Raw genomic sequence first — 57,671 nt, 5'->3', positions numbered from 1 at the left:
GGGCGGGGCGGCCATCGTGGAGCTGCTGCGCCGGGCCGGTGCGTCGGTGGACCTGGTCGGCGACTCCTTGGAGGTCAACGGAACCGGTGTGCTGAACGCGCTGGGCGAGGTCGACCTGCACGCGTCCAGTGAACTGACCCCCGTGGTGGCTGCCCTGGCGGCCCTGGCCGAGGGGGAGACCCGCATCACCGGCGTGGCGCACATCCGCGGGCACGAAACCGATCGTCTCGCCGCCCTGACCACGGAGCTGGGCCGCATCGGCGTGGAGGTCGAGGAGACCGAGGACGGCCTGGTCATCCGCGGACGAGGGTTCAGGGGGCTGAAGGGCGCGGTGTGGAACTCCTACGCCGACCACCGGATGGCGCACGCCGGCGCCCTGATGGGTTTGCTCGTGGAGGACCTGCGCGTCGACGACATCGCCTGCACCACCAAGACGATGGCCGATTTCCCCGGCCTCTGGCAAGGGATGCTCACGTGAGCGGGGTGGCTCGATGAGGATGCGTGGAATCGCCGGTCGCACCTTCGACGCTGACGACGACCGCACCTTCGACCGACCCAAGCGGCGCACCCGGCCCCGCACCAAGGACCGACCCGACTATTCAGAATTGCCGCTGGGTCGCGTCATCACGGTGGACCGCGGTCGCTTCCGCTGCGCGCTCACCGACGAGGAGGGTGATGCGCTTGATCCGCTGGTGATGGTGACCGCCACGAAGGCCCGCCAGCTCGGGCGCAAGGCCGCCATCGTCGGTGACGGCGTGCGGTTGGACGGCGATGTCTCCGGTGACGAGGGCACCCTGGCGCGCATCGTGGAGGTGCAGGAGCGCACGTCGGTGCTGCGGCGAACCGCTGACGACGACGATCCCTGGGAGCGTCCGATCGTGGCCAATGCGGACCAGCTCATGATCGTCACCGCACTGGCCGACCCCCCGCCGCGAGTCGGCATGATCGACCGAATCCTGGTCGCCGCGTACGAGGCGGGTATCTCCCCCATCCTGTGCCTGACAAAGTCTGACCTGGCCAGCCCTGACGAGTTGCGAGCCGCCTATGAGCCCCTGGACGTGCCGGTCGTGGTGACTGAGCCCGGAGCCGACCTCGAGCCGGTGCGCGAGCTGCTGGACGAGCACGTGACCGTTCTCGTCGGCCATTCGGGAGTGGGCAAGTCAACCCTGGTGAACGCGCTGATCCCGGGCATCGACCGCGCCGTCGGCAATGTCAACGACGTCACCGGACGCGGACGCCACACCTCCACCTCGGCGATTGCGCTGCAGCTGCCCGAGGGTTCCGGCTGGGTCATCGACACTCCTGGCGTTCGGTCCTTCGGGCTTTCGCACGTGAAGCCGGAGACGGTGTTGGCCGCCTTCCCTGACCTCGCCCAGTGGGCCGAGGACTGCCCGCGCGCCTGCCAGCACCGCTCCACGTCCCCTGAATGTGGTCTGGACGCGGCAGTCGCGCGTGGAGACGTCCCGGCCTCGCGGCTGGAGTCCTTCCGCCGCATGGAGAACGCCGGGCGCGAGGAGTGGGAGCGCGAGAAGGAGCGCGACCGCGAAGCTCGCTGACCTCCCTCCCGCCTTCGCCCCACCCTGCCCGACCCGCTCGACTTCCGGTCCTTGCCCGCGCTACTGGGGCAGGTGCTCCCCCGGGCACGGCGTGTCTGCTCCGTTCCCGGGCAGCGGGGAGCGGATACGCTCGGATCATGGCTCCCGACTTCACCGATGACCTGCGCCTGGCCCACGTGCTGGCCGACAATGCCGACTCCATCACGATGAAGCGGTTCAGGGCGCAGGACCTCAGGGTCTCCACGAAGCCGGACATGACCGAGGTCACCGACGCCGATGTCGACGTCGAGGAGGCCCTGCGCGCCACCCTCAAGAAGGCGCGTCCTCGTGATGCGGTGCATGGCGAGGAGGGCGAGGACACCGGGTGGGGACCTCGTCGGTGGATCATCGACCCCATCGACGGCACCCGGAACTTCGTCCGCGGTGTTCCCGTCTGGGCCAGCCTCATCGCCCTCAGCGTCGACGATCGCATCGTCGCCTCCGTCGTCTCCGCGCCTGCCCTGAATCGGCGCTGGTGGGCGCACGAGGGAGCGGGAGCCTGGACCGGCACCACCCTGCTGCGTGGCCAGCAGATCCACGTCTCGAAGGTGGGCAGCGTCGAAGACGCCTCGCTGAGCTACTCCTCGCTGAACGGCTGGATCTCCTCGGGCCGCGGCCAGGGTTTCGTCAACCTCCTGCGAGACTGCTGGCGAACCCGCGCCTACGGCGACTTCTGGAGCTACATGCTGGTCGCCGAGGGAGCTGTGGACTGCGCCATGGAACCTGACCTCGCCCTCCACGACATGGCCGCCCTCGACATCATCGTCCGCGAGGCCGGCGGCCAGTTCACCAACATCGACGGCCATGCCGGCGTCCGTGGACCGGGCGCCATCGCCAGCAACGGCCTGCTCCACGACGAACTCGTCGAACGACTGGCCCCCGAAGCCTGATCCGCGAGGGCCGGCCCGGGTTTCCCCGGACCGGCCCTCCCCCATCGTCAGCTCCAGAGCGGGTGAGCTGGTGCCTCAGGCGAGGAGGGCGAATCCCTCAGCGCGCGCCGCCGGGTTGGTGGACATGGTGTAGACATGCCCGGCACCATCCACCGTGTACGAGGTCAGGACGCCATTGTTCAGACGCACCAGATCTGACCTGCCATCGCCGGAGAGGTCGCCCGGGCCGGCCAGCATCTGCTGGGCCCAGCCATGGCCCACCTGACCAATGCCACGCAGCGCTGCACCGGTTGAGGTGTACCCGAACATCCGCCCCTGGTCGTCGACACCCACCACGTCCCCGTACTTGTCATTGTTCAGGTGGGAGACACCCACGATGAACTTCATCTCGCCCCAGCCATGGCCCACGCGCTGGGCCCGGCGCATGGTGCCGTTCTTGGCGATCGTGTAGAGGTAGAGCTCGTTGGTGGCCGTACGGCCCAGCAGCTCGGGACGCCCGTCCCCGTCGAAGTCGCCGGGAGTGATGATGGCGCTGATGCCATTCCAGCCGTGCCCCACGCGTCCCTTGGTCACCACGCCGCTGCTGGTGCCCCAGTACAGGGTGAGGTTGCCGTCCTTGTCACGGGCAAGGAGGTCTGCGCGGCCATCACCGTTGACATCTCCGGGGCTGCCCATCCAGGTGATGGCTCCCCAGCCCCCGCCACCGATGCGGTAGGGCTCCTTGAGCTCCCCGCTGCGATTGGGGAAGACCCACAGGTAACCAGCCTTCGTACCGAGGACATCCGCGCGGCCGTCGCCGTTCCAGTCCCCGCGCACTCCGCTGGGGGCGGGGGCGTTGGTGTCATTGCGATGCTTGTACACGATCCGAGAGACGCCCTCGATCGTCGTGGTCTGGGTGGCCTGGCTGGTGTTCGCGTGGGTCAGTACAGCGATGGAATAGCTGTTCGGCACGTGGCCGATCGAGTTGACGTGCCAACCATCGGTGCGGGGCAGCCAGCCGTTCTTGATGTAGATCCTGCCCGGGCCCGCCGTCACGCCCCAGCTGGACGCACCGTACATCAGCGACAGCCCGTACTGGCGCATCGAGTCGTTGAGCACCGGGTTGCGTCGCGCGAAGTGGTCGACCAGGACGACCTGGTCGGGGGCATTGGTGACGGTCAACCCCCAGTACCCACCCGGCCCGGGGGTCGTCGAGCGCAGTCCCATCAGCCCGAGCACGCGTCCCATGGCCGGTCCCCCACCGATCGAGTTCCACAGGTTGGACGCCGCCGCGTTGTCCGACTGGCGAATCATCGGCACCAGTTGCGACTTCTCCCACGCGGTCAGTCCACGACCGGCCTCCTGGGCGCGACGCATCACGGTGGCCATGATTCCGACCTTGACGATGCTGGCGGTCACATTGGTGGCGCTGCCGCGGGTACCGACCATGATCGTGCTCGTCCCGGCCTTGCGGTAGGCGACGGTGGTGTTGCCCGGGCGCCCCGCCATGTAGGCGTTCAGTTCCTTCGCATAGGGGAAGCTGGTCACGGGTCCATAGCCGGCCGGGTCATTCGCGAGGGCGGCTGGCTGCACGCGGCGGGTGGACGCCGTGGAGAGCACTCGGGCCTCGTCCACCGTGGCAGTGAAGGTCAGCTGACCATCCACCACGCTGCCCCCACGACCGTGGGGAACCCGGGAGGCAGGCAGCACGGCGTCCAGACGCTTGCCATGAATGGCCTCGCCCGTGCACAGCACGCCGACGCCGGTCGGCTTGACGACCACGGCGGCGCCAGATGCCTCCCGCCCGGTCAGGCCCGGGAGGCCGGTCAGCTGCACCGGACCGGAGCCGATGACTTTGGCCTGGCCACCGCGGGCCAGGTCTCCGGTGACCTCCACGCGAACCTGACCGACGTCATGGCAGAGCAGGGTTGTGGTGCGAGTGGACTCGGCCTTGGCGGTGGGAGCCAGCGAGACGGTGCAGGCTGTCGCGAGGCCGAGTGCGAGCACCCGACGAGTGATGGACATGGGACTCCTTCCGGGGATCCCGGCAGAACCGGGCTGACCCTGCCCAGCCCATCACATCAGGAGGCCAGTACGCGAACCTTCACGGTGGCCTCCAGCTGCCGGATTTCCTGCTCCACGTCGGGGGCCCGATCATGGTCGGCAAGCTGGATGTCGGTGACCGCGTAGCCGAGCTGACCCCTGGTCCCCAGCGTCTGGGAGACGACATTGGCGCCGTGGTCGCTGAAGATCTGGTTCAGGCGTGCCATGACACCGGGAACATTCTTGTGCAGGTGAACCACGCGCACCCCACCGGACTCCCCCGGGCCGACCGGGGGCAGGTTCACGCTCATCAGGGTGGAGCCCGTGGTGACGTAGTCGGCCAGCTTGGTGGCGACGAAGCGGCCGATGTCCTCCTGTGCCTCCTGGGTCGAACCGCCGATGTGAGGGGTGAGGATCACGTTGTCGATGCCCTGCAGTTCGCTGTGGAAGGGGTCCCCGGCGTTCTTGGGCTCGTTCGGGAAGACGTCCACAGCAGCGCCGGCCACATGTCCGCTGCGCAGGGCCCCCACCAGGGCGTGGTGGTCGACGACCACACCGCGGCACAGGTTCAGGAAGATCGATCGCGGCCGCATCATCGCGAACTCGCGGGCACCGAAGAGGTTCTTGTTGCTGGGGCGCCCGTCCACGTGGAGGGAGATCGTTTCGCAGGTGGCGAGCAGCTCCTCCAGGGTGTCGACCCGTCGGGCATTGCCCAGGGCGAGCTTGTCGGCGACGTCGTAGAAGCTGACCCGCATGCCCAGGGCTTCGGCCACGACCGAGAGCTGGGAGCCGATGTTGCCGTAGCCGACGATGCCCAGCGTGCGGCCGCGGACCTCGTGGGCGCCCTTGGCTGACTTGTCCCAGATGCCGGCGTGCATGCTGGCATTGCGATCGGTGAGGCGGCGGGCGAGCACGATGATCTCGGCCATTGCCAGCTCCACCACCGAGCGAGTGTTGCTGTAGGGGGCGTTGAAGGCGGCCACTCCATGCGCCGCGGCCGAGGCCAGGTCGATCTGGTTGGTGCCGATGCAGAAGGCACCCACGGCCCGCAGCGTGTCGCCGCGCGCCTCGAGCACCCGATCGGTCAGGTGGGTGGTCGAGCGGATGCCCAGGACGTCCACTCCCTCCAACGCTTCGATGAGGTCGTCCTCGCCGAGTGCACCGGGACGGGTCTCGACCTCGAAGCCGGCCTCACGCAGCACGCGGACGCCTTCGGAATGGATGTTCTCAAGCAGGAGGGCCTTCACTCGGGCCACTCTAGACCTCGGCGGACGCCGCACCCTCTCCTGTCCGCATGCTTGTCCTCCCGGGCAGCACCGGCATCGCCTGGACCAGCTCACGGGTGTAGGACTGTTGCGGGTTGGCGAAGACCTCGACGGCACCCCCACGCTCGACGATGCGACCCCGCCTCACCACCACCACCTGCTCGCAGACATGTCGGATCACGCCCAGGTCGTGGCTGACCACGATCAGCGTCAGGTCCTGGGAACGCACCAGTCCGGTGAGGGTGTTGAGTACCTGGGCACGCACCGAGACATCCAGTGCGGAGACCGGCTCATCGGCAATCAGTACGCTGGGCTTGGGCGCCAGGGCGCGTGCGATCGCGATGCGCTGGCGCTGCCCCCCGGAGAACTCATGCGGGTAGCGCGAACCCATCTCCGGGTCCAGGCCCACCGCGTCCATCACGTCGTCGAATCGCGCGTGGGCATCGGCGGGAATGTCGGACCGTCCGCGCAGCAGGTGGCTGCGCAGGGGTTCGGTGACGATCCGGCGCACCGTCATGCGCGGGTCCAGGGAGCTGCGGGGGTCCTGGAAGACGACCTGCACCTGGGAACGCAGCACGGGTCGTGCTTCCCGAGACGCCACCGGCTTGCCCCGGAAGAGCACGTGTCCGCGTGTGGGCTGGTCGAGGGCGGTCAGCATCCGGATCAGGGTGGTCTTGCCCGAACCGGACTCCCCCACGATGCCGAGCTGTGTGCCTTCCTCGATGTCGAGGCTGACGTCATCCAGTGCCCGGGTGGTGCGCCCCTCGCGCACGTACTCGCGGCTGACTCCGCGCAGGCTGAACAGGCTCATGCGAAGTCCTCCAGCACGGGCAGGCGTTCGCCGGGGACGACGGCAGCCAGGTCTGCGGTCGCGATCAACCCCCGGGTGTAGGGATGCTGCGGGTCGGTGAGCACCTGCTGAGTGCTGCCCGCTTCGACGACCCGACCGTGGCGCATCACGACCAGGCGGTGGGCCATGCGACTGACGACGGCCAGGTCATGGCTGATGAACAGGCAGGCGGCACCCGACTCAGCCAGCTGGTGGTCGAGGGTGTCGAGGACACGCTTCTGGACCGTCACGTCCAGGGCGGTGGTGGGTTCGTCGCAGATGACAAGCTCTGGGCGGTTGACCAGGGCCATCGCCATCAGGACGCGCTGCCGCTGCCCCCCGGACAGCTGGTGGGGGTAGGAGTCGGCGATACGCTCGGGTTCGGACAGGCCGACCCTGCCCAGCATGCTGACCACCCGCTCCTGGGTGTCCCCCCGCGACATCCGGTGCAGCCGCAACACCTCGGCGACCTGACGGCCCGCCTTCATCGTGGGGTCGAGCGCGGTCAGCGGTTCCTGGAAGACCATGGACAGCTGGGTCCCGCGCAGGCGCGCCAGCCGGCGTTCCGGCATGCCCAGCAATTCGATCCCCTTCCAGCGGACGGATCCACGGGGGCGAGCATTCTCCGGCAGCAGACCCATCACGGCCAGCGCAGTGACCGACTTGCCGGATCCTGACTCGCCGATGACGCCCAGCCGCTCACCAGCCGCCAGGCTCAGGCTGACCTCGTCGACCCCCACGGTGCGCGAACGCCCGAAGGAGACGTGGAGGTCGCGCACCTCCAGCAGCCGCCTGCTCATGAGACCTCCTTGAGGAGGGGGTCGAGTCGGTCCCGCAGGCCATCACCGAGCAGGTTGAATCCCAGGACCGCCATGCCGATGGCCAGCGCCGGCCACACGGTCAATTCGGGGCTGGTGTAGATCGCACGCTGCGCCTCGTTGATCATGCGTCCCCAGGTCGGGGTGGTGGAGGGGGTCGACAGGCCCAGGTAGGACAGTGCGGCCTCGGCCAGGATCGCGGTCGCGAAGCTGACCGACGCCTGGACCCCCAACAGGGGCGCCACATTGGGCAGGATGTGCTGCCAGGCGATCGCCGGCCAGCCGATGCCCGACACCCGGGCGGACGCGACGTAGTCGCGCGTCATGACCTGCATCGTCCCCGCCCGCGTCATGCGGACGAAGACGGGGATCGTCGCAATGCCGATGGCTGCCATCGCGGTGGTGGTCGAGGCCCCCAGGGCGGCTGCCAGCAGGATCGCGAGCAGGAGGGCCGGCAGCGCGTAGAGCATGTCGCTGATCCGCAGCAGTAGCCTGGCCCACCAGCGATCCCCTCCGATACCGATGACCAGGCCGAGCGGGATGCCGACCAGGGCGGCGATGGCCACCGACACCATGCCAACCAGCAGGCAGGTCCGCGCACCCGACATCAACTGGCTGAGGATGTCGATGCCATAGGCATCCGTGCCCAACCAGTGCCGCGAGGACATCGGAGCCAGTCGCTCGGGGGTGACCCGAATCGGGTCAAAGGGCGTCCACACCATGGCGACCAGGGCAGTGAGGACGATCATTCCGACCAGGACCAGCCCTGACCACAGCGTGACCTCCCTGAGCGAACGGCTCATCGGCCACCACCCACCGGATGGCGCAGCCGCGGGTCGAGCAACAGGTAGCAGACCTCCATGAGCGTGTTCATCACCAGCACGGCCGCGACCAGCAGCATGACCACGCCCTGGACCTCGAGCAGGTCGCGGCGCTGCACCGCCTTGAACAGCTCCGACCCGAGACCGGGCAGCACGAAGACCTGTTCGATCACGATCGCCCCCACCAGCAGGCTGACCAACTGCAGGCCCAGGACGGTCACCAGCTGCAGGCCGGCCGGGCGGACACCGTGGCGCAGCACGGCGCCCAGCCGCGTCCACCCCACTGAACGAGCCGTCCGCAGGTAGTCCTCACCGAGGACCTCCACGAAGGCGGAACGGACATAGCGGGTGAACATCGCCCCCTGGACGATGCCCAGCGCCAGCGAGGGCAGGATGAGGTGCCTGGCCCACTGGTAGGGGTCGCGCGAGAGCGGCACGTACCCGTTCGCCGGCAACCAGCGGAGCGTGACGGCGAACAGGGCGGTCAGCAGCAGGCCCGCCAGGAAGGCGGGGATTGCCATGCCCAAGTGGCTCAGGGCATTCACGGCCACACCGTCGACGTGGCGGCGTCGCATGGCCGACCACAGCCCCAGCGGAAGGGCCAGTACCAGCGAGACGATGCTGCCGAACAGGACCAACCACATGGTCACGCCCACGGGCGCCGCGATCAGGTCAACAATGGGCTTCTGGGAGAGTGCCGAGATGCCGAGGTTGCCGGTGGCCAGCCCGCCCAGCCATTCCAGGTAGCGAACCGGCCAGGGTCGGTTCAACCCGAGTTCCTCGCGAAGCTCGGCGATCGCCTCAGGGGTCGCACTGGTGCCCAGGATGACCTGGGCCATGTCGCCGGGCAATGCCTGCAGCAGCAGGAAGACGACCAGCGAACTGGCCACCAGGCTCAGGAGCAGGGTGACCAGTCGGGCAGCAATCCGCCGCAGCAGCGTCACGTCAGCTGGACCGCACCGTCGCGCCGGTGAGGTCGAAGCTCACACCGGTGGAGTTGGTCGGAATGCCCTGCACCGACGCCTTGGTGATGCACAGGCGCGGGAAGAGCCACAGGAAGTCAGCGGCAGCGTCCTCGGCCAGGATCCGGGCAGCCTGCTTCATCTTCTCGATGCCCGTGGCCTCGTCTGAGGAGTCGGCCTCGGCGATCAGGCGGTTGAACTCCGGGTTGTCGTAGTGCCAGTAGTAGTCCTTGTTGGTCCAGCTGACAATGTCGCGGGGTTCCACGTGCGCGACCACGGTCAGGTCGTACTTGCCGCCGACGAAGACCTCGTTGATCCAGGTGTTGAAGTCGATGTCCTCGACTCTCACGTCGATGCCCACGTCCTTGAGCTGACTGGCGACGAACTTGCCCACACCGGGGCCGTACGGCAGCGCCGGGACGCGGAAGTTGAGCTTCAGCCCGGTCGCGTGCCCAGCCTCCTTGAGCAGTTCCCTGGCCTTGGCCGGGTCGAACGGATAGGTCTTGGAGAGGTCCTCGTACCAGGGGTCGCTGGGCGGGACCATCGAGCCGATCATGGTGCCCTTGCCACCCCAGACGGAGTCGACCAGGGCCTGCCGGTCGATGGCATGGCAGATGGCCTGGCGAACCTGCTTCTTGCCGAGCGCGGCGTTCTTGTGGTTCATGCCCAGGACGACCTCGCCATTGGTGGTGCCCTCGATGACGGTGAAGCGGCTGGTGTCGGTGAACTGGTCCAGCGACTCGGGGGCAGTGAGGTCGGAGATGATGTCCAGGTCCCCCGCGAGCATGGCGCCGTTCATCGCGTTGGCGTCGGTGAAGTAGCGGAAGGTCACCTCGTCGATGCGGGTGGGAGTGCCCCAGTATTCCGAGTTCCGCTTGAGCGTGACGGAGCTGCCGCGCTGGTGGGAGTCAAAGACGAAGGGACCAGACCCCATCGGCCTCTCGGCCAGTGTGGACATGCCGGCCGGATCGATCACGACCCCGCCGGTGCCCGCCAGGTCGTAGAGCCACAGCATGCTGGGGCGCTTGAGAGTGATCACCACGGTGCGGGGGTCCTCGGCCTTGACGGACTCGATGACCGACATCTTGGCAGCTTGAGCCTTGTTGCCGACGCCCTCCTTGCGGAAGAGCTCGAGGCTCTTGACGACGGCGTCCGCCTCGAGCTTGGTCCCGCTGGCGAACTTGGCGTGCTCGTTGAGGGTGAAGCGGTAGGTCTTGCGGTCCTCACTGATGGTCCAGGCGGTGGCCAGCAGGGGGCGCAGCTTGCCCTCGGAGTCAATGCGAACCATGGTCTCGTACACGTTGTAGAGCAGTACCTGGGGGATGGCGGCCTGGGCGTTCGCGGTGAGATCCATGGTCTGCGGCTCATCGGAGGCGCCGACGACGAGCGTGCGCTCCGCGTCGGGATCGGAGCCGGGCAGGTTGGACTTCTGACAGGCGGCGAGCGTGGGGAGGGCGAGGGCGGCGGTGCCCGCTCCCAGCACGGTGCGTCGCGTGACCTCTGGCAATTGCATGCGGTTCTTCTCCATGTTCCACCAGTGGGGATGCTGCCGGGCGGCCCGGACAGCCGCTGGCGATTCTACGGGGAAGATGTCTCCTGACCCCGCCCCGGGGATTCTCGTGACCAGAACGATAGCCGATTTTGCCTGGGAGGGCGAGGTCTGTATAGTTGTGCAAGCACCGACGCGGGGTGGAGCAGCTCGGTAGCTCGCCGGGCTCATAACCCGGAGGTCACAGGTTCAAATCCTGTCCCCGCTACTCCTTGAGGGCCCTGACCATGCGGTCGGGGCCCTCAGCCATTCCCCCATCATTCTGGCTAGACTCGCACCCCATGAGCTCGCGCGCCCCCGCACCACAACTGCACTACCTCATCGAGGAACATCGACTGGCCAACGGCCTTCGGCTGGTGGTGAACCCGGATGCCGCGAGCCCCGGCGTCACCGTGAACCTGTGGTATCAGGTCGGCTCGCGGGACGAGGCGCCCCGCCGCACGGGTTTCGCACACCTCTTCGAGCACCTCATGTTCCAGGGCACCTGGACCGGGGTCGAGACAGGCGAACACCTGTCGGCCATCCAGGCCGCCGGGGGCACCGCCAACGCCACCACCAGCTTCGATCGCACCAACTACTTCGAGACCGTGCACCCGGGGGCGCTCGAGCTGGCGCTCTGGCTCGAGGCCCAGCGCATGGAATTCCTCAAGGTGGACCAGACCAACCTGGACACCCAGCGCGAGGTGGTGAAGGAGGAGAAGCGCCAGCGCTACGACAACGTGCCCTATGGCGACACCTTCCAGGCGCTCTTCGAGCTGGCCTACCCTTCCGACCACCCCTACGGTCACCTTCCGATCGGTTCGATGGCCGATCTGGACGCCGCCTCGCTGGAGGACGTCCAGGCCTTCCATGCCACCCACTACTCCCCCGCCAACGCTGTCCTGGTGCTGGCTGGAGCCGTCACGACCGACCAGGCCATCGAACTCACTGAACGGCATTTCGCGCAGATCCCTCCCGTCGACGCCCCCACCCGCGTGCGTCCGGGCGGCCTCGATCCCTTCGAGGGGACGCCCGCCGCGATACTGGAACGGCAGGTTCCGCGCGATGCCACCCACCTGGTCTGGCGTATCCCCACCCTGGACGATGCCACCACCCGCGCCCTGGACCTTGGTCTGGACATCCTGACGGCGGGCCAGAGTGGCAGGCTGCACCGCGCGCTGGTGATGGACCAGGAGCTGGCCGAGTCGGTCTCGGGGGCAACCATGGGGCTGGCCGGCGAGACGAACCTCGCCGTGGTGAGCACCCACACCCGGGAAGGTCGTTCCAGCGAGGAACTGGCCGAGGCCACCCTCGAAGGAATCCGACGATTGGGCGAGCAGGGACCGACCGAGGAGGAACTCCAGCGCGTCCATGCCCAGCTCGAGCGCCAGGTGCTCAGCGACCTCGCCTCGGCATCGGACCGCGCCGATGAGATCAACCACTGGACCAGCCTGGCCGGCGACCCGCAGCGCGTGAACGGGGTACTGGCCAGCTATGCCGAGATCTCCGGTGACGACATTCGTGCCGCCGTCTCGACCTGGCTCAGCCCTGAGCGCCACGCCGCCCTCAACTACCGGAAGGCCCACTGATGACCTCCACCCCCACGGCCACCCAGCCCCCGCGCTGCCCCCGCCCCACCCCGAGTCTGGGGGGCGACTGGACCTTCCCGACGCCACGGGTGGAGAAGCTGGACAACGGTCTGGAGGTGTGGCTCTTCCAGCTGCCCGGCCAGCACGTGGTCGCCGTTGACCTGGTCCAGCCCATCGCGCTGGACGCCGAGGACCCGCGCGTCGAAGGGGTGGGCATGCTCGCCCTCCGCGCCTCCGATGAGGGCACCATCCAGAACCCCCATGGCCGGGTCTCCCAGCTCCTGGAGAATGTGGGTGCGGTCTACTCTGGTCGGACCACCCACACCGTGACCGCCTCCAGCCTCGATGTGCCGGCAACTCGATTCTGCGATGCGCTGCCACTGTTCGCCGACATCATCTTGCGCCCTGACTACGCCGAGGACGACATCGAACGCCACCGCGCGCTCAGGATGGCCGAAATCGAACAGACCCTGGCCTCCGGCGCGGGCATCGCATCCATGGCCCTGCGGAAGGTGCGCTGGCAGGAGGGCAGCGCAACGCACGCCCCGCCGGTGGTACCCCCGCGACGGTCGCTGCGATCACCCGGGCTGATGTCCTTGACTTCCACGAGCGACAGTGGGGGCCGCAGGGATCGGTGCTGGTCCTGGGTGGAGACTTCGCCCAGGACCCGATGCCGCTGGTGGCCAGCGAGTTCGGCGGCTGGCTGCCGGCTGCCGATGCCCACGCTGCCTCGAGCGAGGCCGCCTTCGCCGGACCGGGTGATGCCAGCACCGTGCATCTGGTCCATCGACCGGATGCGGTCCAGATCGACCTGCGCCTGGGCGGGATCGGCATCGACCGGCGCGACCCGGAGTGGGCAAGCCTGCAGGCCGCCTCCGTGGCCATCGGCGGTTCCTTCCTGAGCCGGCTCAACCGTGTCATCCGCGAGGAGCGTGGCTACACCTATGGCATCCACCTCGCCAGCGTCCCGCAGCGTGAGGCCGGGACCTGGACAGTGAACGCCAACATCCGCACCGAGGTGGCTGCCGAAGCATTGACCGCGACCCTGGCCCTCCTGGACGTGACCACCAGGCCACTGACCGAAGAGGAGATCACCGACGCCACCAACCAGCTGGTCGGCCTCTCCCCGCTGCGCAATGACACTGCCGAGGCGATCGTGGGTCAGGCGTCCTCGCTGGCTGCCGCAGGCATGGACGCCGAGCAGGTGAACCGGCACCGGGATGCCCTGCGTCAGGTCACGGCCGAGTCGGCCAGCGCGGCGGCTGGCCGCATCCTGGGCGGCGGCAGGGGCCATCTGGTTGTGGTGGGCAATGCCGACCAACTGAACGGGCCCCTGGAAGCCGCAGGGTTCGAGGTCAGCGCGATGGAGTTGTGACGCTGAGGGCGGCAATAGTCTCAGCCTTCGGCGCAAGGCGACCTGTAAGCATCGCTCACCTCTTGCCCTTCTGCAGCGCGGCAGCTTCACCCACCTTGGCGCGGGCGATGCCGACCTGCTTCTGGTACTCCGACAGGTTGCCCTGCTTCAGCGCCTGATCGGCAGCCTTGAAGGCGACGTCGGCGTCCGTGAGCAACTTGGAGATCTGGGCGTCCTTGTCAGCGGGCGACGTGGTCGGCGTGGGCTGCGTCTCCGGCTTGGTGCCGTCCTCGCCGGTGTCAGCCCCCGCATCGCCCTTGAACACGGTGTCCAGGGCCTGCTGCAGGGTCTCGCCGATGCCCACGTGCTCCCCGAAGCGCACCGCCACGAACTGCAACGCCGGGTAGCCCGCCGACCCCGCCTGGCGTTCGGTGTAGATCGGCAGGATGTACATCAGCCCCCCGCCCAGCGGCAGGGTCATCAGGTTGCCGTACATGGCGGCCGCCGACCCCTGGTTCAGGAAGGGCCGGAGCTTCTCGGCCACCACCGGGTCGGTGACGATCGCATTCATCGTCTGGCCGGGTCCGGCGATCTGGTTGGAGTCATCCATCTGCAGGATGCGGATGGTGCCGTAGTCGGCGCTGGCCGCGTCCGCATTGACGGCCATGTAGGCACGCAGGTTCTCGCGCCCGCTGGGCACGAAGGTTGCCGTCTGGCTGAACACGGGCTCCTTGTCACCCGGCCACTTGATGGACAGGTAGTACGGCGGTTCCTTCTTGTTGTTGCCCTTGACCGGGTCCTCGGGCACCTGCCAGACGTCGGTGGACTGGATCCAGGTCAGCGGGTTGGTGGTGTGGTACCGCGTGAGCAACTGTCGCTGGACCTTGAACAGGTCCTGGGGGTAGCGCAGGTGGCCCAACAGTTCCGGGGGGATGGTCGACTTCGGCTTGACCGTGTCCGGGAAGACCCGCATCCAGGTCCGCAGGATCGGTTCGTTCTCGTCCCAGGCGTAGAGGGTGACGGTGCCGTCGTAGGCGTCCACGACCCCCTTGACGGAGTTGCGAAGGTAGTTGACAGTGCGGTCCTGCTGTTGACGCATCACGTCGCTGACCGCGTCGCTGGTGGCCTGGCGCAGGTCAGTGCGCTGGGAGTTGGGGAAGTTCGCTGTCGAGGTGTAACCGTCGACGATCCAGACCACGCGCCCGTTGACGACCGCGGGATAGGTCTCCTTGTCCCAGGTGAGCCAGGGTGCGACCCGCTGGACGCGCTGTAGCGGCTGCCTGTCATAGAGGATCTTGGACGCTTCATTGACCCGGTTGCTGAGCAGGAGGTTCGCGTCGCCGAAACGAATGGCGTGGGCAGTCCTGCTGAACAGGTTCCCGATCGGGACGCCCCCCTTGCCTGCGTAGGTGTTCTTCGTCGCGTCGCCCCCGGACTGTGCCCCCGTGGGCTGGTCGAACTCCACCGGTGCAACGCCCTGGGGAGCTCCGACGACGACGTACTGGCTGGCCAGCTCGCCGAAGTAGATGCGCGGCTCATGCTTGGGCAGCGGCCCCTTGACCGGGATGCCGCCAGCGATCCACACCGGCTCGCCATTGGTCTGCTGCTGACTGCCATAGGCGGCCACCAGACCGTAGCCGTGGGTGTAGACGGTGTGCAGGTTGTTCCAGGACTGGTCGGAGATGTTCTTGACGTCGACCTCCCTGGCGGCCAGCACCGTGTCGGTCGGCTTGCCGTCGATGTCGTAGTGGTCGACATCGAGGACCGAGGGGAAGGAATAGTACCCACGCACCTGCTGGAGGTGCTCGAAGGTCGGGCTGATCAGGGAGGGGTCCATCAGCCTGATGGCGGGAAGGGCCGAGGCGTCGGTCTTCAACTGTCCCTCGCTGACAGTCGTCCGGGCGGTGTAACCCTGCTGGATCTTCACCTTGTCCAGACCGAAGGCCTCCCGTGTGGCAGCAAGGTGGGCCTCGATGTAGGGCTTCTCCTTGTCCTGCTCCGAGGGCCGCACATAGATCTGTTGCAGGACTGCCGGGTAGATACCGGAGATCACCAGCGAGGTGACGAGCATCACGACGATCGACAGGCCCGCCAGCGACCAGCGGCGCACCTTGGCGTTGATGGCGAAGAGTGCTGCACACAGGAGGGCGATGGCGACCATCACCATCCGTGCATTCATGCGGGCATGGTGGTCGGTGTAGCTGACGCCGGTGAAGCTGCCCGACGCATCGATGGCATAGGCGTAACGATCAAGCAGCTGGCCACCTGCCCAGAAGACGAGCGACACCGCGAACAGGGTCGACAGGTGCGTCTGGGCAGCGGGGCTGAACGGTTGGGCTGGGCGGACCGGGTTGCCCCCGCGGGCCCCGGGGGACGCCGCTCCCATGGAGCGCAGGGCACCCAGGATGAAGTGCAGGATCGTCGAGAGGATCGCGGCCAGGAGCATCGCGGTGAAGGCAAAGCTGGCCAGAAAGCGGTACCAGGGGTAGTCGAAGACGAAGAAGCTGACGTCCAGGCCGGTCCACGGCTCACGAATGCCGAAGGGGGTGGAGTGACGCCATGCCAGCCAGGTCATGGTCTGGGTGGCTCCGGCGATGCCACCGAAGAAGCCCATCACCACGGCCGGGACCAGGATCATCACTCGGGTGCGTCGCTCGACCAGTTCCCGGGACCGCTCCACCATGAGGGAGTCCGCGCGCGGGCGGACCTTCGGTTTGACCCGGATGGCGAGCCACGCGTTCGCGCCGATGAGGGTGGCCATGACGAGCCCGAAGACCAGGAAGAGCGAGATCGAGGTACCCAAGCGGGTGGTGTAGACCGACGCCATGCCAAGTGACCGGAACCACATCCAGTCGGTCCAGACCAGGCTGATGAGCCAGCCGCCCAGTACCAGGAACGCCATGCCCAGGGCCCACCGGCGCCAGCCCTGCCCTCGGCCACTGCTGCGCAGGGCGCTTGCTGAACTCATCGCAGCGTCCCTGCGACGGCCTCGGTCAGGTTGGGCACCAGGTCGGTGGCCCCGAGCAGGTGCTCCGGATTGCTCACCAGCCGAGCGACACCATGGCGCGAACCATCGCGCAGCGCCCCCACGACGACCCGGATGTCCTGCTTGAGCGGATGGTTCGCCACAGCAGCGGCCGCCGCCTCGTCATCGCGGGGCAGGTCGGCCTCGTACTGCGAGGGCAGGAAGGTGCGTTCCAGGGCAATGGCGCATCCGGCGACGGAGGCCGGCCACTGGATGCGCGCCAGCGTCTCCAGCGGGTTCTCACCAGCGTGGAAATCCTCCTGCTCGATGGAACTGAGGGCGTCCTCATTGCCGACGGCGAGGTGGGCGGCAAGGGAGGGCTCGTTGCGGATCAGTTCGTCGGTGCGCACCAGCGCGAACAGGCGTGCCGGCTGGTCCCAGCCCTGCGCGGAGACATGCCGCTCGATGTCCATCAGCACCGCGATCAGGGCATCGGTGCCCTCCGCCTGCGGTTCTGCAGGGGCCGCGGGGGTCGAGCGGGGATCTTCAGCGTTCACAGCGAGGCACTCCGGTTCCGTCAGGTGAGTTCTTGAGCTTCTGCAGCCCCGTGATGGCATCGCGCAACGTCGACACCTTGACCAGATCCATCTTCGTTCGGACGCCTACCAGGTCAGCGCAGTTGTCGGCCGGTACGAGGAAGACCTGGGCGCCTGCCTTCTCCGCACCGCGGATCTTCTCCTGCAACCCACCGATCGGGCGCACACCGCCCTCCGGGGTGATGGAGCCGGTTCCGGCGACCTTTCGTCCGGCCAGCAGGTCATCGGGGGTGATCAGGTCGTAGATGGCCAGGGCGAAGACAAGCCCGGCGCTGGGCCCAACGATGGAGGGGTTGATGCCATAGCTCACGCGCGGGGTGTACTGGTAGCCGATGCCCAGCTCGATTCCGACGACCGGCTGGAGCGCGTTCTGCTGGGAGGCGACGGTGGTGACCGTCTGGGTCTCCTGGCGTCCATTGCGCAGGATGGTGAAAACCACCGCGGCCCCCACCTTGTGCCGGCGGATGGCCTCTGCGACGTCCTTGGGCGAATGGACGGCGGTGCCGTCCACGGCGGTGACCAGGTCGCCTGGCTTGAGGCGGTTGAGGGCGGGCCCGGACAGGCTCACCGCATCGATACGGGGCAACTCGCTCACGGGTTGCCCGGCCGCGCGAAGGGCGGCGATGACGGCATGGGCCTGAGAGTCGTCCATCATGCGGATCTCCTCGGCCTTGACCTGGGTCACGGACTTGCCAGGTGGGTAGACATTCCTGCGGGGCAGGACATCCCGGCCGCTGAGCTGGTGGGAGGCGAGGGCCTGCAGCAGGCCGAGCCGCGAGTCCACGCTCGTGACCGCCACCGTGGTCATGCGGAGCTCACCGCGCAGGGGGTAGGTGGGAAGCCCTTCGATGCTGATCGCCGCAGCACCGTTCTCGGCCGGGGCGGCCAGGTTCACCGTCCGTCCGGGCGACCAGGAGACGAAAGGCACTGGAGCCAGCGCCACCACCATGACCAACACGAAGAAGACCACCGAGGAGACGATGGCCGTCAGAGACTGGGCCGACACCCAGCGGCGCCGCGGCCTGGCGCCCTCGGCGACAGCAGGGGGCGCCGCGGACAGCGGTGTCGCGGTGTCGGGCGAGGTCGCCGAGACGGCACGTGTGGACACCTGGTCTCCTGGCTCGAAGGACGGGGCAAGAACTGGCAGAAGCCTACCGTCTTGCCCAAGGCGAACGACGGGAACGGCCGGGCGTTGGGGCGACACCCGTAGAGTGGAACCCACCGTGGAGGGCAGACCGAGCCCGCTGGAAGCCAGGAGTGATGCATGTCCGAGCACCCGGACCGCCCCGAGGACAGGGACCGCCCCGAGGACAGGGACCGCCCCGAGGACAGGGACCAGCCCGAGGACAGGGACCAGCCCGACAAGGAGCAGTCCCATGACGACCGGGGGTCCCACGACCAGCCGTCGACCGGCGGGACGAGTGGTCCGCAGGACCCCCTCGCCCAACTATTCGCCCAGCTTGGCCTGAACCCGGCGTGGGGCGCTGCTGGGGCCCAGCAGATGGACCTCAACGCGCTGATGCAGCAGTTCAGCCAGCTCTTCGGCCAACTGCCCGGCGCACCACAGCCACCCTCGGGGGGAATCGGTTTCCAGGCCCCGACCGCCGGTCGAGCGAGTCAGTCCGACGACTGGGCCTGGCTCAAGAACATGGTGCGGCAGATGTCGGCATCCCTGGGGCCGGACCCCTCCCCCACTGAGGCACAGCGGCGCCTACTCGGGGAGTCGGTGCGGCTGGCCGAGATGTGGCTTGACGAGGCAGTCGAGTTCCCGGCGGTGCAGGCGACCCCTGCGGTGTGGAGCCGTGCAGACTGGATCGAGCAGACCTTCGGCTCCTGGCGTCCCCTGGCCGAACCGGTGATCAAGGCGCTGGCGGCGAGCCTGGGCCAGACCCCCGAAGAAGGCAGCGACGCGCAGGACCCGATGGCGATGCTCAGCTCCATGCTGGCCCCGATGATGGAGAACCTGGCCCGCCAGATGTATGGCGCGCAGTTCGCCCAGGCCCTGGCTGAACTGTCCACGTCGGTGGTCTCGAGTTCCGATGTCGGGCTTCAGCTGGCCGCGCCTCGCGTCGCCCTGCTGGCCGACAACATCCAGAAGCACTTCGGCGAGCTTGACCTGCCGGAGACCGATGTCTGGCTCTACCTGTCCCTGCGCGAGGCCGCACGCCAACGGCTGTTCGCCCACGCCGCCTGGCTCGGACCGCAGCTGCAGGCCCTGGTCGAGCACTACGCGAGGGAGACGCGCATCGACCTGCGTGCCCTCCAGGACTCGATCGACGTCGAGAACGTGGGCGGCCTGGACCCGGCACGCCTGCAGGAGATGAGCGAACAGCTGCAGGGCAAACTTTTCGACCCCGAGCCCACTCCGGAGCAGGCCGAGGTCCTGGACCGCCTGCAGACCCTGCTCGCGCTTGTCGAGGGGTGGGTCGACCACGTCGTGACCCAGGCGGCCGGACGCTGGATGCCCACGGCCCCGGCCCTCGCCGAGGCCGTCCGTCGTCGACGCGGTGCAGCCGGTGCCTCGGACGACGTCTTGCGAACACTGGTCGGGCTGCAGCTCAAGCCGCGTCGCGTCCGGGACGCGGAGAACCTGTGGGCTGCCGTGCTGGACAAGCGTGGTGCTGCGGATCGCGATGCGCTCTGGGCGCACCCCGACCTCCTGCCCGTGGCCGCCGACCTTGACGATCCGCTCGGCTTCGCTGACCCGCAGGCACGTCCACAGGCGGAGGCCGATGAGTGGGACAAGGGGCTTGAGCAATTGCTGCGCGAAGAGGGACGCACGGAGGACTGAGCCTGGGCCGAGTTCTTCGCGGCTCCTGCGTCAGTCGCTCCAATCGTTCCGGGGCGGGGCGTGCGGGCTGCCCAGCGGAGCCCTGGAAGGGGTTGGCTGAGCACTTGGGGGCTCGGCGCTCGGGGGCTGGGCGCTCGGGGGCTGGGCGCTCGGGGGCTGGGCGGTGGGCGGCTGGTCAGTGGGGTTGCCCGCACCCTCGCGGCTCACCATGTTCCCTTGGCGAACCCCGACTGCCACCAGCAGCAGGCCAACCACGAAGAAGGCTGCCACGCGGAACACCCCGTCGAGTTCCTGCAGGTCGAAGAGGAACAGCTTGCCGACCGCCAGCAGGACGAGCACGACGCCAAGCCGACTGATCTGGCGCGGGGTCCGGGACCGGGGACGCAGCCACAGCAGCAGCCACACGCCCACGGCTGCCCACGCGATCGTCGCCATGACGTGCCCCAGCACGAAACCGGTCTCCGGTCGACCTGCGGCGCGTCCGGCCAGCGACCCTGCGAGGATCAGGGCGGCGCTGCCCGGAAGCAGGGAGGCGAGCGCCCGCCACAACAGGATGGAGCCCGGTAGACCTCGGCGACCGGCCCACCAGTTGGCCTGCAGGACCACTGCGCCGGTCAGGAGGATGGCGGTTCCCAGGTGCCACAGGTGCAATTGCTGGTCGACCAGATGCTGGCTGGCCAGCGGGACAACCCACCACGAGCACAGGAGGGCCACCATGCCCCCCACGACGGTGGAGGCCGTCATGGCGGGGGCGAAAGCCGTGACCCTGGCCCAGACCGCATAGCCGAGGGCTGCCGCGGCCGGGAGGAACCATGCCTCACTGGCCCCCACCTCTCGGTCCATCTGGAGGAGCACGAAAGCGGCGGCGAGCAGGACGATCACTGCGGCGTTTCCTGCCTCCGCTCGAAGCGCGAGCGCGGTGACGAGGTGCAGGATGACCACCAGGATGCTGGCCGGCCACCAGAGCCGGGCGTCCACCTCCGTGAGGTACATCCAGGGAAGTGCAGCCATGAGCATGGGAAGGATGGGCATCCACGATTCCGGGCGTTTCCTCGTCTCGAGGATGACGTCCACGAGGGCCACCACGGAGAACCCCACCGCGGCCACCACCGAGACCACGTGCGTGGCCGCCCAGAACAGGGCGAACGGAACGAAGATGCTCCGCGCGACTGTCGCCACGGGCCACCGGAGGCGCCGATCCTGCATCGCCAGCCCGGCAGCCGCAATGACGAGACAGAACACCGCGTTCCACGCCATGGCGTTGCCGAGATTGAGCCCCATCAGGCTGGTTCCTCCGACGATGATCACGTGGAGTGCCTGGGAACGACGATGACGCGCGAGCAACAGCCCTGCCAGGGCAAGGATCCCTGCAAGCCCCGCGCCCACCCCCGGGTCCACCCAGTCGAACAGGCTCGTCGCCGCCCACAGGGTCAGCAGCAGACCACTGAAGCCCACCCCCATGAGGGCGACCGCGCCCGGATTCTGCGGTGACTGTGACTCCACATGAGGTGACTCTGCGTTCTGCGGCGCCTCGGCACCTTGCCCGACCTGCCCTGGTTCCCCTGCCGGGACGGGCAGGAGGGGTTTGAGCGACCAGCCGAAGGCGACCATCGCGGCCGATGCCGCAACTGCCAGGCCGACTGCCACGGGGGCCGGCAGCACGTCCGCACGGCCACCCAGGAGTAGGAGGACGATGCCGACCAGGAGCACGAAGGCACCAATCATTGCCATCACCTGCGCCATGGCACCGGGTTGCTCGTGCCACGGCACGCGTGGGCTGACCGGACGGGGCGGTGGGGGCAGGGGACGGAACTGACCTCCAGGAATGGGCGGGGCGTACATCGGTGGGACCTGCCCGGGAGGCGGGCGGAGAGGAGTGTGTGGTCTGGCCCCTGGAGGCACCGAGGCGGCAGGAGGATGTGGGGGATGCACCTGCCGCGCCGCGCCCCCACGCTCCACCAACTGCTCCAGGGCATCCAGTTCGGCTCGCATCGCCCGGAGGCGAGCGCGGACCTCGTCCCACTGCTGTCCGTCCATGAGCCGTAGTATCCCGTCCCGGAGGGTCGAACGGGTTGACGCGGCCAGCGGGGGCGGCTAGCTTTGACCCAGCCCCCGGTTGGGTCGCGCGTGCAGGGGAAGGCATGCGAGGAACCACCGGGGGCGTCTCCTTCCCCATGTCCTGGCCCAGGTGTTGTCCGACGGGGTCGGGGTGTTGTCCGTTGTGGGACCGGTGTTGTCCGTCGCCCGGGAGCTCTGGCGTGGCGCCTGGCAGCCGGCTCTACTTGCTGTCATGACTGTTCAGCCATTGCCTGTTGGTCCTCTCCCGGCCGCCCGGGGGCGGTGGCGGTTGCACCCGGCCGTCGAGGTGGTGCAGACGGGTGGGACCGGGCCGGCCGGGGACCTCGATCTTCGTCTCGGTGCCCGTGTCTGGCGGCTCCGCGCTGTGGATCCACGCCTGGTCGGGTGGCTGCGCCACCTGGGATCGGCCTGGGCGACTCCTCCGGAGTGGGTGTCGGGGGATCCGGCATGCCGGAAGGTGGTCGACAGGCTCCGGGCGGATTCGGTGCTGCTCCGGGACGACCCACTCGACGTCCTCCTGGTCGAACCATCGGGGTCCGGATTGGAGGGAAGCCTCGCTCCCCACGCGAGAGTGCGCCACCACCTCACTGGCCGGCGCCGCTTCCCCCGACTGCCCACCAGGGCGGAGCTGGAAGCCCATGAAGGACTGGTGGTGAGTCACGGGGCGGCCGTGGACCACACGTTGTCCTGGTTGGTGCGCCGCTCCGGGTTGGACCAGGTCGTCATCACCACCAGCTCGGGAGGCTGCCGGGTGGGCTGGTTCCCGGCGGATGGTCCCTGCACCCTCTGTGAGCTGGACACCGCTGCGGAACGTCTTCTGGCTACGAGCCTCCCGCCACCACCGATCCTCGAGTCACGCTCGGTGCCGGCCTGGATGGACGAGTGGGTCCGCAGCCAGGTGGTTCTGCTGTTGCGTCAACGTTCAGGGGGTGGGAGCCCGGCGAGGGGGTGGCGCTGGCTGTCGTCCAGCGCTGATTCCGGCTTCGAGCCGGCCCGGCAGCAACGCGAGTGTTGCGGTGCCGGGCTGGCCCTGGCCGGGTGATGGGTTCGCGAATGGGACGCCGTCCGGGCCGCCCCTGCTCCGGCTGTCGCTGCTCAGGCTGCGGGCGCCACGACGGGCACGCTCTCCTTGCGGGGGCGGCCACGCGGACGCTTGCGCGCCACCACGGCCCCGTCCACGAGCAGCTGGCCACCCCAGACACCGTGAGGTTCTGCGCGGCGCAGGGCTCCGGCGAGGCATTCGGCGATGAGGGGGCAGGGGCCGCAGACCTGCTTGGCCTCCTCCACGCGCTCGGGCTCGGGTGCGAAGAAGAGCTCGGGGTCGACGTCGTGGCAGGGAAGGCTGAGCGTGGCGACCTCGAGAGGGTCGACCACCTGGTCGAGGGTGTCGAGCGCTCGGGCGTGCATCGGTGTCTCCTGGTGAAGTCTGGGGATCGGGTGACCGGGAGACGGAAAAAGGCCGCGAATCCCGGTGGTCGGATTCACGGCCTCAGCAGGCGAGGGGCAACCTCAGCGGGGCAGGCTGCCCCCGGGTGCCAGGGTGAATCCGATGGAGTTGTCGATAAGGTGCAGGGCGGAGCCGGCTGCAAATGGCTTGCGCACTCGTGTCCACGAGCAGACATTGCTTGTGATCATGGCTTCCACCCCCTTTCTCGTGACTTCTCCGATGGGCTCACCGGAACGAACAGGCACCACTCTAGCGGGCAGCACCGGTGCCACGGCAACTCATTTTTGACAAGGGGTTTCGCCGATTCAGCGGAACTTGTCGAGCAGTTCCAGCAACGCATCGCCCCATGTGTCGAGCTTGGCTGGCCCCACGCCTGGCACCTCAAGCAATTGGTCCGCGTCGCTTGGCATGGCCTCGGCAATGGCAATGAGGGTGGCATCGGTGAAGACGACGAACGCCGGGGCCCCTGCGGCGGCGTCCTTGCGCCACCCCTTCAGTTCCGCCAGCAGCGCCTCGTCGTAGGTGGACTGGCACTGCTCGTGTCGGCCCAGCTTGCGGGAGGCTGCCGTGCCCAGGGACTCCCCGCAGACCCGGCACTTCTGCGACAGCGCGCTGCCTCGCCTGGGTCGAGAGGCTGGCTCCGGAGCAGCCTCCCGCAGCGTCCCGGGGGTGAGCCCGACCAGGAAGCGCGACATCGAGCGTCCTGCGCGCCCTGGCCCGCCGGAGCGCGACCAGCTCAGTCGCAGGTGTTCACGGGCACGAGTGATGCCCACGTAGAGCAGCCGGCGCTCCTCGTCGATGGCCTCGCGGGTCTGGGAGAGTGCGAAGGGCAGGCTTCCCTCCGCCACGCCGGCCAGCGCCACCGCATCCCACTCCAGTCCCTTGGACGAGTGCAGGGTGGCGACTGTCACCCCCTGACCCTGCGGTGCCTGCTGTCGATCGGCCCGAAGGGTGAGCTCTTCGACCACATCGGCCAGGGTGTGGGGTTCCCCGATCTCCTCAGCAAGGTGTACCAGCGCGCTGAGCGATTCCCAGCGCTCACGCACGGCCCCCGACCCCGCCGGCGGCTCCGCGGTCCAGCCGGCACCCGCAAGAATGGCCCGCACGGCAGGAACTCCGGGATCGTCCGGCGTGTTGCCCGCGTGGGAGACGAGCAGGCGCAGCGCCTGGCGGATCTCGGGGCGTTCGTAGAAGCGCTCGGACCCTCGCACCACATAGGGCACGCCGGCCTCGGTCAGGGCCGCCTCCAGCGCAGGCGCCTGGGCATTGATGCGGAACAGGACCGCCATCTCGCTCCACGGCGTCCCAGAACGGTGGAGTGCAGTGAACCAGGTCGTGATGGCGCGAGCCTCATCGGTGTCGGTGGCGTGCCCTTCGAAGACCGGCTCCGGGCCCGGGGCACGCTGGGCGACCAGGCGGAAGTCCGACCTTTTGGTGAAGTGCGGTGGGTGGAGCACATTGTTCGCCAGTTCGACAACCTGCGGTGTGGAGCGGTAGTCCCGGTGCAGGCTGACCACCTTCGCTGCACGATGACGCCGCGCGAAGCCGGTGAGGAAGTCCGGCCGCGCACCGGCATAGGCGTGGATCGATTGGGCGGGATCCCCCACGACGCAGACATCGTCGCGGTCCCCCAACCAGAGCATCAGCAGGGACTGCTGGAGGGGGCTGACATCCTGGTATTCATCGACAGTGAAGTGCTGGTACCGATCACGGATCTGGGCCGCGACGTCGGGGTGCTCGTGCATCAGCGCGACCGCGCAGAGCAGGATGTCCTCGAAGTCGATCACCCCGCGCTCCCGCTTGATGGCCTCGTAGTCAGTGAGGACGCGTGCCACCACGGCGGGCTCGAGGTTGGCCACCTCACGCGCCGACGCGCGTGCGATCCCTGCGTAGTTGCCCGGGGTGACATTGGAGACCTTGGCCCAGGAGATCTCTGCGCCCAGGTCGCGGACCATGCTCGTCTCCGTCGAGAGCCGCTGACGGGCGGCGGCCTCGGCGACCAGGCCGAACCGGGATTCGACCAGGCGAGGCAACTCCACCCCGTAGGCCCGTGGCCAGAAGTACTGGAGTTGCTTCAGGGCGGCCGAGTGGAAGGTCCGGGCCTGGACGCCCTCGACGCCCAGCTGGGCCAGGCGTCCGCGCATCTCACCGGCGGCGCGGGTGGTGAAGGTGACCGCGAGCGTGCGCCGCGGGTCGGCCGCACCCACCAGCGAGGCGTGGGCGATGCGGTGGGTGACCGCACGCGTCTTGCCGGTCCCGGCGCCAGCGATGACGACCAGCGGGCCCTGGACGCACTCCGCGACGGCCCGCTGGTCGGGATCGAGGGCGCCGAGGACCTCATTGATGCGCTGCTGGGTGGTCACGGTGCCCCACCCTAACCGCGGCCCCGACAAACCCTGATCCTGCCGACCTGGGCGCACCGGCAGGACTGCCATCCCGGGCCGCCCGCGCACCTTCTGTCGTACCCGCCTCATAGGGTGGTCTGGAACGTGGAGAGGGAAGTCATGCAGGTGTTCTCGTCACCCCATCTGGGGGTCCTGGTGGAGGGGATTTCCGCTGCCATCGATGATGCGGCGATCGGCCCCTTTACTGCTCCCGTCGTCGCCTGCCCCGGGCCGGGGCACCAGCGCTATGTCTCACAACAGATCGCCGCACGGAATGGGTTCGGCGTCTGCGCCGGCGTGGACCTGACATCGCTGGCGCATCTGAGACACCGGTTGGGCGCAGAGCTGGGCTGGCCGGAGGACGACCCCTGGGCAGCCCACCTGCTCGCCCGCACCGTGGTGAGAGCGCTCGATGAAGGCCTGGAGGAGGACTGGGCTGCTCCCCTTGCCCACCACCTGCGCAATCACGAGCTGCGGCCCGGCCGCCGGCTCGCCACAGCGGGGCGCATCGCACGCCTGCAACGCCGCTACTGCCTGGACCGGGAGCACATGGTGCGAGCCTGGGACGCGGGCGAGCTGGTCGGCCCGCAGGGTGATCCCCTTCCTCGGACACAGCACTGGCAGCCGCACCTCTGGCGACGTGTCAGGTCGTTGGTGGAGGCACCGGCCCCCCTCGAACGGCACCAGGAGTTGGTGGAGGCCCTGGCCGCGGGGCGTCTGGAACTTCCCCCTGCCCTCCACGTCCTGGTCGTCACCGCCCTGCATCCGCGTGATCGCGCTCTGGTGACGGCGCTCGCGGAGGCCTGTCCCGTCACCGTCTGGCAGCTGTCGAGCTCACGGGAGGGCGGTCCCCTGGGTCGGCTCGGGCGGGTTCACCAGATGGCCGAGCGGGGCTGGACCGCCGAGGGCAAGCCTCCCGTTCCGGTCCACCGCCCGACCACCGCGAGGCCGCTTGCGGGAGGCCTGCAGGCTGCCGTACTCGGTCAGCCGGGTGATCCCTACACCGTGCAGGGCCGGCGCCCGGGGTTCACCGTGATCAGATCGCACGGGCCCAACCGACAGGTCGAGGTGCTCCGGGACTATCTCTGCGGCCTTTTCGAGGATGACCCGAGCCTGGAGCCACGCGACGTGGCGGTGCTCTGCCCCGACCTGGAGTCCTTTGCACCGCTGGTGGATGCCGCCATGGTCATCCAGCCCGTGAGCGACGACCCCCACCCGGGGCACCAGCTGCGCGCCTCCATCTCGACCACGGCTGGCCGCCAGCCCAACGAGGTGTTCAACCTCCTGTTGGCCGTGATGTCCCTGCGCTCCAGCCGTGCCACCTGGGAGGAACTGGTCGAGCTGTGCCTCAGCACCCCGGTGGCCACCAGGTTCGGCTTCGGCCAGGACGAGGGGGAACTGCTCCGGATGCTGGTGCAGAAGGGCCATGTCCAGTGGGGCATCGACCAGGAACACCGCCGCGACGCCCGCATCGGCCATTTCGGCGGTACCTGGCGATCCGGCGTGGAATCCCTGGCCCTGGGCGCTGTCCTCGGGGATGCGCCGCTGACCGCAGTGAACAGTCGCACCCCGGCCATCGCGATTGACGCGGCAGGCGCCGAGATGGCCGGCCAACTCGGGGAGTTCATCAGCCGCATCCGCAAGTTCCACGTCGACGCGACACCGGCCACGGCAACGGTGTGGAACACCAGGCTCCAGGCATTGCTGTCAGACCTGGTGGCGATGCCCCGGGCCGAGCGTTGGCAGCTGGCGGTGGCGCGAGCCGCCCTGGCACGTTGGGCCGGCCCTTCGGACGAGGATGCCGAGTCCCACGGTGCGCAGCTCTCCCTGGCTGACATGCGACTCACCGTGGAGCAGCTTGCCGCCGAAGCCCGCTCGCGCCCCGCATTCGGCACCGGCGCCATGGTCTTCTCCGGCCTGGAGGAGCTTTCCGGGATTCCCCACCGCATCGTGGTCACCCTGGGCCTGGATGACGAGCGTTTCCCGGGCAGCAATCATGAGATCGGCGATGACCTCCTCACCGCGCATGAGGCCGACGGGCCCCCTTTGCCGCGCGAGCTCCAGCAGCAACACCTGCTCAATGCCCTGCTCTCGGCCACCGAGCAGTTCACAGTCATCCACCAGGGCTACTCCCCCACCAGCCTCGAGCGACTGGATGCGCCTGTGGCCGTGGGGGAACTCCTAGACGCCGCACAGTCAGCCATGCCCGGCAGCACGCTGGTCGAGGATTGGCCTGCCCTGTCCTGGTCGGGCCCCAACTACTTCGCCAACCCCGACAGCGGCGAACTGCCACGCAGCTTCGACGAGCGCGGACGCCGCGCCTTCGCGGGCTCCCACCGGCGCCGGACATCCGAGAAGATGACGCGAAGCCACCGCGACCACCCTCCCCTCGCACTGGACACCCGGATCGACGTCGACGACCTGGCCACCTTCTTCGCCCACCCCGTGCGCGCCTTCCTGCAGCGCCGGGCAGGGCTTCGGTTGTCGACGTGGTCGAGCGAGCAGACCAGTTCCATCCCCATGGCGCTGGACGGCCTGGACGTGTGGCGGGTCAAGGCCCAGGCCATGGAGGCCGCTCGTCGGGGCGAGCCGCTGGCATCCTTCCTCAACCATCAGCTTGCCCACCACGGCCTGCCTCCCATCGTCGCGGCGCGGCGCAGAGTGGAGCGGGCTGCCCAACAAGGGGCACGCTTCGGTCAGGAATTGCGCGAGCAGGGTTGGGAGGCTGAGCCGACGCCGGTGACCGCGATCGTCGAAGGCAGGGCAGGTGGGGCGTCCTTCGGACCAGTCGAAGTGGTTGGCTCGGTGGGTTCAGTCTCCGGCCACCACGAGGTCATCACCGCATCCCGCCGGCTCAGCGCCGGCAAGGTGTTGGAAGGCTGGGTCCGCGCCCTCGTCCTTGCGGTCAGCACCGGGACCGACCCTCGGCTGGTGGCCCTCACCCCTGCCGGGCGCGCCGAGTGGACGTCCGCTTCGGGCAGGACGGCAGAGCAGGACCTGGCCAGACTGGTGTGCCTGCAGCAGCATGGCCTGACCCATCCCTTCATCGCACCGCCCAGGACGCTGTGGTCAGCACGAACCGCGGGAGAGGTGGACCAGGCGGTCGGGCGGGACTGGCACCGGGAGCGGGACCAGGACTGGGCAGCCTTCGCTCCCCGCTGGGCGCGCCACCTGCTCGAGACCGAGACCTGCATCGGCATCCCGGGAGGTTGCCTGCCCGCGACAAGCCAGGAGGCCGGGGACTTCCTGTTCAGCATGTTCGACAGGGTGGAGGACTGATGATCCCGACATTGCAGGTCGCCGAGCTGGAGCTGGCGAACAGGACGGTGGTGGTCGAGGCCAGCGCCGGTACGGGCAAAACACACAACATCGCCGAGATCGTGGTTCGGGCACTGGCAGAGGGCTTCTGCACCGTCGACCAGGTGATGCTGGTGACCTTCACCGTCAAGGCCACCGCAGAGCTGCGCAGCCGGGTGCACGCACGACTGGTCACAGCCCTCACCGCGGCCCGGTCCGGGCAGCTTCCGCCCGATGATGTCATCTCCGCCGCCCTGGACCGCGACCGGGCAGGGACAACAGCGCGTCTGGAGGCCGCCACCGCCGACTTCGACAGTGCCACGATCCTGACCCACCACGGGTTCAGCCAGCGCATGCTCTCCCACCTGGGGATCCTCGTGGACCACGACGCCACCACGGCTTCTGTGGCTCCGCTGGATGACCTCATCCGGGAGATCGCCGAGGATGTCCACCTGCGCAGCTCCCACGACGCGGTGGGCGAGATACCGGACTTCTCCCGCACGCTGAAGCTGGTCAGGGAGGGTCTCCTGCACGGCTCGCTGCCGTTGGCCCGCGTCGAGGATGGCCGTCAGGACCTGCGGCAGGACCAGGTGCACGAGGCCCGCCGTGAGTTCGAACACCGCAAGCGCGTCCGCCAAGTCTACTCCTACGACGACATGTCAGGACGCCTCCACGAGGCCCTCACCTCCTCCCCCCTGCGCGGGGCTGTCAAGGACGCCCTGTCGCAGCGCTACCGCCTGGTGATGGTGGACGAGTTCCAGGACACCGATGTTCAGCAGTGGGAGATCCTCCGCGAGGCCTTCGAGGGGCGCGCCCTGCTCGTCCTCATCGGTGACCCCAAGCAGGCCATCTACGGCTTCCGCGGGGCCGATGTCCACGCCTACCTGATGGCCGCCCAGGACCATCCCCGCTTCTCACTGCAGCGGAACTGGCGCAGTGGGGCGTCCGTCCTCGCCGGGATCGACGCCATCCTGAACAGCTCTGCGCTCGGCGAGGGAATCGCCACCAATCCCTCGCAGGGTTCCGCGGTGGGCCTGATCGGGGACCAGCCGGTACCACCGGTCGAACTGCGCCTGATGACTGCCCCCACCGACACCTGGACCGCCATGGACGAGATCTCGGTAGACCTCGCCAACCACGTGGTGGAGTTCCTGGGTGGCGGGGTCCGCGTCCCCCTGCCGACGAACACCCCCGATGGTGTCGCAGGTGATGAGCGGCTCCGGGCGTCCCACATCGCGGTGCTCTGCCGCACCAGCCACCACATGGCCGTGGTCTGCGCCGCCCTCCAGAAGGCCGGCGTCCCCGCTGTGCCGGCCGGCGAGGCCTCGGTGCTGACCGGGGACTCCGCCAAGGACTGGCAGGTCCTGCTCGACACCCTGCTGGACGTCCGCAGCGAGACCATCCGGCGCTCCAGCCTGACCGGACTCATCGGATGGGACCTCCACCGCCTCGTGGCCGCCAGGCCCAGCGACCTCGACGAGCTGGCCCAGGAGATCCGTTCCCTCTCCCAGCTCTGGCGCACCCGGGGTATCGCGGTCATGATGGACGCCCTCTACTCCCGCTTCAACCTGCACGAGCGCCTGCTCTCGACCGATGGGGGTGCGGACCGCCTCAGTGAATTGCTGCAGGTGGGGGAAGCCCTGTCCGCCCATGAACTGGCCACCCGCTCCCGCCCCGAGGGCACCCGGCGTTGGCTGCGCGAGGCCGAGCGACGGTCCGAAAGCTCCTCGCGACGACTGGGCAACGACCGGGACGCGGTGCGCGTCCTGACCATGCATGGCGCCAAGGGGTTGGGCTTCCCCGTGGTGCTCATCCCCGACCTGTGGTTCGTCACGAACCCGGAGGCGAAGCCCGACAAATGGACGCCGCGTGTGGTGCACCAACCGGGTGGGCACCCGGAGCTGGACGTGCGTCCGGTGGCGGAGCGGACGGAGGAGGAGTCGGCCGAGGCCCTCCGGCTGGCCTATGTGGCCATGACCCGCGCTCGGTATGGCCTCCGGCTGTGGTGGGCGAACACCTCTCGCACCGGGCTCTCCCCCCTTCACCGCCTCCTGACCCATGACGACCCCGGCACGGCACCGCCGCCGGGGGCCGAGTTCTCCCCCTCGGGGGTTGACGCCTTCATCTCGTCTCTGGACCGGCCCCGCTTCACATCACTCTCCATCGTGCGCATCGATGATCGTCCCGAACCTGCGCGACACCCCTGGGAGCAGCGGGAGCAGGAGTGGGTGGCGGCCCGGGCCTGGACCCGCACCATCGACCGGACCTGGCGGCGGACCTCCTACACCGGTCTCACCGCCGACCTGCATGAACTCTCCCCGGAGTTGCGCATGTCCCCTGAGCCGGGGATGGACGAACCGCTCGTGGTCGAGGATCCCGACAGCGGTGCAGCAGGGCCACCACCTGCTCCTGGTGACGTGGGCGAAATAGTGCCCTCGCCGATGGCGGGCATCCCCGGCGGCGCCGAGTTCGGTTCCCTGGTCCACGCAATCCTCGAACACGTCGACCCCCAGGCTGCCGACCTGCACCGGGCCATCGAGGACGCCGCAGAGCCCTACCTGCGCGGTTTCGGTCCGGAGGTGGATCGCGAGCAGCTCGTCACCGCGCTGGAACTGGTCTTTGACACCCCCCTGGGTGCGCTCACTGGGGGGACCCTGCGCGACCTGCCGGCTCGCGATCGCCTTCCGGAACTGGACTTCGAGATGACCATGGGCAGTGCGCAGGGACGGAGCACGGTCGCCGACCTGGCGAGCCTCTTCAGCGACCGCAACCTCCTCCCGGCCGGTGATCCCTTGGCGCACTATGGCGAGGTCCTGGCCGACACTCCCGCCGCCGACCAGGTCCTGCATGGTTTCCTCAACGGGTCCATCGATGCGGTACTGCGCATCCCTGATGGCGACGACCATCGCCATGTGGTGGTCGACTACAAGACCAACACCCTGCCCGTCGAGGCCGGACAGGTGCTGTCGGTCCAGGACTACAGCGGCCCTGCGATGACGCGTGCCATGGTGCTGGCCCACTACCCCCTCCAGGCGCTGGTCTACTCGGTGGCACTCCACCGCTTCCTGGCCTGGCGGCTACCCGGGTACAACCCGGATCGTCACCTCGGGGGCGTGGGCTACCTCTTCGTCCGCGGGATGGCGGGCCCCCAAACCCCCGAGATCGGGGGGATGCCTGCGGGCGTCTTCACCTGGATGCCGCCGACCGCTTTCATCCGGGCGGCGGATGCCGTCCTGGCCGGCGCTCGGCCGACGTCCGCGGAAGGAGTGGCGCGATGATCCGCACGCGCGAACACGCTGGTGTCGGGGAACACGACCTCTCAGTGCTGATTCGCGGCTCCGACACGCTGCTGGCACGCGCCCACACCGTGGGCGCCATCGATGTCTCCGACGTCCAGCTGGCCCGCACCCTCTCGCAGCTCACACGCTGCCCCGATGACCTCTTCGAGCTGACCACTGCGCTGGGCCTGGCAGCGGTCAGGGCTGGTTCCACTGTCCTGGACCTGGAGGACGCCGAGGAGCGATTCGTCGATGTTGTCCTCCAGCGAGAAGACCTGGGAGCGGCTGAGCTCAGCACACGGCGCCGGGAACTGCTTGACACGCTGCAATGGCCGACGGCATCGGAATGGGCTGACCACCTGTCCGTCCTGCCGCCGGTCGGGGATGCCGGCAGTGAGCCGAACAGCGTCCTGCTGCGCGTGGTGGGCCACAGCGTCTACCTGGAGCGCTACTGGCTCCAGGAGGAGTTGGTGGTCGACCTGCTGCACGCGCGACAGGTCCAGACCCCCCCGGTGATCGACGAGGCAGTGGCAGCTGAAAGCCTTGCTCGTCTCTACCCGGCGGATGACAGCCGGCAGGCACTCCAGCGGCTGGCCGTGGAGCGCGCCCTGACATCGTGGACCACCGTGTTGGCCGGGGGTCCCGGGACGGGCAAGACCCGGACTGTGGCACGCGTCCTGGCTGCGGTCGCGGCCCAGTTCGAGGCCCTGTCGCTGCCCGCTCCACGAGTGGCGCTCGCGGCTCCCAGCGGCAAGGCGGCGAGCCGACTGCGTGAATCCGTCGCCGAGCAGGCCAGTGAGTTGGCGGGGCAACTCCCACCGCTGGGGGCCGGCCAGACGCTGCATTCCCTGCTGGGCGCCCGGGGCCTCACCGGTGAGTACCGTGCGGGGCCGCTCGACCAGCTCCCCCACGACGTGGTGGTCGTTGACGAGGTGTCGATGGTCGACCTGCACCAGTTCGGGATCCTGCTGTCGGCGGTGCGGCCCACGGCACGCCTGCTGCTGGTGGGTGACCCGCAGCAGCTCAAGTCGGTCAGCGCCGGCACCGTGCTGGCCGATGTGGTGCGCAGCGGCCTCACCGTCGGAGGGGGTTCTGGAGAACCTGCCATCACCGAGCTCACCGTGGGCTGGCGCAATGAGGCTGACATCCAACCCCTGGCCGAGGCCATCCGAGCGCGTGATGCCGAGGCGGCGCTGGCAGTGCTGGACTCCTCGCAGGGCTCGGTGCGACTGGTCGAACTCGAGCTCAACCACTCGACGAGTTGGGACAGCCTGCCCGATCGGCGTGAGCTGGTGTCCGACCAGTGGAACCGAGTTGTGGAGGCAGCGCAGGAGGGTCGGGTCGCCGACGCCCTGGCCGGTCTGGATCGGCACCGTGTGCTGTGTGGCCATCGCGAGGGTCCCTGGGGCGTCAGCACCTGGACAGCCCACACCCTGGAACTACTGCGTCGGACGCACCCGGGCTTCGGAATGGCCGGGGAGTACTATCCGGGCCGCCCTGTCATCCTCACCACGAACGATCGGGCGCTCGGGCTGTCCAATGGGGACACGGGTGTGGTGGTGGCCACTGCCGAGGGCAATCGCGTCGCCTTGAATGATGGGCAGGCACCTCGGACGTTGAGCCCAGCGCTCCTGCGGGGCGTCGACTCTGTCTTCGCCATGACGGTGCACAAGGGTCAGGGCAGCCAGTTCGACCAGGTGACGGTCATCCTCCCCCCGCTCGGGTCGCCACTGCTCACCCGCGACCTGGTCTACACCGCCATCACTCGTGCCATCTCCCAGGTCACCATCGTTGGGACGCGCGAGCAGCTGCGGGCCGCGATCGGTACGGAGTACCCGAGGGCATCGGGTCTGGCGTCCCGTTGGCGGGTGGAGGAGGACGGACCGGCCATCTCCTGAGTCTCAGCCGAGCTCGCCGGTCAGCCACGCCTCGATCAGGGCTCGCCCCAGCGACCCGGGCCCGGGCAGGCTGACCTCGCCCGCCTCGAGCTGAGCCCGCAGTTCCTCGCGGGTGAACCAGCGCGCCCACTGGATCTCGACGCCGTCGGGTGCGGGTTCGCCCGCCGCCCGGGCCCGGAAGCCGACCATCAGCGAGCGCGGGAAGGGCCAGGACTGGCTCCCCACATAAGTCACTGCGTCGACCTCCAGGGCGACCTCCTCCAGGATTTCGCGCCCACAGGTTTGCTCCAGGGATTCCCCCGCCTCGACGAATCCGGCCAGCACCGAAATCCTGCCTTCCGGCCAGGAGGTCTGATGGGCCAGCAGCAGGCGATCCTGCGGGTCGACCACGGCGACGATCACTGCCGGGTCCTGGCGCGGGAACATCAGGGCCTCGCAGTCGACGCATTCCCGTACGAAGCCGCCTCGGGCCAACCTGGTCTGTCCGCCACACCGTTCGCACGCCGGAGACCGGTCATGCCACGACAGAACCGCCAAGGCGGTGGTGACGATGTCATGCATGAGTGGGGAAAGGTGCACCTCACGGATGGTCGGTCCACCGGGCTCCCCACGCATCGCGAACCATTCGTGGGGCCCCGGATCAGCCGGTGGGGCATCGCCAGCCACCGAGGAGCCCAGGTGAACGTGGACGGCGGAGTCGAAGGGACCTTCGGCGCGCCGAACGTCGTGGCGTCCCTGCGCGTCGACGACCAGAAGTCGGGCGTTGGGGTCGAGGAACGCTGCCTCCAGCGTCCGGTGGTCGCGTCCCCCTTCCCCAGCGCGGTGCAGAGGGCTGTGCGGGGAGGTGGCCAAGGATGAACTCACGCCCACAACCTAGCCCCGTCGAGCCAGACGCGAGACCCACAGTCAAGCAGACGATCGCCTCCGGTCAGCCCAGCTGCAACTCGCTGATGGCTCCGAGCCCTCGACTGAGGTGGTCCTCCAGTTCCTCCCGGGTGGCCAAGCGGTGGGGCCGCTGCACCTGGCCGGAGGCGATGTGCACGAAGATGGCGTCCACGCGCCCGGGATCCACGCCGTGCGCCCTGGCCCAGGCCTCCCGGTAGATGGCCAGTTGGACGTCGTCGGCAGGGCGTTCGGAGGTCTTCCAGTCCACGAGCAGGACATCGTGGTCCGGCCCGGGGGCCGAGAAAGCCGCATCGATCTGTCCGCGGATGACCCTCCCTCCCAGCACGAGGGTGAAAGGGGTCTCAACGGCGATGGGGACCTGGTCGGCCCACTCGCTGGCCAGGAACGACTCCTTCAGCCGTTCGAAGCGCTCATCGGAGGTGATGGGCTCGACCTCTTCGACATCCACCAGGCTGTCGGTGAGCTGATGGAGACCGTAGTGGCGCTCCACCCAGGCGTGGAAGCGTGTGCCAAGGACGGCCGCCTCGGACACCGGCCGCGGCATCGGACGCACCAGCTGGCGGGCGAAGTCCTCGGGGTCACGGGCTGCCGCCACCAGCATGCTGGCCGACAGCGTCTCCGGCAGTGGCACCGCACGGAGCGCGCCGGACGCCTCCGCCTCGAGCAACTCCAGGGTCGCATCCCACGACGCGACGAGTTCGGACTCCGCCACCGACAGCCCGGCCGGGTCCTGCCACGACCCGTGGACCTCGCGGGCGTGCCTGGCCTTCTCCACCATGGCAGCCGTCTCCCGACGACGACGCAGGAGTTCGGGATCAGGTGGCGCGGGCCATTCCATGATCCGATCCCCGCCGTCGAGTGGATGCTGACCGTCCTCGGGGGGCAGGACCGAATCCACAGTGCCCTGACGGGTGGACTCCGCCTCGATCGCGACGAAGTAGTCCGAGGGCTTGCGCGGTCGGGACACCTTGGCCCGCCAGCGATGCGTAGTGGCCACCAGCAATTCGCGGGCCCTGGTCACGGCCACATAGGCGAGTCGGTCCTCGGCCATCCTCGCCTCGGATTTCAACTGGTCCGCATACTCCGCCATGCCCTTGTCATCGAGGGTGGACACCTGCGGGATCGAGTCGGCGTCCCCCCGCAACGGCGCCGGCAGGGCGCTCGGCTTGCGCATCCAGTTGTCGGTGACCCGGTCGCTGGGGAAGACCGTGTCGGCCAGGCCAGGCAGGAAGACGACCTCCCATTCCAGCCCCTTCGCGCGGTGGACCGTCAGCAGCTTGACCGAGTTGCGTTCGCTCGGGGTGGCCTGCTCCAGACCGGCGGCGTGGTCACGCTCGGCGTCAAGCCAGGCCAGCATCCCCGACAACGTCGCGTCGGCGTCCACGTCCACGAAGGCCGCCACGGCATCAGTGAAGGCCGCCAACTGGTCGGCCCCCGGCGTCCCCAGCAGGCCCGAGGCCAGCTCAATGTCCAGCCCCAGCAGGGATATCACTCGCCGCACCTGGTCGAGCACCGGCTCATCGCCATGTCGTCGCAACCGCGCCAACTCACGGGAAAAGCGCCCCAGCCGCTCACGGGCCTCGTCCGAATAGGCCAGGTCGCCGGGGTCGTCCACGGCGTCCAGGAGCGAGACGATGTCAGCGGTGTCAGTTTCGGCAACCGCAGACTCAAGGTCGGAGAACAGATCGCGTTCGACCTCCAGCGACCCCGTGTCCTGCCGGGTTCGAGCCAGATCGCGTGCCCTGCGTCCCAGCAGTGCCAGGTCCCGCTCCCCGATGCGCCATCGCGGACCGGTCAGCAGTCGCACCGTCGACGGGTTGGCCGTCACGTCATCGACCAGACGCAGGGTGTCCACCACATCGGCCACCTCGGGCAGGTCGAGCAGCCCACCCAGACCGACGATTTCGGTCGGCACATCGCGCTCGGTCAGGGCACGGAACATGTCCCCCATGTCCCGGTTGCGCCGCAGCAGGACCGCGCAGTCCTTCCACTCTGCCAGTCGCCCCTGCTCCTGCAGGTTGACGATGCGGTCAGCCACCCAGGAGACCTCGTCGGGCCAGGTGGCGAAGCCGGCGGTGCGCACTTCTCCCCCTGGTCGGTTCGCGGGCGCCACCAGCGGACGGGGCGTGCCCTCGCCGCTGTCGTCGTGACGCCGCAGCATCGGGTCGTGTCGCAGTGGGTCGGCCAGGGAGTTGGCCACGTCCAGGATCTTCTGCCCGCTCCGACGATTCACCGTGAGCTGGAACCTGGCCGCGGCCGAGTCCGGGCGGGGGAAGTCGGCGTGGAAGTGCAGGATGTTACTGGCGGCAGCCCCGCGCCACCCATAGATGGCCTGGAACGGGTCGCCCACCGCCGTGACCGGGTGCCCCTGCCCCGAGCCGGTGCTGAACAAGCCCTGCAGCAGCTTCGCCTGCGCCGAGCTGGTGTCCTGGTACTCGTCCAACAGAACCGCACGGAACTGCCGGCGAACCATCGGCGCGACGGCCGGGACTTCGGAGACGATCCGGGCAGCCAGAGCCATCTGGTCGGCGAACTCCACCAACCCACGGCTCCTCTTGAGCTCGGCATAGGCATCCACCAGGTCCAGCAGCTCCAACCGTTCCCCGATCGCCGCGATCGCATTGCGCACGGAGGCGTAGGTGTCCCCGCGGCGATTCGGTGCCGCCTGGCGTAGCTGGTCGAGGACCACAGCCGCATTGGCACGCACCTGGTCGGTGGTGACCAGATGGGAGGACAGCGCCGAGTCCAGGTCCAGCACGCGCGGCCCCAGACTCGCCGGCCGCAGCCGGGAGAGGTACTGGAAGGGGCCCGGGGCGTCCCGAACCACCTTGTCAGCCAGCCGGAAGCGGTCGGCACCGCTGATCATGACCGGATCGGTCTCTGCCCCGATGCGCTGCCCATGTTCGGCCAGCAGGCGCCCGGCGAAGGCGTCATAGGTCATGATCACCTCCTCGCCCTGCTCATCGGTCCCCTGCCGCAACACGCCCGCGGTGACCAGTGCAGTACGGACGCGGTGGGCCAGCTCCCCTGCCGCCTTGCGCGTAAAGGTCAGACCCAACACCTGGTCGGGACGCACCAGCCCGGTGCCCACCAGCCACACCACTCGAGCCGCCATCACGGTGGTCTTGCCCGACCCCGCTCCGGCGATGATCACGCCCGGTTCCAGTGGTGCGGTGATGGCAGCCAGTTGCTCCTCGCTGAACGGGATCCCCAGTGCCTCACTGACCTGCTCCGGACGCTCGAGGGTTCGCCCGGACATCATCTCCACGATGCTCACTGCAGGTCCTCTCAGCGTCCGGTGGTGGGTTCGGCGGCCTGCACGGGGCACCCGCTACGGAAGGCGCAGAAATCACAGCCCGGGTTCGACTGCGCATGGAAGCGTTCGGCACGCACGATGTGCGCGGCGTCGGCGAGCACGTCATGCATCCAGGTCGGTCCGACGCGCAACTCCTGGTCAGGCAGCGTCATGGTGGTGCTCAGCGAGGGTTGTGTGAAGCGGTCCGGGAACTCCGCCTTCGCCTCCCGCAGGTACAGCAACTCCGCGCCTCCCACTTCTCGCACGCCGGGGGCAACCTCGTCGAATCCCCCGCAGAGAATGGCCACTTGGTACAGCCCCAGCTGGGGGTCCGCGGCGGCCTTGGCCTTGGTGGGACGGCTGCGTCCAGTCTTGAAGTCGACCACGTGCAACCGCCCCTGGCTGTCCTGCTCCAACCGGTCCACCGACCCGCGCAGACGGATGTGTTCGTCATCAATGACGAGTTCCACGGTGAAGGGCACCTCGGTACCCAGCAGGGTGCGTCCATTCTGGTCCGCCCAGACCAGATAGCGTTCGAGGGCCAGCTCCGCCTGCACCTTCTCCGAGGCCGACATCCAGCTGGCATCGAAGCGCAGGAGGTCCCAGATCTGGTCCAGGTGACCGTGCAGCGCCTCCGCGTCAAGGTCCTCGGTGGCGGCATGCTCCACCAGCGTGTGGATCACAGAACCCACGCTGGAGGCAGTCGAGCGCCCAGCCTCCCCGCGGGCCTTTCGGGCCAGGAACCAGCGGCGCGGGCACTCGATGAGGCCAGCCAGTTCCGAGCCGTGCAGTTCCACCGGGGCGTCGGGTTCGACGACGGGCCCCGGGGCCCTGGTGAAGTCGTCCATCGCCCACCAGCCGGCGGGGTCGGCTCCCCGAGCAAGGGGACGCCCACGGCTGTCCTCCATTGCGGCCATCCGCGCCAGTCGCGTCGCTGCCGCACGGCGCAGCGCAGGTGAGGCAAGCGGGTCCGTGGCGGTGAGGCGCAACTGGGCCACCATCATGGGCAGGGTCACAGGGGCGGTGGGTCGGCCATGGCGCACCTCGGGCTCCACGCCCAACTCCGCCAGGAACCGGGAGCGCTGGTCCCCCTCCCCCTCGTGCCCCTGCGCGGCGGTCACCACCAGTCGTCTGGTGGCGCGGCTGCAGGCCAGCAGGAAGGAGCGCCGTTCAGCGTCGATCAGGTGGGAGAAGGGTTCTGGTTCGGCCAGCCCGTGCCGGGTCAACCGGTCGATCTCGAGGATGCTGCCGCGACGCCGCGTGGCCGGCCAGGTGCCTTCCTGCACCTGGGTGACCACCACCAGGGGCCAGCGCAGTCCCTTTGCTCGGTGGGCGGTGAGCAGCTGCACCCCCCGATTGCTGATGTCGGCCTCGCGGGCTGTGTCGGAGGGGATCTCGTGCCCTTCGATCTCCTCCAGCACCATGCGGATCGCACGCGCGCCGGTGATGCCGGTGTCTCGCCCTGCCAGGTCGAAGAGCGCTCGTACGGCGTCGATGTCACGGTTGGCGGCTGCCGCGGGTTCACCACCCCCCAGCGCCTCCTGCTGCAGGCGCGTCGCCCACGCCGAACCGCTCCACAGGCCCCAGAGCACTCGGGAGGCATCGGCCCCACCCGCCATCTCCCTGACCGCTTGCGACAGCCGCTGGGAGAGTTCGGTGGCGCGGCGTGCAGGTCCCCCCTCCACCGTTGCAGCCAGGGAGGGGTCGGCGAGCATTCGGGCGAACCATTCGGCGGAGCTGGCCGCCTCGCCGGGGTGCAGCAGTCTCAGCTGGCGACCCAGCCGCCTGGTCTCCAGGCTGTCCAAACCGCCCAGTGGGGAGCGCAACAGGGCCAGCGCATCGTCTGGCGACGCCTGGCCGCCACCGTCCAACGCGAGCACCACCTGCAGGGCCAACAGCAGGGGACGCACGGCGGCAGCCTCGCGCAGGGCCACGTCGTTGCCCGCCATCTGTACCGGCACCCCGGCCGAGGTCAACGCCCTCGCCAGGGCGAGCAGGCCCCCTCGATGGGAACGGGTGATGACCGCCATGTCCTGCCACGCAACGCCGTCCCGCAGATGCGCCAGGCGCAGGACTTCCACGACCTGGTCGATTTCGGCACCTGGGGAATCGAGCACCATCACCTCGACGCTCCCCTCCTCCGCACCCTGCGCCGGTTGCGGCAGCGGCACCTCGTCATTGCGGGGCAGCCTGGCCGCCACCTTCGCGCAGGCAGTGGTGATCGCGGACGCCCGCTGGTGGTCCTGGACCAGACTGATCCGCTCGGCCAGCGCCCCCGCGCCCGAGAAGACAGCTTCGAACTGCCGCAGCGGGAGCGCGGCGGCGCCGCGGAAGCCGAAGACCGACGTGGTGGGGTCGGCGAAGGCGATGATCCGGGCACCCGCCGTCACGAGGTCGGCCAACAGCTGCACCTGGCTCAGGTCCAGCTCGGTGAAATCATCAACCAGTACGAACGGGGTGCCTGCCACCACCCGGGCGGCAGCCTCCGGCTCGGTCATGACCAGCCGCGCGCGATGCACCAGCTCGGCGTAGTCCATGGAGGCGGTCGCGTCCACGACGTCCAGGTATTCCGCCATGAACTCGCCCAGGACACGCCACTCCTGGCGTCCGGAGGCGTCGGCCAGCACCTGGATGTCAGTGGGGTCAAGACCCAGCTGTCGCACCCGCGCGGTCGCGGCGCGCACCTCGCCGGCAAAGCTGCGCGTGGTGGCGGCATTGCGCACATCGACGGGCCATCCGGAGGTGTCGTGCCCGGCGAGCATCTCGCGGAGGCGAAACTCCTGCTCGGGGGCTGTCAGCAAAGACCACTCCCGGTCGTCGGCGCCCTGGTTCCCCCGCACCACGGCATGGGCGAAAGCATGCGCAGTCATCACTCGCGGTGCGACCTGCGCCCCGCCGATCCGCTGCATCACCCTGTTGCGCAACTTCTGGGCCAACGGCCTGGTCGGGGCCAGGACCAGCACCTCCGAGAGTTGCCGACCCGACCCCACAAGCTGGGCCACCACCTCGACCAGGGTCGCTGTCTTGCCGGTCCCGGGGCCGCCGACGACCAGCAGCGGCCCGGCAGCGTGGTCGCTGGAGCGGGCCAGGACGAGGCGCTGCCGGGGGCCGAGGGGGGCTGCGGAGGGCTGCAGATCGGTCACGTCCACCACTCAACCATCGACCTCTGACAGAAGTGCACATGGCTGACCCCGAAACGTGCGAGAGTGGAAACAGCTCGGGCAAGTCCGCTGACGCGGAGGGACGCAAGGTCACACCCGACGGGGGTTCGTGAGGTGCGTTCCCGCCAGATTTGCAACAAGGAGAAGTTCCATGGCACAGGGAACCGTCAAGTGGTTCAACGCCGAGAAGGGGTACGGCTTCATCGCCGTCGACGGGGGCGGACACGACGATGTCTTCGTCCACTACAGCGCGATCGAGACAAGCGGCTTCCGCTCTCTGGAGGAGGGCCAGAAGGTCGAGTTTGACATCGCCCAGGGCCCCAAGGGCCAGCAGGCGGAGAAGGTTCGTCCGCTCTGATCACGTCCGCTCGTGATTCTCGAGGGGGAGCTGCCCGGCAGCTCCCCCTCAGTGCGTCTCCACCCCTGACATCGCTTCACCAGACCCCGGGCTGGCACTACAGTCATCGCCATGAGCGAGGCCCCCGTCGTCACCGAGGTCGATGGGCATGTGCTGCAGCTGACCAATCTGGACAAGGTGCTCTTTCCTGATGGCACCACCAAGGCCGAACTGATCAGCTACCACCTGGCCATGGCAAAGACCTGGCTGCCTCACCTCAAGGACCGCTGCATCACCCGGCTACGTTTCCCGCACGGCACCGAGGACGACTCCTTCTACGAGAAGAATGCACCGCGTGGCACGCCCGAGTGGGTGCGCACCATCCCGGTGCTCGCCCAGGACTCGGTGATTGACTACGTGGCCGCCGAGGATGCCGCCACCCTGGTCTGGTTGGCCAACCTTGCCGCCATTGAGGTCCACACCCCGCAGTGGCGCTCGACCGACGCCCCCCAGGCCCGGCGTGAGCCCATCCACCTCGAGGGCGAGGATGCTGTCAGGGCGAGCACCGTGGTCGTGGACCTGGACCCGGGCCCAGGGGTCACCATGCACCAGATCTGCCAGGCCGCGATGATCACCGCGACCGAACTGGCCGGTCAGGGCCTGGTCCCCTTCGTGAAGACGAGCGGGTCCAAGGGCATCCAGCTGGTGGCCTCCATCGAGCCGACACCCTGGCGCACGGTCGTGCACGAGATGCAGGCCCTGGGCAAGCTGCTCGAGCGGCGCCACAAGGACGTCTTCACCACCACGATGGCCAAGCAGGCCCGCACCAACCTGATCTACTTCGATGCCCTGCAGAATCGCGGCGACCGCAACACCATCACCGTCTACTCCTGCCGGGGACGCGAACAGCCTCGCGTCTCGACGCCGGTCACGTGGGACGAGATCGCCGCCGTGGGGCCCGACGACACCCTCGTGTTCACCATCGACCAGGTCCCGGGCAGGGTGGCCGAGCTCGGCGACCTCTGGGCACCGCTGGTGGGTGATGAACTCGCCTCCCCATTGCCCCGGTGGGCCAGCGGCCCTACGGCATGATGGACTTGGGACAGCCCGTGCGCCCGCCCGCGGCGCAGTGATGAAGGACGCTGATGAACCACGACATGCAGGCTTCGCCCCACGACGAGGACGAGACGCGCAACCTCAACGCGATCCAGGAGCCCCTGCACGCCGATCAAGTACGCCGTGACTACGTCATGCAGGCATCACTCTGGGTGGCCGGCGGCACCGACATCGGACGTCGACACCACCTCAACCAGGACTCGATTGCCCTGTGGGCCGATCCCAGCCGGAGCCAGCGTGCGGTGATGGTGGTCAGCGACGGCGTCTCCTCCTCGCCCCACGCCGAACGCGCCTCCCAGACAGCAGCCAACACCGTGCGCGACCTGTTGGCATCCCGACTCGCACAGGGCAGCTTCGACCAGCAACACGCCCACGAGGTCTTCGACCAGGTCTTCGAGACCGCCAACCGAGCCGTCCTGGAGGATGGGCGTGACGGCCGGGCCGTCGGATCGTGCACCCTGGTGGCGGCCGTGATCGACGACTCCCGTGTCTCGATCGCCAACATCGGCGACACCCGCGCCTACTGGCTGCCCGACAATGCACCCGGCACCCAGCTCAGCATCGACGACTCGGTGGCCCAGGCCCAGATGGACCTTGGCATGTCGCGGGAGGAGGCCGAGACCAGCATCCACGCCCACGCCATCACCAAGTGGCTGGGGCCCGAAGCGGTCGACCTCGAGCCCCGCACCGTGGCTGTGACCCTGCAGAACCCGGGCTGGCTCATCGTCTGCAGCGATGGCTTGTGGAACTACTGCTCGGAGGCCACGTCCATGGCCACCCTGGTCGGTCAGCTGTGGCACCAGCTGGGCGCCCAGGGGCGCCAGAGTGCGGACGCTCTGGCCTCCGAGCTGCTCGCCTGGGCCAATGGCCAGGGCGGGCGCGACAACATCTCCGTCTGCCTGGCCCGTCTGGAACCGGAGACCCGTCACCATCCGCGTTGATTTTTTGCGCTACGCGCTAGCGTTGTGGCGTGGACATCAAGATCGGCATCCAGAACGTGGCCCGCGAGGTCACCCTCGAATCGAACCAGACCGCGGAGGAGGTCCTCGGCCTCGTCAACGCAGCCATCGCCGAGGGTGGGGCCCTTGACCTGGCTGATGACAAGGGTCGTCGGGTGATCGTCCCGGGCAACCAGATCGGCTACGTGGAGCTCGGTGCAGAGAACCAGCGCCGAGTGGGCTTCGGCGTCCTCTGAGCCCCTACTCCTCGCCTGGCGCCTCAGGGCTGTAGGCCCAGCTCCAGCATGCGCTGGGCGGCGCCCTCCACCAGGTCAGCGATGAGCTGAGTGGTTCCCGACAACTCGTCAAGGCTGCCCTCCTCGACATCGAGGAGGGCACCTGCCAGTTCGGGCTGGCGTGCGGCGATACGTTGGCACTGGGCGGTCGCCTCCGCGATCACCCGACGGCCGAACAGCCCCAGCCGCCACTGCTCCTGCTGGTCTCCGGCAAGGTCGAAGAGGACCTCGCGCAGCGGTTCGGCGAGGGGACGCGAGACCGCCTGCCCGGCGAGCTCCTTCGCGCCGGCCGGCCAGTGCTCGCCGGTGAGACGCATGAGGTCCTCCCCGGCCCCCACCATCAGCCAGGTCTTCAACACCGCTTCACCCCACGTTCTCGGGGCGACGTGCAGGCTGAACTCGGTGAACGCGCGCTGGATGGGCAGGACCCGGGCCTCCAGTTCCTCGGCATCGACATCGGCGTCCACGGCGTCGACCCAGGGGATCAGCACGAGGCTCCACCGGGCGACGTCCAGCCCGAGGCGCGCGGTGGGGGCAAGTCGCGCCATGTCGGAGATCGATTCATAGCAGGCCAACCAGGCTGCGGCGAGCAGCCCGGCAATTGCACGGTCCTCAACAGTTGCGCCAGTCACGGATGCAGGCTATCCGGTGCTCCCGCTCCAACGCGATACACTGGCCCCAGCACGCGCGCCGTTCCATTGCGCAGCGAGCTCGAACATTACCGAGGCGACCGCAAACAGGGTCAGGCCTCGGACGACCGAAGGCATGATTCTGACCACCTCCCATTCCACCACCGCGCCTGCCAATCTGGCTGAGCCCACCTTCGCCGACCTGGGCGTGCTGCCCGAGATCAGCGAGGCGCTGTCCTCGGCAGGCATCACCCACCCCTTCCCGATCCAGCAGATGGCCATTCCACTGGCCATCGACGGCGTGGACATGATCGGGCAGGCCCGCACCGGCACCGGCAAGACCCTCGCATTCGGCGTCTCCGTGCTGCAGCGCGTCTCTCCCCCGCAACTGCAGGGCGACGATTTCGAGGCCCCCGGCAAGCCCCAGGCGATCATCCTGTGCCCCACCCGTGAACTCGCCATGCAGGTCTCCCGCGACCTGAGCCTCGCCGGTTCGGTGCGCCATGTCCGCGTCCTCACCGTCTACGGTGGCGTCGCCTACGAGCCCCAACTGGACGCCCTCGAGAAGGGTGTGGACGTCGTGGTGGGGACGCCCGGCCGCGTCCTCGACCTGGTCAACCGCGGCAGCCTCGACCTGGCCCATATCCGCATCGCCGTGCTGGATGAGGCGGACGAGATGCTCGACCTGGGCTTCCTGCCCGATGTGGAGAAGCTGCTGGGACGCACACCGGCCAATCGCCAGACCCTGCTCTTCTCGGCCACGATGCCCTCAGCCATCGCCGCCCTGGCCCGCACGCACCTGACCCGCCCGGTGAACATTCGCGCCGAGGGCCACAACGCCCAGGCGACCGTCCCGGACACCACCCAATTCGTCTACCAGGCCCACGACCTGGACAAACCCGAGATCGTGGCCCGCATCCTGCAGGCGCGCGATGTCGACAAGGTGATGGTCTTCACCCGGACGAAGCGGGCCGCACAGCGTCTGGCCGACGATCTGGAGGATCGGGGCTTTGCTGCCGCCTCCATCCACGGCGACCTCAACCAGACCGCCCGCGAGAAGGCGCTCAAGAAGTTCCGCGAGGGGCGCATCACCGTTCTGGTGGCCACTGACGTCGCCGCCCGCGGCATCGACATCACCGGCGTGAGCCATGTGATCAACAATGAGTGCCCAGAGGACGACAAGACCTATGTCCACCGCATCGGGCGCACTGGTCGCGCCGGCAACAAGGGTGTGGCCATCACCCTGGTCGACTGGGCCGACGTCACTCGCTGGAAGGTGATCAACCGCTCCCTGGACCTCGGCTTCGAGGACCCGGTTGAGACCTATTCCACCAGCCCCCATCTCTACACCGACCTCGACATCCCCGAGGGCACCCGAGGACGCGTCGCCGAGCCTGCCCGGAAGGACCCCGACGTCGGTCGCGGAAGGCGCGATGGGGACGAGAAGAAGGATCGCCCGCGTCGCCAGCGCACCCGCCGCAAGCTCCATACCGGCGAGGTGACCACCACCGGGGATGCCGCTGCCGGCGCACACGCTGACTCCACGCCCGACGCCCCGGAGGCTGACGCGGGGGATGCGGCCGGCGAGGGTTCCGCGACGAAGCCCCGCCGACGTCGCCGCAGGCGTCCGGCTGCCAAGGCCTCGACCGAGGACTGAGCCACCAGCGCCACCCACGCCGAGCAACAACCCCGCCCACGCAGGGCGGGGTTGCTGCCTGTGGGGACCCAGCTGCGTTCAGTAGGCCATCTGCATGGCCTGGCGCACCTCCGCGAGGGTCTGCTCCGCGATCGCGGTGGCCTTCGCGTTGCCCTCCCGCAGCACAGAGCGCAGGTGGTCGGGGTCGGCGGCCAGTTCGGCGCGGCGGGCACGGATCGGCGCGAAGTGTTCATTGAGTGCCTCGGTGACCAACTTCTTGAGGCCGCCGCCGCCCGCATCACCCAGCTCGTCGGCGATCTGCTGCGGCTCGCCCCCGGTGGCCAGCGCCGCGAGCTGCACCAGGTTGCTGACCTCGGGACGGTTGACCGGGTCGAAGGTGATCTGGCGTTCGGAGTCGGTCTTGGCCCGCTTGATCAGCTTGGCGGTCTCGTCGGCGGTCATGCCGATCTCAATGGTGTTGCCACGCGACTTGGACATCTTGGTGCCGTCCAGGCCGAGGATGGCCGGTGCCGGGCTCATCAGCGCGTCCGGCTGGGGGAAGATCGGGTCGCCGGCCTGTCCTCGACCGTAGCGCTCGTCGAAGCGTCGCGCGATGACGCGGGCGACCTCGATGTGCGGCAACTGGTCCTTGCCCACCGGCACCAGGTTGGCCTTGCAGAACAGGATGTCAGCGGCCTGGTGGACCGGGAAGGTCAGCATGAGACCGGACATCGGGCGATGCGGATTGTTGGACAGCTCGTCCTTCACGGTCGGGTTGCGCTGCAGCTCGGGGACGGTGACCAGGCTGAGGAAGGGCAGCAGCAGCTGATTCAGCGCCGTCACCGAGGAGTGGGTGAAGATGGTGGACTGCTCCGGGTCGATACCGCACGCGAGATAGTCCGCCAGACCGGAGAGGACGTTCTCCTGCAGCTGGCCGACGCCGTCACGGTCGTAGATGACCTGGTAGTCGGCCACCACCAGCATCGTGTGGACGCCCAGGTTCTGGAAACGCACCCGGTTCGCGAGGGAACCGAAGTAGTGACCGATGTGCAACCGCCCGGTGGGGCGATCCCCGGTGAGGATGCGATAGCGACCGGGGTGGGTGGAGATGTCCTCTTCGATCTGGCGGCTACGGGCGAGCGATCGCTGGAGGGATGCATCCGAGATTTCCTCGGAGAGCTGCTCGTCGACGGTGATGGTCTGGTTCATGGTGTCCTCTTCCTGTGCTGCCTGCCGCCCACGCCACGCGGGGACGCAAAAGGGCCGCCTCCGCAGGTGGGGCGACCCTTGTGTGGGTGGGTGTGCCGGATTGGCTCGTCAGTGGTCGCCTGTGGGCGACCACCAGGAGCGAGTTCGTGTCAACACACCTCCACCCTACACCCGTGCCGTGGCGACCAGCTCGGTCAGGCCTTGCCGCCCCGGCGCTTGATACGAGCGACGAGCTCCCGGTAGGCGCTCTCGCGGGTCAGGCAGCAACCGAGGTCGTGTCCCACCTTGCCCAGACCGTGGTAGTCCGAGGAGCCGGTGCGGATCAGGCCCAACCGCTCACCGAGGGCGAACAGCTGCTCCCGGGTGAACTCGTCATGGTCGGGGTAGTCGACCTCGATCCCCTCCAGCCCGTGTGTGGTCGCCAGCTCGCTGATGTACTCCGCGGTCAGGGCGGCGGCATGACCCTTGCGCCAGGGGTGGGCAAGGACGGCCACGCCGCCGGCGCCGTGGATCAGTGTGATGGCGTGCTCGAGCGGCGTCGAATAGCGGGAGATGTAGCCCGGCTTGTCGTCGGCCAGCCACAGGTCGAAGGCCTCAGCGCGGGAACCGACGTACCCCCTGACCACCATCGCGTCCGCGATGTGCGGCCGACCGACCGACGGGGACACGCCGGACTGCTCCTTGATGTCCGCGACTGTCAGGGGCATGCCGAGTTCGGTGAGGCGGTCGGCGAAGCGCTGCAGGCGGTCGGCTCGGGCGGCACGGTTCGTGGCGAGCTCCTCGTTGAGCGCGCGATTCCTGCGGTCGCAGCCGTAGCCGAGCAGGTGCACCGAGTCGCCGTTGACATTGCAGCTCATCTCGACGCCGGTCAGCACGTGCAGACCAATGCGCTTGCCGGCCTCGATGGCCTGGGGGACGCCGTCGAAGGTGTCGTGGTCGGTCAGTGCGATGACGTCCAGGCCGAGGTCGTGGGCCTTGTGGACAAGGGCCGTCGGCGTGTCGGTGCCGTCCGAGACCGAGGAGTGGGTGTGGAGGTCGATGCGCATGGGGACATCATGCCCGATCACGCCCGGGCACAGGCACCCGGCCCAGCTCTTGACGGCCCGCTCTGAACGTGATTCTTCTCGCACCGGCGCACTGCGCGCCCGCGCCGGGAAGAATGGTGGACATGGAGATCAATTCCCGCCAGACCTACACCGCAAGCCCCGACCAGGTCTTCTCGATGATGACCGACCCGGCCTACCTCAACGCCCTGTGCGATCGATTCGGCGTCACCGAGCGCACCGTGACCGTGGAGGGCAACACCTCCACGGTGCGTATGGCCATGCCAGCACCTTCGCAGGTGCAGAAGTTCGTCGGCGCCTCGATGCCGATGACCCAGGTCATCACCTGGGGTGAGCCCGCCGCCGACGGCTCGCGCACCGGCACCCTCACCATGAATGTCGAGAAGATGCCCGTGGACGCCCGTGGCACCGCCACCCTGCGTTCCACCCCCTCGGGCACCACCGAGGTGACCTACCAGATGGACATGAACGTCAAGATCCCGCTGGTCGGCAAGAAGCTGGAGAAGGAGGCCGCGCCCATGGTGCAGAAGGTCTTCGACGCCCAGCAGTCGGTGGGCGAGCAGTACCTCTCCCAGCAGGGCTGAGCCTGCTGGGACCTGCCCTGGGCAACCCTTTCGGGTCAGTCCACCTCCACGAAGGCGTCCTCGTCGACCAGGTCGACCAGGGCGCCTTCTGGCGCTGTGGTGCAGACCACGAACTCCAGCGCCTCATCATCGTCCTCGCCGGCGAAACGTTCCTTGACGATCGCGACCTCGTGGCCGCGTCGGTCGAGTTCTTCGGCGAGGGCCTGGGCGGCGTCCTCCTCCTCAAGGTGTACCCGGGTCACCATCAGCTGGCTGCCTTCTTCCTGCTCGTCGCCTTCTTGGGCTTCGCCTCATCAGTCGTGGTACCGCCCGACTTCGCGGCTGCCTCCTCGCGCTTCTTCTTGGCCGCCTCGACGGACGCCTTCAGCGCGGCGACCAGGTCGACCACCTCGGCCGGCTTGCCGGTCTCCTCCTCGGACTCCTCCACCGCCACGCCGGTCAGCTTGGCCTCCACGACCTGCTCCAGGGCCTCACGGTAGGTGTCCTTGAACTGGCTGGGGTCGAACTCGGCCTCCAGCTCCTTGATGAAGGAGGTGGCCATCGTCACCTCGGCCTTGGTGGCGCTGATGTCATCGGGCGGAGCCGCGAAACCGACGTCGCGGATCTCATCGGGCCACAGCATGGTGTGCATCAGCAGCACGTCGCCGTGGCAGCGGATCAGCGCCAGGTTCTCCTTCTGGCGCAGCGCCACCTTGACCACGGCAGCCCGGCCGGTCGACTTCATGGCATCGCGCAGCAGCACATAGGGCTTGGCCCCCGGGCCCTCGGCCTCGAGCACATAGCTGCGGTCGAAGTAGGTGGGGTCGACCGACTGCAGGTCGACGAACTCGACCACCTCCACCGACTTCGTGGAGGGCAGCGGGAGGCTCTCGAAGTCCTCCTTCTCCAGAACCGCGACACGCCCGTCACCGGCTGTCCAGGCCTTGGCGATCTCGGCGAAGGGAACCTCCTGACCACACTTCTCGCAGACCCGCTTGTATTTGATGCGGCCACCGTCGGCGGCGTGGACCTGGTTGAAGCTGAGGTCCTTCTCTTCGGTCGCTCCGTACACCTTCACCGGGATGGTGATCAGCCCGAACGAGATCGCGCCCTTCCAGATGGAACGAGGAGGCATCAGCGGCTCCATTCGTCGATGTCATGCCATTGCAGGTCGCGCACCAGGAGTTCCTCGATCTCGGGCAGTTCCCAGGCCTCGTCGATCGACAGGCCCCCAGCAGCGCTGGCGGCCGCCTCGGCGTCCTCGTCGGGGTCGGTGAAGAAAGCCACCACCTGGCCGGGACGCAGACCCGTCACGGCGACTCCCCCATTCGCTGCCTCGGCGCCGGGAGCGATCTGGTCGGGTCCGACTTCGGCAGTGAGCACGAACCGCTCGCCGAACTGGGTGAGTCCCCACACCGAGGCAAGGACCAGGGCCGCGTGATCGGCCTCCTCATCCATGTCCTCGCTGTAGCCGAGAGCATCGTAAAGGGCCCGGTTGGCGGTGAAGGCCTGCACCGGACCGGACTCTGCGCGCGTCCACAACTCGCCGGGGGTCGCCCTACGGGCTGGGATGCACACCAGCACGCGTTGCGCCATGTGACTCCTCCTGTCCGGTGTGACTAGAGTCAACGCTACTAGGACGTTGACAATCGCACAGTAGCTTGGGAGTTGGGAACACATGGCCATCGCACGTCGTCGAGTCATCCTCACAGCAGGAGTCGCGGCACTGGGATCGGGCGCAGGGTTGCTGGGCGGATGCTCCAGAAGCTCCGAGCAGGCAGGTCCTGTGTCCATCGACGTGGTCATGAAGGACGGGAAGCTGACCCCCGGCGGGGACCGCGTCACCATCTCCAAGGGTTCGGAGGTGTCCGTCGCCGTGACCAGTGATGTCGACCTCCTGGTCCATGTACACGGCTACGACAAGGAACTCCACGCCGGACCCGGCAAGGATGCCAAGGTCACCTTCACCGCTGACATGGTCGGCAGCTTCGAGATCGAGGCGCACGACCCGGCCCGGATCATCGCCCTCCTGGTGGTGAAGTGAGGTGTTGGTGCCCCTGCACGGGGTGGGGAGCCGCCAGGACCTCCCCCTCCCGCTGGAGCTCGTCGCGCTCGGGGCCGGCCTCACGCTGGCCATCACGTTCATCCTCGTGCTCCGCTCGTGGGGCGACCCGAAGTGGTGTGAATTCAGGGGGCGCCCGCTCCCGGGGCTGACCCGCCTGGTCGACAACCCGATCCTGCAGTGGGTGCTGCGTCTGGTGGTGCTCGGCGTCTTCGCCGTCGCGATACTCGCCCTGGTCGCCGGAAAGGACAAGATCTCCAACCCCTTCCCGGGCTTCCTCTTCGTCTGGGTCTGGGTGGGGTTGGTTCCCGTCTCCCTGGTGGGCGGACACCTGTGGCGCACCCTCAATCCCGTGCGCACCCTGCTCCTCTGGCGTGGTGCACTGCGTCGGGAATCCCAGGAGCCACTACCCATGGGGCTCTATCCGGCAGCCCTGGGTCTGCTCGCCTTCACGTGGCTGGAGCTGGTCCAGCCCGATCGGGCGACCACCCAGGTGTTGAAGTGGTGGGCCCTGGCCTTTGCAGCGGCCATGCTGGCTGGTGCCCTGGTGGCGGGTCCCCGCTGGATCAGCTCCGCTGAACCCTTCGAGACCTTCGCCAGCACGATGGCGCGGATGAGCCCGTGGCAGCGACGCGAGGGCGTGTTGCACCTGGTCAATCCCCTGCGCCATGTCTCCAGCGCGGTACCCCGACGCGGTCTGTGGGCGGTGTGCTGCGTACTGCTCGGCTCGACAGCCTTCGATTCGTTGAGCAACGGCCCGTGGTGGATCCGTACCACCCAGTCCGCAGCGGTCCCCAGCTGGCTGACGGGAACCCTGGGCCTGGCCGCCTGTGTCGCGCTGGTGACCCTGACCTTCTGGTGGGGAGTCCGGGCAGTGGAGCATGCTGTCTCGCCCCGACAGCCCCTGATGGACTCGCTGGCACGCTCGATGGTCCCGATCGTGGCTGGCTATGCGCTGGCCCACTACGCCACCCTGCTGGTCCTTGAGGGGCAGCGGGTCGCCATCAACCTGTCCGACCCCCTGGTGCGTGGTGACAACTGGTTCGGCACGGCCGAGATGGGCGTCAACGGAGCCATCTTCGACTACACCACTGTCGTCGCGTGGGGCCAGGTCCTGCTCATCGTGGGGGCCCATGTCGTGGGAGTGCTCTCCGCCCATGACATCGCAGTGCGGTACCTCCCCCGCGAGAGGTGGCGCAGCGCCCAGCTCCCACTCCTCGCGGTGATGGTGCTCTACACCTGCGGTGGGCTCTTCCTGCTGTTCGCCTGAGGCAACGATTGGGGGGTTTTCCACAGATTGCGGGGCACCCCTTGGCCCGCAGCTTGCGGTGGTCAAGGCTTGGCCCCATGACCCAGACCAGAGCCGTTGAGACCCCCACCGTGCAGGTGAGTGAACCGCAGCCGCGCGACCCCGTCGCCGCCCACTTCGTCCAGCTCCTGCTCGACTTTCTCAGTGGACGCCGGGATCTCACCGTGCTGAAGGCCTTCTGCGGCGAACCCCTGTGCGCGCAACTCACCTACTGGCGGCGGACGCAGCCGGCAGGCGTCCCCCGACTGGTCGGGCTTCGAGGCGTTCGCACCTCACCGAGAATGCTGGAGGCGTCCTTCAGCCTGGCCTGGCCCGGCAGGCAGGAGACCTTCACCCTGCGGCTGGAACAGAAGGGGGCCAGGTGGAGCTGTGTCCACCTGGCCTCCCTACGACCGCTACCGGCGCGGGTTCCGCCGTTCCGCACCAGCCAGCGCGTGGGAACGACCTGAGCCGCACACGGGGTCAGTCCCTGCCGTGACAGGCCTTGTACTTCTTGCCCGACCCGCAGGGGCACTGCTGGTTGCGTCCGGTCCCGGCGAAGGCCTTCTCCACGCGACCCTCCGCAGCGTCGTCGGCGGCGGCAGCAGCCTTCCTCGCGGGTGCCGGAGCAGCCTTCTTCGCGGGTGCCGGAGCAGCCTTCTTCGCGGGTGCCGGAGCAGCCTTCTTCGCGGGTGCCGGAGCAGCCTTCTTCGCTGCCGGAACGGCCTTGGCGGGGGCGGCCTTCCGCACGGGCGCATTGCGGCGACGCCCACGTCCACGCGCGGGGGCCGGCTTCTCCTCCTCCTCGGCGGTGGAGGTGGCCTCGCCGGTCTCGTCCGGAGCGGTGTAGGTCAGGTCACGGGCTCGACGCCCGCCCAGCCCCTTGGCCAGGGGAGCATGCTCCAGGACCTCGGGCTCCTCAGCCTCCTCGGAGGCTTCCTCCGCCTCGTCACCGTCCCCGGTGGCAGCCCCGGGAAGGATGGGGGCGGCATCCAGAAGGCTCACTTCGGGGACCTCGGACTTGACCTCGAGGTTGAACAGGTAGCCGACGACCTCCTCCATGAAGGCCTCCATCATGGCGTTGAACATCAGGCCACCCTCGCGCTGGTACTCCACCAGGGGGTCGCGCTGGGCCATCGCGCGCAGGCCGATGCCCTCGCGCAGGTAGTCCATCTCATAGAGGTGCTCACGCCACTTGCGGTCGAGCACGGTCAGCAGCACCTGGCGTTCGAGTTCGCGCATGGTGGACTCCCCCAGCTGCTCCTCGCGCTTGTCGTAGGCCTCCTGGGCGTCAGCGATGAACTCCTCGACCAGGGCGTCCTGTTCGGTGATGGAATCCAGGTCGTCGATGTCGAGACCGACCGGGTACAAGGTGCGTAGGTCGGTGACGAGCTGCTCCAGGTCCCAGTCGTCGTGGAAGCCCTGGGTGCGGTCGCGCACGGTGTCCTCGACGACGCGGCTGACGGTGTCGCGCAGCTGTTCTTCCACGTCGGCACCATCCAGCACCTGGCGGCGGTCACCGTAGATCGCGTGTCGCTGGCGGTTCATCACGTCGTCGTACTTGAGGACGTTCTTGCGCATCTCGAAGTTCTGCGACTCGACCTGCTTCTGGGCGTTCTCGATGGAGCGGGAGATCCAACGGTGCTCGATGGGTTGGTGCTCGGGGACCTTGAGGGTCACCATCGCCCGCTCGATCACCTCGGGCTGGAACAGGCGCATCAGGTCGTCCTGCAGCGACAGGTAGAAACGCGACTCGCCGGGGTCGCCCTGGCGTCCCGAACGACCACGCAGCTGGTTGTCGATACGACGCGACTCATGGCGCTCGGAACCGACCACATAGAGACCGCCGAGGTCAACGACCTCCTCGTGCTCGGCCTCGGTCTGCTCCTCAAGTTCCTTCAGGACCTCGTCCCAGGCCTCCTCGTACTCCTCCGGGGTCTCGACCGGGTCCAGGCCCTTCTCGCGCAGCACGAGGTCAGCCATGAACTCGGCATTGCCGCCCAGGATGATGTCGGTACCACGGCCGGCCATGTTGGTGGCCACCGTCACCGCACCCTTGCGCCCGGCCATGGCCACGATCGCCGCCTCGGACTCGTGGTGCTTGGCGTTGAGGACCTTGTGGGGAACCTTCTGCTCCTTGAGCAGGGCGGAGATCTTCTCCGACTTGGCCACCGAAGCGGTACCGATCAGGATCGGCTGCCCCTCTTCGTGACGCTCGACGACGTCCTCAATGATGGCGTTGTACTTGGCACTCTCGGTGCGGAAGATCAGGTCCTTCTGGTCCTCGCGGATCATCGGCTTGTTCGTCGGGATCGGCACCACGCCGAGGCCGTAGATCTTCTGGAACTCGGCCTCCTCGGTCTTGGCCGTACCGGTCATGCCCGAGAGCTTGTCGTACATGCGGAAGAAGTTCTGCAGGGTGATGGTGGCCAGGGTCTGGTACTCATCCTTGATCTCCACACCCTCCTTCGCCTCCAGCGCCTGATGCAGGCCCTCGTTGTAGCGACGACCGGCCAGGGTGCGTCCGGTGTGCTCGTCGACGATCAGGACCTCACCATCGATGACGACGTAGTCCTTGTCCAGCTTGAACAGTTCCTTGGCCTTGATGGCGTTGTTCAGGTAGCCGATCAGCGGGGTGTTGGCCGATTCGTAGAGGTTGTCAATGCCCAGGCGGTCCTCGACGGCCGCGATACCGGGCGCCAGCACTGACACGGTGCGCTTCTTCTCGTCCACTTCGTAGTCTCGATCGCGGCGCAGGCGTGAGACCAAACGGGCGAACTCGGGGTACCACTGGTGGTTGTCCTCGGCCGGTCCGGAGATGATCAGCGGAGTACGGGCCTCGTCCACCAGGATCGAGTCGACCTCGTCGACGATGGCGAAGTGGTGTCCGCGCTGCACCAGCTCGTCGGGCGAGAGGGCCATGTTGTCGCGCAGGTAGTCGAAACCGAACTCGTTGTTCGTCCCGTAGGTGATGTCGGAGTTGTAGGCCTGTCGGCGCTCCGCGGGGGTCATGGAGGTCAGGATGACGCCGGTGTCCATGCCCAGGAAGTGGTGGATTCGGCCCATCTGCTCCGACTGGTAGCGCGCCAGGTAGTCGTTGACGGTGACGACGTGGACGCCCTTGCCCTCCAGCGCGTTCAGGTAGGAGGGCAGCGTGGCGACCAGGGTCTTGCCCTCGCCTGTCTTCATCTCGGCGATGTTGCCCAGGTGCAGCGCTGCACCCCCCATGAGCTGGACGTCGAAGTGGCGCTTGCCGAGCACGCGGACAGACGCCTCGCGCACCGTCGCGAAGGCCTCGGGCAGCAACTCGTCGAGCGATTCACCGTTCTCCAGTCGCTGCTTGAAGTCAGCAGTCTGGCCACGGAGCTCGTCGTCATCCATCTGCTCGAAGTCTTCTTCGATGGAGTTGACCTGGTCGGCAATCCTGCTGAGCTTCTTCAGCAGTTTCTTGTCGCCGGTGTTGAGCAGGCGGTCGATAAAGCTCACGCTTCCATCCTTCGTCGTCGGGTGACCCGCCCCATCCTAGTGGCTCGTGAGTGTCGCCCGGGAAAGCTCCTCGGCCAGGTCGCCGTGGGGCTCGACCTGGACCTCCGGGCAGCCGGTCCACCGACCGAGTTCGGCCAGTTCCTCGGCCAGCTCCCCCGCGACCTGCCCGACCGGCACACTGCGGCCCGGCTCGAGCCAGCTGGCCTTCACCACCAGGACGCCCCGAGTGCGATCTGCCTTGAGGTCCACGCGGGCAACGAACTGGTCGCCCAGCAGGAACGCGTAGACGTAGTAGCCGAACTGCCGCTTCGCCTCCGGCACGTAGATCTCGATGCGGTAGAAGAAGTCGAACAGCTCGTGCAGTCGCGTCCGCTCGAACACCAGCGAGTCGAAGGGGCTGATCAGGGCACGGGCCTGCACTCGTCGCGGTACCTGGGCCTCGTGCCACAACCACACGGGACGTCGCCAGCCCTCGACCTCGGCCGGGACCAGCTCGCCCCTCGCCTCCAGTTCACGCACGGCCTGCACGGTCGAGGCCTTCGAGAGCCGGAAGTAGTCTGCCAGGCCGCCGATGCTCGCGACCCCGAGGGCGCTGGCAGCTCGTCTGGTCAGCTGGAGGATCGCCTCCTCACGCTCGAGGGCCGGCTGTTGGAAGACCGCTGCTGGAATGACCCGTTCGGGAATGTCATAGAGCCTCTCGAAGGAGGCAGTGCGCCCCGCAGAGGTGACCCGGCCGCTCGAGAAGTGCTGCTCGAGGGCAACCTTGACCGAGGACCAATTCCATCCCCAACGGTCGCGACGCCGGACCTCCTCGAACTCGATCTCACGAGCGGTCAGTGGTCCACGGCGCGCAACCTCCGCCAGCACCTGGTCGCCGAGTTCGGGGTGGCGTTCACGCAGGGCGTCCCAGCTTCGCCACGGGGCAACGGCATTGGCCTCCATTCGCCACTGGACCGCCGGCCAGAGCGTCATGTCCAGCAGGCTGGCGGCATGGCCCCAGTACTCGAACATGCGGCGAGGTCCTCGCTCGAAGGATCGGTCGAGCAGGGTCCGGTCGTAGGGGCCCAGACGGGAGTAGAGGGGCAGGTAGTGTGCTCGCTCCACGACATTGATGGAGTCGATCTGGAATTGTCCCAACCGGGTGATGACCTGCTGCACCTGCCGCATCGTGACCGGGCCTTCGGGGCGGGGTCGAGCAAAGCCCTGGGCGGCCAACGCGATGAGCCGAGCCTGGTGGAGGCTCAACCGGCGCGGGGGCAGGGGAACGCGGTGGTGGG

Annotated in this window: 44 protein-coding genes, 1 tRNA gene and 1 pseudogene (1 of these 46 running past the window's edge); 21 read left to right on the top strand and 25 right to left on the bottom strand. The window is 68.4% G+C overall.

The genetic code is table 11. The features are described 5' to 3' along the window. From aroA to M3G03_RS07660, 3 genes are all read left to right on the top strand, one after another. Positions 1-478, top strand: the 3' end of a protein-coding gene (gene aroA, locus M3G03_RS07670; protein WP_259809097.1) for a 3-phosphoshikimate 1-carboxyvinyltransferase. 848 nt of this gene lie to the left of the window's left edge; only the last 478 of its 1,326 coding nucleotides appear in the window; its start codon lies beyond the left edge, outside the window; the stop codon is at positions 476-478. Positions 479-491: 13 nt separating this feature from the next. Next, entirely contained in the window at positions 492-1,556 is a 1,065-nt protein-coding gene (gene rsgA, locus M3G03_RS07665) for a ribosome small subunit-dependent GTPase A (protein WP_259809096.1), read from the top strand. A 137-nt stretch (positions 1,557-1,693) separates the two neighbouring features. Then, positions 1,694-2,485 (top strand): inositol monophosphatase family protein, encoded by a 792-nt coding sequence (locus tag M3G03_RS07660; protein ID WP_259809095.1) that lies wholly within the window; start codon positions 1,694-1,696, stop codon positions 2,483-2,485. A gap of 75 nt (positions 2,486-2,560) precedes the next feature. Here the strand turns inward: M3G03_RS07660 and M3G03_RS07655 are convergent, their stop codons facing one another. The 7 genes from M3G03_RS07655 to M3G03_RS07625 are packed head-to-tail and all read right to left on the bottom strand — an operon-like array spanning position 2,561 to position 10,715. Next, positions 2,561-4,489: a VCBS repeat-containing protein gene (locus tag M3G03_RS07655; protein WP_259809094.1), complete on the bottom strand. Its 1,929-nt coding sequence runs from the start codon at positions 4,487-4,489 to the stop codon at positions 2,561-2,563. Positions 4,490-4,545: 56 nt separating this feature from the next. Next, positions 4,546-5,754: a phosphoglycerate dehydrogenase gene (gene serA, locus M3G03_RS07650; RefSeq protein WP_259809093.1), complete on the bottom strand. Its 1,209-nt coding sequence runs from the start codon at positions 5,752-5,754 to the stop codon at positions 4,546-4,548. A 10-nt stretch (positions 5,755-5,764) separates the two neighbouring features. Further along, positions 5,765-6,583 carry an ABC transporter ATP-binding protein gene (locus M3G03_RS07645; protein WP_259809092.1) on the bottom strand — a complete coding sequence of 273 codons (819 nt, stop codon included), beginning with the start codon at positions 6,581-6,583 and terminating at the stop codon, positions 5,765-5,767. Next, positions 6,580-7,401, bottom strand: coding sequence for an ABC transporter ATP-binding protein (locus M3G03_RS07640; RefSeq protein WP_259809091.1), 822 nt, complete (start codon positions 7,399-7,401; stop codon positions 6,580-6,582). Before M3G03_RS07640 ends, M3G03_RS07645 begins: the two co-directional genes overlap by 4 nt. Continuing rightward, entirely contained in the window at positions 7,398-8,222 is an 825-nt protein-coding gene (locus tag M3G03_RS07635; RefSeq protein WP_259809090.1) for an ABC transporter permease, read from the bottom strand. Before M3G03_RS07635 ends, M3G03_RS07640 begins: the two co-directional genes overlap by 4 nt. Further along, complete coding sequence (locus M3G03_RS07630) at positions 8,219-9,184, bottom strand: ABC transporter permease (protein WP_259809089.1); 966 nt, start codon at positions 9,182-9,184, stop codon at positions 8,219-8,221. Before M3G03_RS07630 ends, M3G03_RS07635 begins: the two co-directional genes overlap by 4 nt. 1 nt (position 9,185) lies before the next feature. Next, complete coding sequence (locus M3G03_RS07625) at positions 9,186-10,715, bottom strand: ABC transporter substrate-binding protein (protein WP_259809088.1); 1,530 nt, start codon at positions 10,713-10,715, stop codon at positions 9,186-9,188. A gap of 170 nt (positions 10,716-10,885) precedes the next feature. On the opposite strand from M3G03_RS07625, the gene M3G03_RS07620 reads away from it, so the two are divergent. Then, positions 10,886-10,959, top strand: a tRNA-Met gene (locus M3G03_RS07620). Positions 10,960-11,032: 73 nt separating this feature from the next. Continuing rightward, on the top strand, positions 11,033-12,319 hold the full coding sequence (locus M3G03_RS07615) for a pitrilysin family protein (protein WP_259809087.1): 1,287 nt from the start codon (positions 11,033-11,035) through the stop codon (positions 12,317-12,319). On the opposite strand, the gene M3G03_RS07610 is transcribed toward M3G03_RS07615, so the two are convergent. Further along, positions 12,301-12,582 (bottom strand): hypothetical protein, encoded by a 282-nt coding sequence (locus M3G03_RS07610; protein ID WP_259809086.1) that lies wholly within the window; start codon positions 12,580-12,582, stop codon positions 12,301-12,303. The genes M3G03_RS07615 and M3G03_RS07610 overlap by 19 nt on opposite strands. Between M3G03_RS07610 and M3G03_RS12945 the strand changes: the two are divergent. Further along, positions 12,535-12,735: pseudogene (locus M3G03_RS12945) on the top strand (hypothetical protein); the annotation flags it as partial. The gene M3G03_RS07610 and the pseudogene M3G03_RS12945 overlap by 48 nt on opposite strands. Positions 12,736-12,812: 77 nt before the next feature. Next, positions 12,813-13,694 carry an insulinase family protein gene (locus M3G03_RS07605; RefSeq protein ID WP_311197515.1) on the top strand — a complete coding sequence of 294 codons (882 nt, stop codon included), beginning with the start codon at positions 12,813-12,815 and terminating at the stop codon, positions 13,692-13,694. Positions 13,695-13,749: 55 nt separating this feature from the next. Here the strand turns inward: M3G03_RS07605 and M3G03_RS07600 are convergent, their stop codons facing one another. The 3 genes from M3G03_RS07600 to M3G03_RS07590 are packed head-to-tail and all read right to left on the bottom strand — an operon-like array spanning position 13,750 to position 18,342. Continuing rightward, positions 13,750-16,641 (bottom strand): UPF0182 family protein, encoded by a 2,892-nt coding sequence (locus tag M3G03_RS07600; RefSeq protein WP_259809085.1) that lies wholly within the window; start codon positions 16,639-16,641, stop codon positions 13,750-13,752. Beyond that, positions 16,638-17,195, bottom strand: coding sequence for a PPA1309 family protein (locus M3G03_RS07595; protein ID WP_396121915.1), 558 nt, complete (start codon positions 17,193-17,195; stop codon positions 16,638-16,640). The genes M3G03_RS07600 and M3G03_RS07595 overlap by 4 nt, the downstream gene beginning before the upstream one ends. Continuing rightward, the gene (locus tag M3G03_RS07590) at positions 17,185-18,342 is read right to left on the bottom strand and encodes a PDZ domain-containing protein (protein WP_259809084.1); all 1,158 of its coding nucleotides are present in this window, start codon (positions 18,340-18,342) and stop codon (positions 17,185-17,187) included. The genes M3G03_RS07595 and M3G03_RS07590 overlap by 11 nt, the downstream gene beginning before the upstream one ends. A 156-nt stretch (positions 18,343-18,498) precedes the next feature. Between M3G03_RS07590 and M3G03_RS07585 the strand changes: the two genes are divergently transcribed. Further along, positions 18,499-20,025, top strand: coding sequence for a zinc-dependent metalloprotease (locus M3G03_RS07585; protein WP_259809083.1), 1,527 nt, complete (start codon positions 18,499-18,501; stop codon positions 20,023-20,025). Between the two features lie 30 nt (positions 20,026-20,055). Here M3G03_RS07585 and M3G03_RS07580 read toward each other — a convergent pair whose 3' ends face one another. After that, entirely contained in the window at positions 20,056-21,756 is a 1,701-nt protein-coding gene (locus M3G03_RS07580; protein ID WP_259809201.1) for a DUF2339 domain-containing protein, read from the bottom strand. A gap of 1,000 nt (positions 21,757-22,756) precedes the next feature. Between M3G03_RS07580 and M3G03_RS07575 the strand changes: the two genes are divergently transcribed. Then, positions 22,757-23,146: a hypothetical protein gene (locus M3G03_RS07575; RefSeq protein ID WP_259809082.1), complete on the top strand. Its 390-nt coding sequence runs from the start codon at positions 22,757-22,759 to the stop codon at positions 23,144-23,146. 53 nt (positions 23,147-23,199) lie between these two features. Here the strand turns inward: M3G03_RS07575 and M3G03_RS07570 are convergent, their stop codons facing one another. Next, on the bottom strand, positions 23,200-23,511 hold the full coding sequence (locus M3G03_RS07570) for a WhiB family transcriptional regulator (protein ID WP_259809081.1): 312 nt from the start codon (positions 23,509-23,511) through the stop codon (positions 23,200-23,202). Between the two features lie 345 nt (positions 23,512-23,856). After that, entirely contained in the window at positions 23,857-25,914 is a 2,058-nt protein-coding gene (locus tag M3G03_RS07565; RefSeq protein WP_259809080.1) for an ATP-dependent DNA helicase UvrD2, read from the bottom strand. A gap of 141 nt (positions 25,915-26,055) precedes the next feature. Here M3G03_RS07565 and M3G03_RS07560 point away from each other — a divergent pair, with 141 nt between their 5' ends. Genes M3G03_RS07560 through recD form a run of 3 tightly spaced genes read left to right on the top strand, consistent with a single transcriptional unit; the run spans position 26,056 to position 34,408 of the window. Next, entirely contained in the window at positions 26,056-29,214 is a 3,159-nt protein-coding gene (locus tag M3G03_RS07560; protein ID WP_259809079.1) for an exodeoxyribonuclease V subunit gamma, read from the top strand. Continuing rightward, positions 29,214-32,510, top strand: coding sequence for a UvrD-helicase domain-containing protein (locus M3G03_RS07555; protein ID WP_259809078.1), 3,297 nt, complete (start codon positions 29,214-29,216; stop codon positions 32,508-32,510). The genes M3G03_RS07560 and M3G03_RS07555 overlap by 1 nt, the downstream gene beginning before the upstream one ends. Continuing rightward, positions 32,507-34,408 carry an exodeoxyribonuclease V subunit alpha gene (gene recD, locus M3G03_RS07550; RefSeq protein ID WP_259809077.1) on the top strand — a complete coding sequence of 634 codons (1,902 nt, stop codon included), beginning with the start codon at positions 32,507-32,509 and terminating at the stop codon, positions 34,406-34,408. The genes M3G03_RS07555 and recD overlap by 4 nt, the downstream gene beginning before the upstream one ends. Positions 34,409-34,411: 3 nt before the next feature. Here recD and nudC read toward each other — a convergent pair whose 3' ends face one another. The 3 genes from nudC to M3G03_RS07535 form a co-directional block, all read right to left on the bottom strand. Then, complete coding sequence (gene nudC / locus M3G03_RS07545; RefSeq protein WP_259809076.1) at positions 34,412-35,272, bottom strand: NAD(+) diphosphatase; 861 nt, start codon at positions 35,270-35,272, stop codon at positions 34,412-34,414. A gap of 64 nt (positions 35,273-35,336) precedes the next feature. Next, positions 35,337-38,591 (bottom strand): ATP-dependent DNA helicase, encoded by a 3,255-nt coding sequence (locus M3G03_RS07540; protein WP_259809075.1) that lies wholly within the window; start codon positions 38,589-38,591, stop codon positions 35,337-35,339. 11 nt (positions 38,592-38,602) lie between these two features. Beyond that, the gene (locus M3G03_RS07535) at positions 38,603-41,752 is read right to left on the bottom strand and encodes an ATP-dependent DNA helicase (RefSeq protein ID WP_259809074.1); all 3,150 of its coding nucleotides are present in this window, start codon (positions 41,750-41,752) and stop codon (positions 38,603-38,605) included. A 169-nt stretch (positions 41,753-41,921) separates the two neighbouring features. Between M3G03_RS07535 and M3G03_RS07530 the strand changes: the two genes are divergently transcribed. From M3G03_RS07530 to M3G03_RS07515, 4 genes are all read left to right on the top strand, one after another. After that, the gene (locus tag M3G03_RS07530; RefSeq protein WP_259809073.1) at positions 41,922-42,128 is read left to right on the top strand and encodes a cold-shock protein; all 207 of its coding nucleotides are present in this window, start codon (positions 41,922-41,924) and stop codon (positions 42,126-42,128) included. Between the two features lie 111 nt (positions 42,129-42,239). Then, positions 42,240-43,199 (top strand): non-homologous end-joining DNA ligase, encoded by a 960-nt coding sequence (gene ligD / locus M3G03_RS07525; RefSeq protein WP_259809072.1) that lies wholly within the window; start codon positions 42,240-42,242, stop codon positions 43,197-43,199. A 53-nt stretch (positions 43,200-43,252) separates the two neighbouring features. After that, complete coding sequence (locus M3G03_RS07520; RefSeq protein ID WP_259809071.1) at positions 43,253-44,164, top strand: PP2C family serine/threonine-protein phosphatase; 912 nt, start codon at positions 43,253-43,255, stop codon at positions 44,162-44,164. A gap of 29 nt (positions 44,165-44,193) precedes the next feature. Beyond that, positions 44,194-44,418 (top strand): DUF3107 domain-containing protein, encoded by a 225-nt coding sequence (locus tag M3G03_RS07515; protein ID WP_259809070.1) that lies wholly within the window; start codon positions 44,194-44,196, stop codon positions 44,416-44,418. A gap of 23 nt (positions 44,419-44,441) precedes the next feature. On the opposite strand, the gene M3G03_RS07510 is transcribed toward M3G03_RS07515, so the two are convergent. Beyond that, positions 44,442-45,089: a ferritin-like domain-containing protein gene (locus tag M3G03_RS07510; protein ID WP_259809069.1), complete on the bottom strand. Its 648-nt coding sequence runs from the start codon at positions 45,087-45,089 to the stop codon at positions 44,442-44,444. Between the two features lie 133 nt (positions 45,090-45,222). Between M3G03_RS07510 and M3G03_RS07505 the strand changes: the two genes are divergently transcribed. Beyond that, positions 45,223-46,743, top strand: a complete 1,521-nt coding sequence (locus M3G03_RS07505; RefSeq protein WP_311197511.1) for a DEAD/DEAH box helicase — start codon at positions 45,223-45,225, stop codon at positions 46,741-46,743. Between the two features lie 78 nt (positions 46,744-46,821). Here the strand turns inward: M3G03_RS07505 and trpS are convergent, their stop codons facing one another. Then, positions 46,822-47,931 (bottom strand): tryptophan--tRNA ligase, encoded by a 1,110-nt coding sequence (trpS, locus tag M3G03_RS07500; protein ID WP_259809067.1) that lies wholly within the window; start codon positions 47,929-47,931, stop codon positions 46,822-46,824. Positions 47,932-48,125: 194 nt separating this feature from the next. Beyond that, positions 48,126-48,977 carry a PHP domain-containing protein gene (locus M3G03_RS07495; protein ID WP_259809066.1) on the bottom strand — a complete coding sequence of 284 codons (852 nt, stop codon included), beginning with the start codon at positions 48,975-48,977 and terminating at the stop codon, positions 48,126-48,128. A gap of 122 nt (positions 48,978-49,099) precedes the next feature. On the opposite strand from M3G03_RS07495, the gene M3G03_RS07490 reads away from it, so the two are divergent. Beyond that, positions 49,100-49,579, top strand: coding sequence for a DUF2505 domain-containing protein (locus tag M3G03_RS07490; RefSeq protein ID WP_259809065.1), 480 nt, complete (start codon positions 49,100-49,102; stop codon positions 49,577-49,579). Positions 49,580-49,614: 35 nt separating this feature from the next. Here M3G03_RS07490 and M3G03_RS07485 read toward each other — a convergent pair whose 3' ends face one another. Genes M3G03_RS07485 through M3G03_RS07475 form a run of 3 tightly spaced genes read right to left on the bottom strand, consistent with a single transcriptional unit; the run spans position 49,615 to position 51,154 of the window. Beyond that, positions 49,615-49,824, bottom strand: coding sequence for a hypothetical protein (locus M3G03_RS07485; RefSeq protein WP_259809064.1), 210 nt, complete (start codon positions 49,822-49,824; stop codon positions 49,615-49,617). Then, positions 49,824-50,693, bottom strand: coding sequence for a Ku protein (locus M3G03_RS07480; protein WP_259809063.1), 870 nt, complete (start codon positions 50,691-50,693; stop codon positions 49,824-49,826). The genes M3G03_RS07485 and M3G03_RS07480 overlap by 1 nt, the downstream gene beginning before the upstream one ends. Continuing rightward, the gene (locus M3G03_RS07475; RefSeq protein WP_259809062.1) at positions 50,693-51,154 is read right to left on the bottom strand and encodes a DUF6912 family protein; all 462 of its coding nucleotides are present in this window, start codon (positions 51,152-51,154) and stop codon (positions 50,693-50,695) included. The genes M3G03_RS07480 and M3G03_RS07475 overlap by 1 nt, the downstream gene beginning before the upstream one ends. A 190-nt stretch (positions 51,155-51,344) precedes the next feature. Here M3G03_RS07475 and M3G03_RS07470 point away from each other — a divergent pair, with 190 nt between their 5' ends. From M3G03_RS07470 to M3G03_RS07460, 3 genes are all read left to right on the top strand, one after another. Beyond that, positions 51,345-51,602, top strand: coding sequence for a hypothetical protein (locus M3G03_RS07470; RefSeq protein WP_259809061.1), 258 nt, complete (start codon positions 51,345-51,347; stop codon positions 51,600-51,602). Between the two features lies 1 nt (position 51,603). Next, positions 51,604-52,890: a hypothetical protein gene (locus tag M3G03_RS07465; RefSeq protein ID WP_259809060.1), complete on the top strand. Its 1,287-nt coding sequence runs from the start codon at positions 51,604-51,606 to the stop codon at positions 52,888-52,890. A 77-nt stretch (positions 52,891-52,967) separates the two neighbouring features. After that, entirely contained in the window at positions 52,968-53,378 is a 411-nt protein-coding gene (locus M3G03_RS07460) for an Rv3235 family protein (RefSeq protein ID WP_259809059.1), read from the top strand. Positions 53,379-53,391: 13 nt separating this feature from the next. Here the strand turns inward: M3G03_RS07460 and secA are convergent, their stop codons facing one another. Together secA and M3G03_RS07450 are read right to left on the bottom strand one after the other, a co-directional pair. Continuing rightward, entirely contained in the window at positions 53,392-56,385 is a 2,994-nt protein-coding gene (gene secA / locus M3G03_RS07455; RefSeq protein WP_259809200.1) for a preprotein translocase subunit SecA, read from the bottom strand. Between the two features lie 45 nt (positions 56,386-56,430). Beyond that, the coding region (locus M3G03_RS07450) for a DNA glycosylase AlkZ-like family protein (protein ID WP_311197510.1) at positions 56,431-57,671 on the bottom strand (1,241 nt) is incomplete at its 5' end.

This window comes from Aestuariimicrobium sp. p3-SID1156 (assembly GCF_025144225.1).
Classification (GTDB): domain Bacteria; phylum Actinomycetota; class Actinomycetes; order Propionibacteriales; family Propionibacteriaceae; genus Aestuariimicrobium.
Note: the sequence above shows the minus strand (reverse complement) of the source record. Positions and strands in the feature narration are given on the sequence as shown.

Coding starts and splice junctions, on each gene's coding strand:
- rsgA (WP_259809096.1), top strand. CDS start 492: ATGAGGATGCGTGGAATCGCCGGTCGCACCTTCGACGCTGACGACGAC.
- M3G03_RS07660 (WP_259809095.1), top strand. CDS start 1,694: ATGGCTCCCGACTTCACCGATGACCTGCGCCTGGCCCACGTGCTGGCC.
- M3G03_RS07655 (WP_259809094.1), bottom strand. CDS start 4,489: ATGTCCATCACTCGTCGGGTGCTCGCACTCGGCCTCGCGACAGCCTGC.
- M3G03_RS07645 (WP_259809092.1), bottom strand. CDS start 6,583: ATGAGCCTGTTCAGCCTGCGCGGAGTCAGCCGCGAGTACGTGCGCGAG.
- M3G03_RS07640 (WP_259809091.1), bottom strand. CDS start 7,401: ATGAGCAGGCGGCTGCTGGAGGTGCGCGACCTCCACGTCTCCTTCGGG.
- M3G03_RS07635 (WP_259809090.1), bottom strand. CDS start 8,222: ATGAGCCGTTCGCTCAGGGAGGTCACGCTGTGGTCAGGGCTGGTCCTG.
- M3G03_RS07625 (WP_259809088.1), bottom strand. CDS start 10,715: ATGCAATTGCCAGAGGTCACGCGACGCACCGTGCTGGGAGCGGGCACC.
- M3G03_RS07615 (WP_259809087.1), top strand. CDS start 11,033: ATGAGCTCGCGCGCCCCCGCACCACAACTGCACTACCTCATCGAGGAA.
- M3G03_RS07610 (WP_259809086.1), bottom strand. CDS start 12,582: ATGGGGGTTCTGGATGGTGCCCTCATCGGAGGCGCGGAGGGCGAGCAT.
- M3G03_RS07600 (WP_259809085.1), bottom strand. CDS start 16,641: ATGAGTTCAGCAAGCGCCCTGCGCAGCAGTGGCCGAGGGCAGGGCTGG.
- M3G03_RS07585 (WP_259809083.1), top strand. CDS start 18,499: ATGTCCGAGCACCCGGACCGCCCCGAGGACAGGGACCGCCCCGAGGAC.
- M3G03_RS07580 (WP_259809201.1), bottom strand. CDS start 21,756: ATGGCAATGATTGGTGCCTTCGTGCTCCTGGTCGGCATCGTCCTCCTA.
- M3G03_RS07570 (WP_259809081.1), bottom strand. CDS start 23,511: ATGCACGCCCGAGCGCTCGACACCCTCGACCAGGTGGTCGACCCTCTC.
- M3G03_RS07560 (WP_259809079.1), top strand. CDS start 26,056: ATGCAGGTGTTCTCGTCACCCCATCTGGGGGTCCTGGTGGAGGGGATT.
- M3G03_RS07555 (WP_259809078.1), top strand. CDS start 29,214: ATGATCCCGACATTGCAGGTCGCCGAGCTGGAGCTGGCGAACAGGACG.
- recD (WP_259809077.1), top strand. CDS start 32,507: ATGATCCGCACGCGCGAACACGCTGGTGTCGGGGAACACGACCTCTCA.
- M3G03_RS07530 (WP_259809073.1), top strand. CDS start 41,922: ATGGCACAGGGAACCGTCAAGTGGTTCAACGCCGAGAAGGGGTACGGC.
- ligD (WP_259809072.1), top strand. CDS start 42,240: ATGAGCGAGGCCCCCGTCGTCACCGAGGTCGATGGGCATGTGCTGCAG.
- M3G03_RS07520 (WP_259809071.1), top strand. CDS start 43,253: ATGAACCACGACATGCAGGCTTCGCCCCACGACGAGGACGAGACGCGC.
- M3G03_RS07505 (WP_311197511.1), top strand. CDS start 45,223: ATGATTCTGACCACCTCCCATTCCACCACCGCGCCTGCCAATCTGGCT.
- trpS (WP_259809067.1), bottom strand. CDS start 47,931: ATGAACCAGACCATCACCGTCGACGAGCAGCTCTCCGAGGAAATCTCG.
- M3G03_RS07495 (WP_259809066.1), bottom strand. CDS start 48,977: ATGCGCATCGACCTCCACACCCACTCCTCGGTCTCGGACGGCACCGAC.
- M3G03_RS07490 (WP_259809065.1), top strand. CDS start 49,100: ATGGAGATCAATTCCCGCCAGACCTACACCGCAAGCCCCGACCAGGTC.
- M3G03_RS07485 (WP_259809064.1), bottom strand. CDS start 49,824: ATGGTGACCCGGGTACACCTTGAGGAGGAGGACGCCGCCCAGGCCCTC.
- M3G03_RS07480 (WP_259809063.1), bottom strand. CDS start 50,693: ATGCCTCCTCGTTCCATCTGGAAGGGCGCGATCTCGTTCGGGCTGATC.
- M3G03_RS07475 (WP_259809062.1), bottom strand. CDS start 51,154: ATGGCGCAACGCGTGCTGGTGTGCATCCCAGCCCGTAGGGCGACCCCC.
- M3G03_RS07460 (WP_259809059.1), top strand. CDS start 52,968: ATGACCCAGACCAGAGCCGTTGAGACCCCCACCGTGCAGGTGAGTGAA.